Below are 57,671 nucleotides of genomic sequence, written 5' to 3'. Positions count from 1 at the left end.
CCGTAAAAGTTCACCACAGATCCACTCACCGCAACAATATTTCCTTCATTCACCATATCTCCGAACACCGCAATGGTGTCTTTACTGAATATCCCCATTTTACTATCGGGATGCAGCCATGTGGCAGACTGCGCCCTCACTGTGCCTGGTAGCACAATGGAAAGGAAAAGGAGTAATATGGTAATGATACGTGAGATAGAAATACTGTTTATTGTTTTTAATAACCGACGACCGTGACGTAAACTTTGTGCGTAGCATCTGTATCCGTTGCCCAGCCGGCGAGGATGGTCAAACCGGTATTTCCCCGGAATACATTGAACGTAATAGCATTGAGGGTATAGCCTGAGATAACAGGTATGGGCGAGTCGCCATTATTACTGCCTCCTTTACCCGTTGCCGTTATACTCAATATTTTGGTAAACCCTGCAGAGGAAATATTTGCGGTGGCTACGCCTGTACTCGTATTGGAAATAGAATCCGCCCACACCTTGATATTCTGTGATACCACGCCCGCTGCATTATAATACACCGGGGCTGCCGCTGTTCGCACCACATTCCCGCTTGCATCCACGCCAAGTCCGCCTGCACCTGAGGTTACGGGCGCCGCACTGGTCAATGTTTCCAGCCGTACGCCCGAAGTATTCGCGGTAGCAGATTTTATATGCAGCAAGGAGGTAGGTGCTGTGGTACCGATACCCACATTACCTGCACTTGAAATAATCATGCGGTTCAGATTATTGGTACGGAAATTAATGGGGCTGATAACGGTAGTTCCCAAAAACTTCGTTGCACTATCCACCGTAGGATTACCACTCAATAGCCACTGGTTATTGCTGACGGCCGTACTATCCGCCAGTCTCGACCAGGAGCCGTTTCTCCGGATCAGTAAACTACTGGCGGGCTTGTAATAGATGATCATGCCGTCGGGCGAAACATTGAGCGGTGCCTGGGTAGAATCCGTAATCCGGGGTAGCAGCAGTCCCTGGTTAAGCGTATTTAATTCCAGCAAAGCGGCTTTAATGGGAGAGGTGGTAGGATCTCCCAGCTTGAGCTGTTGCGCATATATAGGTATATACAGCAATAATAGCGCGCATAGCCATATGCTGCTTTGAATGCTTGTTTTCAGCATGTATAACAATTTACGGGATAACAATAAACAGGTTTACTTTCTGATCACATACCAGTTGGAGCCGTCTGTTTGAATTGTTACGTATGTATAGTTGTTATAGATGATATAGTTGGTAGAGCCCTCAATCTGAGCGCCACCCTGAGGTTGAAGCGTTACGGCGTTATCAATGGAACCGCCTATTTTTTTGACGGTATAGATACGTCCCACGATATTGGTTACCGGTGGCAGTGTAATGGTAACACTACCGGAAGAAGCATTTACGAGCAATGTGTTATCGGTTTCCGCCAGCGCATCGTTAGAAGTGCTGGAGCGAATGTTCAGCGACATGGAACCTTGCACCTGGAAAGTAGAGTTGGGCTTCGTGCCTGCACCCACAATTGCATTTTTGGCCACTGCCAGGGTATCTCTGACTGTTTTAAAACCTGCGAAAGTTTGAGCAGAGTCATTCACCACACCACGGGCAGTAGCACTTGCATCCGGGATATTCAGGGTAAGCGTGTTGGTTACACTGGTGCTATCCAGTGAAATATCGTTGCCTGCTTTCCCTGTTTTGATGTAGATAGCAGGACCAGTTTGTCCGTTGATCCGGCGGATACCTACAGAGAATGCAGCAGAATCCACTTCTCTTTTTTCCAGGGCGCCTGTATTTGGATTACGGAATAATACGGTGGTAACAGGTGTGCTTACATTGGGAGGTGTGGTAGCCAGTACAACACTACCGGTAATGTTGGCGCCGCCCGCATTTACCTTCAGCCCGTTACCCAGTGTGGCCTGTCCGGTTACACCCAGTCCGGTCACAATGCTTACGCTATCATTGAATGTTTTGGTACCGCCAAACGTCTGTGCGCCGATAGACACACCGCCGGGATTGGTGGCATCTGCAGCTACCAGTTGCAATACGCCGGTAGTATTATCCAGCACAAGACCGTTCGGGCTGCCCGGTGTCAGGATAAAGGCGCCGATAGTGATGGCCTTTTGTTTATTGCTGAATTGCAGCCAGTCGGCATAAGTGAGTAACCCCGTTTTCTGGGATACCGCACCTACTATCGGTACATTCAGGGTAATGGTACTATCCACAGCGGTGGTGGTTACGCCAAAGTTGGCGTTTAATGTATCTGCCCTGATGGTAAAGCCTTGTTTGGCCACACCGTTCAGTGTCCGGATCGCATCCGTGAAAGCGGCGGGCGACAGGTTCCGCTGGTTAATAACGCCGGTAGCCGGGTCTATCATTAATACACTGATCAGGGTGGTGCTGGCCGGTACCTGTTTCAGGGCGACGGTTTGCGTGTTACTGATGTTGATGGCTTCCGTAGCATTGGTACGGATAGATAAAGGTTGATTGTCGGACGTTCCGAGGTAATTGGCGATGGTGGTACCTGCGTTTCCTTTTAACTGCCAGCTGCCTGCGGAAGCATTTAAGCTGTCCACCAGTCTTGACCAGTAACCGTTACGTCTTACCATCAGGCTTTGGGTAAGGGTGTGGTAAATGATCATCCCGTCGGGGGCTGTGTTCAACGGGGCGAGGGTGGTGTCCACAATTCTGGGCAGCAGTAAACCCTGGCGCAAACTTTCCAGTTCCAGGATAGAGGATTTGTTGATGGTGGCGGGATTGTCACCAATTTTGAGCTGAGCAAAGGCGGCCGGGGCTAGCAGCAGCAAAAATAAAACGAGTAAAATGCCTTTGCCGGAGTAGTTTTTTTTCATAGCAACGGTTTGGAAATGAAAGGGAAAAGTGATGAGCAATAAAAATCCGATACCAGTTAGGGGGCTGGAAGGGCAGGGGGTGACGTGCAGATGTACTTTAATTATTCGTTATAAATATAACCCTTATCATGCTTCAATGTTTCAATATATGCATAAAAAAATCCCGGCGAAAAAACGCCGGGAGATTGCAACAACCAGAGCCGTTGCTGTTGTTTTATAGATTGTTGAGTGTTATAATGTTAGTGTTCCCCCTGATTGTAGGGTACTACGAGTACGGGTATACGGGAATGACGGATAATATATTCCGCATTACTGCCCAGTAACATATGATCCAATCCGGTTCTGCCGTGTGTACCTACCACCAGCATGGTGGCATTGCTATTGTGGGCCTGCTCCAGGGTTTCATTTTTCGGGTTGCCGGTCGACACCATGATATTGATGTTTTGCTTGTCCGGGTAATTTTGTCTGTAAGATTCCAGTCTTTCTTCCACTTCGCGGATCCTCGCAGGAATATCATCTGTAAACACAGGCCCTCCCTCTGGTAATCCGATGCCGATCCCGATCTCCACTACGGAGAACAGGGTAACGGAGGCATTCATTTTATCGGCCAGTTCCAGGCCGGTCCTGATCAGGTTTTCTGAAAAACTGCTCAGGTCTACTGCGATCATGATGTCTGACATATGCAGGAATATTTATTTGTGAATGTTTATTCATTTATTCTATGCTTTCAGGGCATCCCAGCAAAGGTCGAAAGTACTGTTGATCCGGCTTCTGTTAAGGGTGATACCGCTGTAATGCGTTTGTTTCACAAGTTCATTCATCGCACCCAGCATAAAGGTGAGCAATAACCCGGTATCTGTTTGCTTGATAAGTTGTTCTTTCTGACCTCTCTCCATCAGCGCATAAAAGGGCGCCGATAATTGCTGTGCCTTTTCCCGCGTATCCGCAGTAATAAAGGGCGAATGATAACATTGCTCCATGAAAATCACTTCTTCAAAATGCTGCAGTTTGTAGCGGAGGATGTTCAGCCAGATATTCTTGAATCCGGGTTTGAACGGAAGTTGCGGGTTATAGCCTTTAAAGGATACCTGCACAGAATTCTCCCGGCAGGCGGCAAATAAAGCGTTGATCAGTTCATCCTTTCCCTTGAAGTAAACGTACAGGGTGCCGGTTGCGATTCCAGCCTCCCTGGAAATGTCTCCCATCGTAACACCAGACAACCCTTTTTTCGCCACCAGCTTGAGTGCCGACTGGAAAATCTGCGTTACTTTTCTATCATCTTTCAGTTTCACTCTACAAAGATAAGTGAATATATATTCACTTTAAAAAACAAAAAAAGCCTTCGCAGTGGAAACCGCAAAGGCGCTGAAGCTAGATGATGATTAAATCAAAAACCCATTGGTTGTTAAACAGTTGGGTCGATGTTTAAAGCTATTATTGGTTAAGTTGTTGCTTACTATTTCCCTGGAGATACCATCGCCGGGTAGTATCCCGGATGGAGTCCTTTTCCCAGGTTAATTTGTTCCGGATCAAGTTCTCCTCATTCCCCGATCAGGTCTACCTTTCAAGCAGGTCCTAGGCTAATCAGGTCCACCTTCGAAACAGGCCACTCCCTGATTAGGTTCACCTTTCAAGCAGGTCCACCCCAATCAAGTCCGCCTTCTAAGCAGATACCACGCTGATCAGATCGCAGTTCAGCACCACCGCAACAGGATAAAATTCCCGTCGGCCTTGAGAAGCCAACAGGTACTGCTGAGATATTTGTTAGTTGTATGCATTTCAGTTATCAGGAACTACTGATGGAGCAATATTAGGTCGATCTGTCCCCCGGACAGTTAATTAAACCTAAACAAGAATTGAAATAACGAGCGCAGGAGTGGGCTAAAAAAAATAAACCCCTGCTGATGAACACAGCAGAGGTCTTTAAAACATTCACATGGCATCTGCGACATCGCGCCAGATGCTTATAACACATTATAGCCTGCTAATAAGCTTAAATAAGATGATTGCTGAATCTGGAAAGTTACCGATATGCTTAGTTATTTGTAACTTATCTCTCGCTAAATTAGAGATTACTATCCGGAATAATCGTTAACCGTTGGTTAATACACGGAGAAGGCCGCCAATATAGCTAATTGTAGCATTTTCCCTTTCCCTGATACCATTTTCCATGCATTTGTATATACCACAGGTTATGTATATTTTTTACGGATTGTTCGACCAAACTGGATTTAAACTTTAGCTATATGTTCCACCGGATTCCAACGTTACTACTATTGCTGTGCCTGCTCACTTCGTTAAATGGGTATGCCCAGGATATGCCGGATATGTGGAACAAAGGCGCTGCTAACAACAAACTTCACCCGGGATTAAAATGGTTTGGAGAAGCAAAATTCGGATTGTTTATCCACTGGGGACTTTATTCCCAACTCGGAGGCCGCTGGAAAGACAGCAGCTACTACGGCAGCGGCGAATGGATCATGAACCGGGCAAAAGCACCCGCCGCCGAATACGCCAAAGTAGCACAAACCTTCAACCCTACCGGGTTCAGTGCAGAAGAATGGACCGAAACAGCACGTGAATCCGGGATAAAATACATGGTCATCACCGCCAAGCACCACGAAGGTTTCAGTATGTTCGATTCCAAAGTAACAGACTTCGATATCGTAGATGCCTCTCCCTATAAAAAGGACCCCATGAAAGCCCTCGCCGCCGCCTGCCGCGATAAGGGCATTCAATTCGGTTTCTATTACTCCCAGTTTCTCGACTGGCACGAACCCAACGGAGGGGGCAACAACTGGGACTTTAAAAACAAGGACAAAGATTATCAGCAATATTACCGCACCAAATCAATCCCCCAGCTAAAGGAACTACTCACCAACTACGGCCCCCTCGGGCTGGTATGGTTTGATATGCCCGGCGGCTTAACTGCGGATCAGACCAAACAAATGATCGACAGTCTCCGGTTATTACAACCCGGATGCCTGTTCAGCAGCAGGGTAGGCCATGACCTGGGAGATTACCGCGATTTCGGCGACTCAGAAGTACCACCGGTGCCGATCTCCGGCGCCTGGGAGTCTATTTACACGCATAACGACTCCTGGGGCTATATCCGGCATGACCTGAATTTTAAATCCCCTACGGAAATCATCCGCCTCCTGGGCAATGTAGCCTCTAAAGGCGGAAACCTCATGCTCAATGTAGGCCCGGATGGAAACGGCAAATGGCCGGTGTATTCCGTGGAATACCTGAAAGCCACCGGCAAATGGTTGAAAATCTATGGGGAGAGCATTTACGGTACCACCTGGGGACTGATCCCCGCACAACCCTGGGGCGTAACCACCAGCAAACCCGGACAATTATTCCTGCACGTCTGGCAAATGCCGGCCAACAGGCAATTGCGCATACCCGGTCTCACAGCAAAAGTAAAAACGGTAAAAATACTCGGCACTGATAAAGCCCTCGTATGGAAACAGTTGCCCGAAGAAACCATCATACAGCTGCCTGTAACCCTGCCGGATACACGTAGTACCGTATTGCAGGTTGTTTACAGCGGCCAGCAGACAGACCTCTCACAACTCCGCACACAAACCGTGAGCAGTGAATACCCACAGGCGGAAATCCCTGCGGTATGGGCCGTTTTCAATGGCGCCGCTCAAAGTAAACTCTTTACCTATTCACATTACTTTGGCGACTGGAAACATGATAACTGTATAACTGGCATGACTACACCAGACGACGCGATCGTATTTCCACTGGAAATACAGGACGCCGGGGACTATAAAGTGATCCTGGATTATGCCTGCGAACCCGGCAGTGCTTCACAACAGGGACTGGTAACAGTTGGTGGCCAGCAGCTTCCCTTTCTGACGCTGGTTACCGGTAGCTATGATAGTCATAAGCCGATGAACTTTATTCAACATGCGGTGGGCATCCTCCACATAGACAAAGCCGGGAAACATAACCTGACCGTAAAGCCGGTATCCGGAAACAAAAGTGAACTATGCTGGTTGCGGAAAATCATCCTGCAACCCGTGAAATAATATTTATCAGAAGAACAAGAACATGAAAAAACAACATCTCCTGTTAGGAATGGTATTCGGTCTTTGTGCCGGCACTGCGGTTGCCCAGGTGAAAGCACCTGCAAAGGACTGGCTTATCGACCATCAGTCCTATATCGCAACAGTTACACAAAAAGAACAGGAAATTACGCTCAGCAATGGTTTGCTGAGCAGGAGTTTTCGTATAGGCCCCAACGTCATTTGTACCGATTACCGTAACCTGGTAAGTGGCGAACAGTTGTTGCGCGCCGTGAAACCGGAAGCCAGGCTAACTATTAACGGCCACGATTATATGATTGGCGGTGCAAAGGGGCAAACACAACAGGCCTACCTCTTACCCGGATGGTTGGGCGACCTGAAGGCAGGGGCCACCGACTTTACCTATATCAGTCACGAGGTAACACCCATCTCCCCGTATTTAAAATGGTCCGCAAACCGCTGGTGTTCCAATCCGAAACAGCCTACCGGTAAGGAACTCACGTTCTCATATCAGGCACAGGCACCGGAACTGAAAGGTATTGCGGTAAAAGTACACTATGCTATTTTTGATGGCATTCCGCTGATTTCCAAATGGCTGGAAATTACTAACCAGAGCGGTCAATCCATAAAACTCCAACAGGTAGTCAATGAAATCTTGGCTACCCCGGAAGAAGAATCCGCCGTAGTAGGCGCAGTGACTAAAATGCAGGTGCCGCATGGACTCTATATTGAAAGCAATTATGCTTTTAATAACGCCATGAAAGCAAATCTCAGCGATCAGACCACCCACTGGAAAGCTGACAGCACTTATACTTCACAGGTTAACTATGATCTGCAAACGCCCTGTGTGCTGGAAGTTTATCCTATTGTACCGGTGGGCATCACACTTGCCGGCGGTGAACATTTCGAATCTATCCGTACCTACGAATTGCTGCAGGATGGTTATGACCGTGAACGGAATGGGCTGGCTAAACGGAGATTTTACCGCACCATTGCACCATGGACCACCGAAAATCCCATCTTCATGCACCTGATCAGCACCGATCCGGTGAAGGTAAAAGCAATCATCGACCAATGTGCAGAAACGGGTTATGAAGGCGTGATCCTCAGCTTTGGCAGTGGGTTGAATATGGAAGATACCAGCGCCGCGAACCTGGCTAAGTTCAAGTCGCTGGCCGATTACGCACATAGTAAAAAAGTACTGCTCGGTGGCTACTCCCTCTTTTCGAGCAGGCGTATCAGTGACGAAGACGACGTGATCAATCCTGCTACCGGTAAACCAGGTGGTGCTTTCTTTGGCAATGCTCCCTGCCTCGGTAGTAAATGGGGCCTGGGTTATCTCCAGAAAATCAAAAGCTTCATCAGCCATACCGGCTTCGATATTTTCGAAAATGATGGTCCTTATCCCGGCGATGTATGCGCCTCTACCACGCATCCAGGTCATACCGGTCTCGATGATTCGCAGTGGAAGCAGATGCTGTTGCAGAAAGGACTTTATCACTGGCTCAATGAAAGAGGCGTATACGTAAATGCCCCCGACTGGTACTTTCTGGATGGCACCAATAAAATAGCACTGGGCTACCGGGAAGTGAATTTTTCCCTGCCACGTGCGGAACAACTGATCCTGAACAGGCAGAATATTTTTGATGGCACCTGGGAGAAAACACCTCCTATGAGCTGGGGCTTTGTGCCACTCAGCGAATACCAGGGCGGCGGCGCTGCGGCCACACTGGAGCCACTCAAAGATCACCTGGATGCATATGAGCAACTGATGATGCAATACTATGGCGCCGGTGTACAGGCCTGCTATCGCGGTCCACGTTTATACGATACCGATAATACCAAAGCATTGGTGAAGAATACCATCAGCTGGTATAAGAAATACCGCGATATCCTGAATACAGATATTCTTCACCTGCGCAGGGCCGATGGCCGCGACTGGGACGGTATTATGCACATCAGTTCACAATTACCGCAGAAAGCCCTGGTGATGCTTTACAATCCCACGCAACAGGCCATTACCCGGGAAATTGCACTGCCCATGTATTACAGCGGGTTATCACAAAGTGTACGTATCCGTGAAAAAGAAGGCGCTGCAAAAGCGTATACGCTTGACCGTAACTACCGGGCACATGTGAAAGTAACCATACCAGCCGCAGGATACACCTGGCTGGTCGCCGAATAAACAATGTATCAAACCAAATCTGCATAATCAGCTATGAAAAAATTATCGCTCAGCGTACTAACACTCCTGGTTTTCCTGCTACAGGTGCATTCCCAGGATAAGAAGATATTTAACGAAACAGATGCACAAAAAGAAGAACGCCTGGCCTGGTGGGTCAACGACCGCTTCGGGATGTTCATCCACTGGGGATTGTATTCCATGCCTTCCCGCCATGAATGGGTAAAAAGCAATGAACATATCACCGACAGCGCCTATCAGAAATATTTCGACCTGTACAATCCCGATCTGTACAATCCACGCGAATGGGCCCGGCAGGCAAAGGCTGCTGGTATGAAATACGCCGTGATCACCACCAAGCACCATGAAGGATTCTGCCTGTTTGATTCTAAATTCACGGATTATAAAGCCACCAATACCGCCGCGAAAAGAGACCTGATCAAGGAATGGGTGGACGCGTTCCGCGCAGAAGGATTGAAAGTAGGATTCTATTATTCCCTGATCGACTGGCATCATCCTGACTATACCATTGATCGTGTACATCCGCAACGGCCCAACGATCCGAAGGATTACGATAAGCTGAATAAAGGCCGCGATATGGAGAAGTATCGTGCCTACCTGAAAAACCAGGTAAAGGAACTGATGAGCAATTATGGAAAAATAGATATCCTGTGGACCGACTTTTCCTTTCCTGGTGAACATGGAAAAGATCATAACGACTGGAATTCCCTGGAACTCATTAAAATGATCCGCAAACTGCAGCCGGGTATTATCATCAACGACCGGTTGGATCTGGGTGAATATGAAGATGGGGGCGACTTTGCCACACCGGAACAATATAAAGTGTCTGAATGGCCAACCCGCAACGGTAAGCGTATTCACTGGGAAACCTGTCAGACCTTCTCCGGTTCGTGGGGGTATTACCGTGATGAAACATCCTGGAAAGACAATAAACAATTACTCGTGCTGCTGATCGAATCCGTAAGCAAGGGTGGCAACCTGTTATTGAATGTAGGACCCACTTCCCGTGGTTTATTCGATGCCCGCGCGCAGGACAGGCTCAAAGGAATGGGAGAATGGATGCAGGTCAACGGCCGCTCCATTTACGGTTGTACAGAAGCCCTGGCAGAATTCAAACGTCCGGACAACAGCTTACTCACCTACAATCCAACCACCAAACGTTTGTATGTGCATTTGCTCGACTACCCGCTGCAACGTTTTGAGTTGCCGGGTATGAAAGGAAAAGTAAAGTATGCCCAATTACTCAACGATGGCTCTGAAGTGAAAATGCATAATACCGATAAGGGTGATCTGGCGCTGGAACTGCCGGTACGTAAGCCGGATGTGGAAATCCCGGTGATAGAACTGATTTTACAATAATATCTGCTGGCAAGCAATCTGTACGAGGGGAAGGCGAAAGCCTTCCCTTTGTTATTTTATATATAAGAGGGACACATTTTTTTAGAAATTCTCCGGAAGATGTATATTTTTATACTCACCATTTTTTATTGTCAAACATCCCGGATGAAGCAAGCTTTTTTTTGTCTGACCACATTAATTTTGGCGGCTGTATTGTTCAGTTTTGTAAAACCTTTGCCGGCGGCGAAGAAGCCGAATGTTGTGATCATCTTTATGGATGATATGGGTTATGGCGACCTGGAATGTTTTGCTGGTACCCCCTGGCATACCCCTAACATTAACAGGATGGCCGCGCAGGGAATGCGTTTCACTTATTTTTATGCCGCACAGGCTGTGTGCTCCGCCTCCAGGGCGGGATTGCTGACAGGCTGTTATCCTAACAGGATAGGCATCAATGGCGCCTTGTGGCCAACAGCGCCTATCGCACTGGATACAGCCGAGCAAACTATTGCTTCTGTCCTGAAAACACAGGGATACAGAACAGGGATGGTGGGGAAATGGCACCTGGGTAGTAAAGAACCATGGCTGCCTTTACAGCACGGGTTTGATGAATATCTCGGATTGCCTTATTCAAATGATATGTGGCCGGTACATTATGATGGAAAGCCTTATTCCGATACTTCTACCAATCCCCGCAGGAAATATCCGCCGTTGCCCCTGATAGAAGGCAACAAGCCATTGAGATATATTAAAACACTGGAGGATCAGTCGGAGCTGACCACTATATACACCGAAAGAGCCTGCCGTTTTATAAAAGAAAGCAAAAACAAACCATTTTTTCTTTACCTGGCGCATAGTATGCCGCATGTACCTATCGCTGTTTCCGATAAGCACAAGGGCAAAAGTAAAGACGGACTTTTTGGCGATGTGGTAACAGAAATAGACTGGTCGGTAGGACAGGTATTGAAAACACTGGAAGAAAACGGGTTGTCAGATAATACGCTGGTGATTTTCACAAGTGACAATGGCCCCTGGTTATCGTATGGTAATTATGCGGGTAATACCGGCGGGTTGCGTGAGGGAAAAGGTACCTCCTGGGAAGGCGGTATCCGGGTACCCTGTATTATGCGCTGGCCCAATAAAATTCCTGCCGGCACCGTTTGTAATAAGATGGCGGCTACGATCGATTTGCTGCCTACTATTGCCAATTTATGCGGCGCAGCATTACCGGTCCGGAAAATTGATGGAGTGGATATGAAATCGCTGATGTTTAATGAGCCGGGTGCAAACCCAAGAGATGAGTTGGCCGTATATTATCAGGTGAATAGTCTGGAGTCCATCCGGAAGGGGCCTTGGAAGCTGGTGCTTCCGCACAGGAGCAGAACATACAAGTTAAATCTTCCGGGGTATGATGGTTTTCCGGGAGCACAACCGGAAGTAGATGTGCCGCTGGCATTATATGATATGCGCCGTGATCCGGGGGAGACACTGGATGTGCAGCAGCAGTTTCCGGAGGTCGTGAAATCGATGCTGGTGATAGCAGAAAAGTACCGGTTAGCCCTTGGGGATGATCTGACAGGAGCGAAGGGTTCAGAGAGAAGAGCAGCCGGAAAGGTACAATTGTGACATATATGTTAAAATATAATTTGTTTTAAATGAGAGAAGTGCCAACTTTTAAGTAATTGATTAATAGTCAATTGCATTCCCGTTAATCCTTTAAAAGACTACCAGGTACCACGTTACATTTTCATTTTATTAGTAATATAAAATGGGTTGTATATTAATATGTATTGAAAAACCATATACGTATCCGATTGACTGCTGCATGTAATTGTTTCAAATTTGTTACGGGTATGGAAACCGTGTGATCTTTCCATTTATAATTTATCAACCATACCAGCTTCCGAGAACTTGCAGTTATCAATGGGAGATTTCATATGAATATACATAACCCAAAAGGAATATTATGAAAAAAGTGCGGCCTATAAGTCCTGGTAGTTTGGGAGAAGCGCGTGTTTTAGAGGTTTCAGGATTACGCAGCGAATCATCAGAACTGTTACAACAATTAGCAAAAGATATCTGCAACCTGGTTTTTATGGATATAGAGATACCTGGATTGACTGCGATAGAAGCCGCCAGCATAGTAAAAGCAGCTTACCCTGATATAAATGTGCTATTGCTTACCCTGAACGAGACGGAACAGGGTTTAACGCAGGTGCCAGCAGCAACAGAGAAATTTCAAACGGATCATGTACCGCCTGTCTCCCTGTCGGAATTTATTTCCCAGGTTTATGAGACGGCTTTGCAGTCGAATTTAGTGGCGGTCAACAAAGTATTGGCCTTTTTCAAAAAAGAAAAACAGGTCTATCAGGACCCCTACGGATTGTCGCCCCGGGAGAAAGAAATTCTTCGTTGCCTGGTAAATGGCGACACCTACAAGCAAGTAGCTGAAGGGTGTCATATCAGTGTGGGAACGGTGCGTTCCCACATTATGAATATTTATCGTAAGCTCGATGTAAATTCCCGCTCCAACGCTATCGTAAAGGCAATGAAAGAACACCTGGTCTGATGCCTTAGCGCTTTAGCCCCAGAAACCTTGCGCCTTTACCTGTCTGCCTTGCTGACGTAACGATTTACGCACCTGTACCACCATCCGCTGATTACCTGCCACATAATAAGTTGTATTTGCCACCGGGAAATCATAATGGTATAACCATTCATGAAGGTCGGTAAAATAATGCCCGCTATTGGAAAGGGGCTGCACCGGCATTTGTAATAATTGCCGTGTGGCTGGATTTTCCAGTTGCAGGAAGCAATGAAATTCCTGTTGGCTGGATTTAAGCAGGTACAGGGAATGGAAATGGCCTGCGGCACTGGCGTCGCCTATGCATACAAGGTGCGTAGCGGAGGTGGGTTGTTGAAACCCGCCGCCCGGGCCCGCATAATATACTTCATCACCCGGTTGCAGGCCCAGTGCCCAGGAGCTGCCCACCCCTTCATGCCCGCAATTCACCAGCAGGATGGCTTTCCGCGCCTGCACGTCCCAATTGGCCACGGTGTAGTCACGATAAGTATAAGCAGCTACTTCACATTTGAGATGCTGCGTGCTTCGCTCCGGCAAAGCCTGCGGCAATTGCAGATGGATCTCTAAAAGAAAATTTCCGATACGGGATACGCTGATCACATGCGCAGTCTTCCCTATGCGCGACATCAGTAAACTGGTCGCCCTGTCTTTAATTGAAGGCATAAAATTTTTTGTTTGAAGGGTTACAACTTGCCAGCTACGGTGGGATAGGTTGTTTTATCTGTTGCCTCGTCCGGTAAAATAGCAGGTAGTTTTTCTGTTAATATTTATTTCAGCAAAACTACCGGACCTGAAAGTCTCTGTTATTACACTATTCCGGGTTATAATTATACTTTTCCCGGTTGGCGATCCGGAATGCTACCGGTGTTTGCCCGGTATGCTGTTTGAAGAAACGATTAAAATAGGTTACCTCGTTGAATTGCAGATACCAGGCGATTTCCTTGATCCCATGAGAAGAATGCAGTAACATCCGCTTTGCTTCCAGTATCCGCCTCGCCGCCAGTAATGCGGATGCAGTCTGACCTGTTTCCTGTTTCACCACCTCGTTCAGATGATCTGTGGTGACGTGAAGCGCACGTGCATATTCCCCGGAACTATTCCAGCTCAGCAAATGTTTTTCCATCAGCTCCCGGTAGCGGACCAGCAATTCCGGTTGCAACTGCCGCCCGCTGTTGTTTTCAGGCAAACAGCGTATGAACAGGGTTAACAGCACTGCCAGGTAATGTTGCAATACCTGCTCCTGTAAGGCCCTGCGACTGGTAAATTCTTGCCGCAACCGCTCGCAGAGATGCCATATATCCCGGTAGGTAGCCTCATCCGGCGTAACCGGTTGATCCATGCATAAAGGCAAAGCAGGAAAGCCAGCAGGTAGAAAATCAGCCGTGAAAGAGATCAGGAACACATCAAGAATCTGATCCATATCCGTCGACAGGTGCACCTGCCAGGGCGTCAATAAAAACATGCTCTCCGGAGGCATGTCTACCAGCCTGAAATCCACCATGTGCTGGCTTGCCTGTTTACCATTCACCGCCAATGTGTAAAACTCATGCCGGTGCGCCCGGGTCAGATCAGCATCAGTGCGGTGGGCCGGTTCCCCGGCCACTCTATAATGAACATCTATCATCAACCCCGGATTAGCCAATAGCTGCTCCAGCCGGTATGATGCAATGATGGATTGTTTGTCTTTTTTCATAGCAGCAGCCTCACTGTATTAACAGACGAATGAAAAAAATAATTATTGTACCCACCTGTTTTTTCTCCGGTAAAGGACGCTTTTTTACACTGGCGAAAAGGGAATTTTTTTTGATAAGCTACGGATCACAGGGCCTATGTATAACGTTTTCCTGAAAGCCTGATGGATAGCGTATTTCAAATATTTTCTTTCGGAAGATTTATTTGATATGCGCTTTCCTGTTTACGTTTTTGGGAAAACGCCCACTGAATAATGGCTTGGTTGTATAGGAATATACCTGTTATAGTTTTCTGGAAGATGCCAGCCGGTTTGTGATCTTTTGAAGAAATCATTTTATCAGGTTCCCGAATTGATGGTATGTTCTTTTTAGCGCCCTTACTACTCCTGCCCCTTCCCGCTGAAAAAGATACCTGAAATGGGTAAAATTCCATCCATTTATATGCAACCGATTGCATATTTTCGGTATGTAATCACGTAATGAAATCTGAAATATACCTGTAGAAGTAATAGTTGCATTGAAATATCATGCTTGCAAACGTTTACCGGATGTAATGAATTCCAGGATGAAAGAACGATACAGGTACCCCGGTATTTACTCATTTTTTCATTAAATATTATGAATGCGCTCTGGCAGGAATGCCCGGCTGACCGGCAATTCAGACAATACAGGAAGCCCGGCAAAGCATAATTGGAAATCGGACAGGCCAGTAGCCGTTAACGGTGGAAAGGTAGTTGTGGCTGCTGTCAGCAAAGGAATGGAAACAGGTATGACTCAACCCGAAAATAGAGAACAATGATAAAATATTTATTGGCCACCTCATTGCTGCTGTTGGTGCATTCTTCCCTCGCAGCAACGCCCGCCGACTCACTCCTGAAACTCTGGTACCGGCAACCTGCCAAACAATGGGTGGAAGCTTTGCCGGTGGGGAATGGCCGCATCGGCGCCATGATCTTCGGTGGGGTACAACAGGAAGAATTACAATTGAATGAAGGCTATCTCTGGTCGGGCGTTCCCCGTGATGGCAATAATCCGGCTGCCAGGGAAAAGCTACCGGAAGTCCGTCAACTGCTGGCTGCAGAGAAATATATGGAAGCCGATCAGCTGGCCCGCAAAATGATGGGCACTTACAGCGCCCGCTATCTCACGCTGGGAAGCCTTTTTATAGAAAACAACCTGCCGCAGGAGGCTAACGGTTACAAACGGGAACTGGATCTGAACAACGGCATAGCAAGGGTGACGTATACAGCTAACGGTATTGACTACACGCGGGATGTATTTTGCAGTTATCCACAGCAGTTGCTGGTGATAAGATATACTGCCGGAAAGCCTGGTCAGCTTAACTTCAGCACCCGTTTTGCCAATGGTATGCCGCACACCAATAGTGTGGTAAATCCTCACTACGTGGTAATGCGTGGCCGTTGCCCTGAATACGTGGCAGCCCGTAATTATGAAGCTAAACAGATCGTATATGGCAATAAAGGCATCAACTACGAAGTACACCTGGATGCCCGTGTAAGCGGTGGCCAGGTGAAAGCTGATACTGCTGGTATCCATATTTCCGGTGCTACAGAAGCGGTGTTGTTATTATCGGTGGGTACCAGTTTTAAGGATGGCCTGCCTAATGGGAAAGACCCACATACAGCGGCCATAGCGCCTTTTGCAAAAGCAGGTGCTTATAACGAACTACGGAAAAATCACGTCAACGATTATACGGCATTGTTTAACCGCGTAGCGCTGCACCTGGGAACTGACGAAGGCGCAACGCTGCCAACAGATGAACGCCTGGCGGTATATACCCAACATGGTGGTAACCGCGATCCGCAACTCACCACCCTGCTATACCAGTATGGTCGTTACCTGATGATTGCCGGATCCCGTAAAGGCGGGCCGGCCATGAATCTGCAAGGCCTTTGGAATAAGGAGATGCAGCCGCCATGGGGCTCCAACTACACGATTAATATCAATACGGAGATGAACTACTGGCCTTCTGAAACCGCTAATTTATCGGATTGCGGCAGCCCGTTGTTTGATTTTATTCATCAACTGGCACAGCATGGGCGTGTAACCGCTACCGTTAACTATGGCGCAAAAGGCTGGGTAGCGCATCATAACTCCGACATATGGGGCATGACCAACCCCGCTGGTGGAATAGATTTTTCTGATCCCAATGGTAATCCCAGGTGGGCCATCTGGCCAATGGGCGGAGCCTGGCTCAGTCGCCACCTGTGGGAACATTATCAGTTTACCGGTGATAAAAAGATGCTGCAACAGCTGTATCCTGACCTGAAAGGTGCAAGTCTGTTTATGCTGGATTGGCTTGTGAAAAATGATCAGGGCCAATGGGTCACCAGTCCTTCTACATCTCCCGAAAACAACTTCCAGGTGAATGGTAAACAGCAAGGTTCTGTGAGCGTCGCGTCTACCATGGACCTGTCCATTATTCATGACCTTTTCAATAATACCATTCAGGCGGCTACCGTATTGAAGATGGATGCCGCGTTGGTAGCACGTATCCGGCAAACAATGCAGGAAATGTATCCCTTTCATGTGGGGCAATACGGGCAGTTGCAGGAATGGTACAAAGACTGGGATGATCCGAAGGATAGTCACCGGCACGTATCTCATCTATATGGCCTGTTTCCGGGGAATTTTATTTCTCCGAGAAGGGATAGCATACTGGCGGCAGCGGCTACACGTAGTTTACTTTTACGCGGCGACGGTGGTACCGGCTGGTCGAAGTCATGGAAAATAAACTGGTGGGCCAGGCTGGAAGACGGTAATCATGCCTATACCATGCTGAACAAACAACTATTTCTGGCAGGTGGTCAAACGATGAGCGTAGCCGATAACAGTGGTGGATCTTATCCTAACCTGTTTGATGCACATCCGCCATTTCAGATAGATGGAAACTTCGGGGTAACTTCCGGTATTACCGAAATGCTGCTGCAAAGCCATGATGGCGTATTGTACTTATTGCCCGCTTTGCCGGACGCCTGGCCGGCCGGCAGTGTAAAAGGATTGAAAGCGAGGGGAGGTTTTGAGGTAGATATGGAATGGAAAGATGGCAGATTGACGCATGCTGTTGTCCGTTCCGCTCTAGGTGGGAATTGCCGTATTCGTACACAGGTACCCGTTAGTATAGATGATAAATCGCTTCCGGCAGCCAGGGGTAACAATGTTAATCCTTTCTATCAGCCACAGACGCCCGGACAAACCATTGTAAAAGATCCAACGAAATTACCGGTGTTGCAGTTGAAAAAAGTTTTTGAGTATGATTTTTCAACTGCACCTGGTAAAACTTATAACGTACTGGCAGGTGAATCTGCCATTGTAGCGGCCCTCAAAAAAAGCAGGGCCGTCGTGTACACCAGTACTGGCGCCACAGCGCCCGATTACATCAAAGTGATCCGCGAATGGAAAGGGGACCGGTGTGAAATACGTATAGTCAACACAGGTAGTACGCCGTTGCGCCTGAAAGAAGTGGTGACCGGCATTGCTGGTAACGTATTGCCGGCTACCACCCCTTTTTATGCAGAAGGCTTCCAGATGTTAACACAAACAGCCGGAACGCTGGAGCATCCTGAAACACTCGGTAATTACACGGATGCAGGGCATTATAAGATCCCGCAACCGGAAGGTTATCTTGCTGTGTACAACCTGTTGCGGTTGTATCCTGCCAACGAGGAGCAGATTTTACTGGGGTACACTTCGGGTAAACGTTTTGTGAGCAAATTTTATATCTCTGCGGATACCATCAAAACAGCCACCGACCTGGAGAACCTGGAACTGGCCCCCGGTGCAGCTTTTAACCTGGAAGAGTTAATGGTAACAACCGGAAGGGATGGTAACATGTTACTGGACCGCTTTGCGGCCAGGATACAGGAACAGCATCCACGCCTGGAGTTTAAGCAACCACCCACCGGCTGGTGCTCCTGGTATTGCTTTGGCCCCAAAGTAACGGCACAGAATATTTATGATAACCTGGATTACATCAAAAGTAATATCCCGGCATTGAAGTATATCCAGATCGATGATGGCTATCAGCCGCATATGGGCGACTGGCTGGAAGCAGGGAATTCTTTCGGCGGCAATGTACAGTCAGTGCTGCAGTCTGTCCGGGCTAAAGGTTTTGAACCGGCTATATGGGTGGCGCCTTTTATCTGCGACAGCAATTCCGCTATTTATAAAAATCATAAAGACTGGCTCGTGAAAGATGCCGCAGGCCAGCCTTTGCGCAGCGATCTGGTGAGCTTTGGTGGCTGGCGGCTGAAACCGTGGTATGTGCTGGATGGCACCAATCCTGCGGTACAGCAGCACCTGGAGCAGTTGTTCCGCACCATGCGGAACGATTGGGGTGTCACTTACTTTAAACTGGACGCCAATTTCTGGGGTGCTATTCATGGCGGTCGTTTTTATGATCCTGCGGCTACGCGGGTAGAGGCCTACAGGCGTGGTATGGAAGCGATTCTTAAGGGAAGCAGGGATGCGTTTATCCTGGGTTGTAATCATCCGCTGTGGCCCTCACTCGGACTGGTACATGGCAGCCGCAGTTCCATGGATATCAAGCGTAGCTGGTCCGTATTTGAGCGCTCCGGGCGTGAAAACCTTTATCGCGCCTGGCAGAACGGCCGCCTGTGGTGGAATGATCCGGATTGCCTGGTGTTAACCGGTGATATGCCCGACAATGAATTTAATTTTCATGCAGCATTGTTGTATGCTACCGGTGGCATGTTGCTGAGTGGCGACGACCTGACAAAAATATCACCCCAACGGCTAAACGTTTTACGTAAAGCAATACCACCAACCGCAACAGCCGCCGCTTTCGATGATACCAGTTTTGAAACCGGCAGGGTTACTACCGCTGCTGGCAAACAGGTAGTGTTACTCAATTGGCAGTCATCTTCCAAAAAAATATCCGTGAAGCTCGACGAAACCTGTAATGTATCAGATTACTGGACAGGAGCTGATCTTGGTATCCATAGCGGTTCTTTTAACATGGAGTTACCGGGTCATGATGGCCGGGTATTATTACTAACGCCCAAAAAGTAATGGCATGCGTACGTTCTTGATCGCGGTATTGATGAGCATCGTTCTGCTGGCAGATGCACAATCATTTTATCAGCAGCGGATCCTGGAGCATAATAAGGCCGCCATTGTTAGCCGGGCGCAATGGGCATTGCAGCAGGCGCCCGTAACCATTACCGCTTCCCGTTGTGAGCGTAGCGCCGGAGGCATCCATGATTTTTATTCCGAAGGCGACTACTGGTGGCCCGATCCGGCGAATCCGGACGGGCCTTATATTCAGCGCGACGGTCAAACCAACCCGGATAATTTTGTGGCGCACCGGCAGGCCATGATCCGTTTTAGTCGTGTGATGGGGGCGCTGGCAGCGGGTTATATGGCTACGAAAGACAACACCTATCTGCAACAGGCCTTGTTACATGCCAAAGCCTGGTTTGAAACAGCCGCTACGCGTATGAATCCTTCGCTGCTGTATGCGCAGGCCATTAAGGGAAAAACTACCGGCAGGGGCATTGGTATCATTGATACTATTCACCTGATGGAAGTGGCGCAGGCGTTGCTCATCATGGAGAAGGCAGGCCCCATTCCAGCGAAAGATCTGCAGGCATTTAAGCAATGGTTTAACGAATACCTGCAATGGCTTACCACACATCCTTATGGAAAAGATGAAATGAATGCGGCCAACAATCACGGTACCTGTTGGGTGATGCAGGTAGCGGCTTTTGCCCGTTTTGTGGATAACCGTGCATTACTGGATTTCTGCAGCAACCGTTATAAAACCGTCTTATTACCCCAACAGATGGCAGCAGACGGCAGTTTTCCCCTGGAATTGAAACGTACTAAACCTTACGGCTACTCGCTGTTTAACCTCGATGCCATGAGTACGCTCTGCCAGTTGTTAAGCACTCCGGATAATGATCTGTGGCAGTTTAGCGCCGACAGTAGCAAAAATATCGGGAAAGGGATGGCATTCCTTCTTCCTTTTGTAAAAGATAAAAGTAAATGGCCATATGCACATGATGTGATGTATTGGAACAATTGGCCGGTGGCGCAGTCTTTCCTCATTTTTGGTGCGGTCGCTTTGCAGGAGCCCCGTTATTATGAATTGTGGGAGTCACTAGATAAGGATCCGCAGGAGGAAGAAATACTTCGGAACCTGCCAATAAGGAATCCTTTGATCTGGTTATGAATAAGTTAGGATTTACAATTAATTAATATTCGGATGCTTTATTTTCTTAATGTAATTGCTTAACTTTAGGAGACTATACACTATGTTTAAACTTTAGAGAAATGAGTTGGATGGATGACTTGTATGTTATTTACCAAAAACTGGATGCCACCGGTTGCGAAGAGGTAAAACATGACATTTTAAAAGCCCAGATTGATGGTTGTAATCATGGAGAAATCTATTTCCTGGTATTACAACAACTGGTACAGATTAAAGCGGCAAAAGCTCCTGTTTACGAGCTGATTAAGGGTGAAGTAGAAAATATTATCCACTGTAGTAAAGGACAATACCTGAATTAGTTTTTTAATTCTTCTATCAGTTTCTGCACTTTGAGATAATTCGGCGCACCGGATGGGATTTTCAATAACCATTCCAGGCATTGCTGCTTGCGTCCTTCTTTCAGGTAGCTTAATGCAATGTAAAATGCGGCTTCATATTTAAGTTCACTGCTGTTGTTAAAAACAGTCAGCAGGTCCTGTCTTGCGCTTTCCTGCTGGTTCTGGTCTATCAGGGCCACGCCACGGTAATAGCGGGCGTACAGGTTCCCCGGATTTGTTTTCAGCGCATCGTTCAGTAGCAGGGTAGCTTCACCGAAATGTCCGTGATTGAATTGCACAATGGCTTCTTCAGGAAGCCGGAGGCTGTCTATATCCGGGATTTGCATTTCTGTGGAGGCAAATTGCCGGTAGATATTCTTTCTCCAGGGACTTACATACAGTAAAATGGCCATGGCTGCCGCTATCAGCGCGGTAAGGATCACGTAGTTCCGGATGGGAATTACGGAATTATCTTTCAGTGTATACCAGGCGTTGCGGTGGGTAAACAGCAGGTGTTGCAGTTCATCGCGGCCGGTATCATTGCAGATTTTCTGCGCGAGCAGCTGGCGAACAGCATCAAAGCGTTTTACCTGTTGGGAGAGCAGTGCATCGCCCTGCAGCCTGTCGGAGAAGGCTTTCCGGTCTGCTTCACTTAATTGCCCGCTGAGGAAACGGTCTGTTTCCAGCAGGTCTTTTTCAGAGAGACTATTCGCTTTTAGTTTGGTATCGATATCCCTGAACAGGGAGCGGAAGCAATCCGTTCTGCGGCTGGCAAGTTCTGTAACGGGAATATTGGTTTCTGCGGCGATATCTTCCTGCAGGCAGCCATCAGTAAGTGACCATCGGAGCAATTCCTTGCATTCATCAGATAAAGCGAGATAGTAGTGATAAATGAGTCGCCTTTTTTCCCCTTCTTTGAGCACATCTTCCACATCCTGGATATCATCCCTGCTCATGGTTGACAATTCCTCTGCTTCCAGACCCGGAATACGTTGGCCTCTCTTCTCCAGTTCCTGCTCCCAGATTCGTTTGCACAACAGTTGCAGGAAGGGTTCAAAGTCGGATACCTTCAACGGGTGACGGCGGGCGAAGTAATAAATGTCCATCAGTGCTTCTTCAAAGATATGGGCCGCATCTTTTACGTGACCGCTTTTTTGCAGAATAAACCGCTTCTCTTTGGATGCAAACCGTTGGTAAATATTTTCAATTACGCCCGGTCTGTGATAAAGCAATCCCTCAATATATTCCTGGTCGTTGTTTATTAATTGTTCAGGTGACATACATATCGTTTTTGCCTGGTTCCTCTCTACTAAAAATATTAAACCTAGCCGAAGTGACCTAATTATTTATTGGTACCCTCTGCAAATGCGATGCCTGTGCGGTGGAACTTGTATGGAAGTTAAGTATCTTGCCAAACATACCAGCTATAGCCGACAGTATCCATACATGATGTATCAACCCGGACCGGATGTCAGAGACCTGATATCAAGATTTATCCATACTCCGCAAGATCCGCTTTTGCAGGCACAAATTGCCGCTTTACGCGAGGAAGGTCCGGAGCAGGCTGCCTATGTGGAAAGCCAGCTGGCGGCCTGGCTGGCCGAAGGTGCACCTGCGCCGTTGACTACCGTGGTCCGGGAGCTGCCGCCTCCGTCGCCGGTGCGTGCTTCCAGGTATAAATGGATTGCTGCTGCCGTGGCTATTCCTGTAGTGGCCCTACTTATCTTTCTCTTTTATTCCAGGTCCGGAAAAGAAACATCCTTACACTACATCAATCTTACAGGGCATACAGATACGCTGTTGCTGGCCGGGGGAAGTACCCTGATTGCCCGGAAGGACGCGTCTCTCAGCTACGCTGCAAAGTTCGCTGTCACGCCTGAATTGCAGCTGCATCATGGCGATGTGTGGTTTGAGATCTTTATGCCCTCCCGCGTCCGGATGAAGCTGGATGAACACACGGATTTATATACACTGGAAGCGGTGTTTGCCGTGCATAAAACGGATGCGATCTTCAAAGTGTTGCTGATAAAGGGGAAAGCGACACTGGTATCTGATAAAGACAAAAAGCTACTCCTTACTCCCGGTATGATGGCTTCTCGTGAACAGCACCAGGCATTATTGCATAAAAACCCGAAGAGCCAGGCATTGCTCGCCTGGAAAACAGGAAAACTAAAGTTCAGGAATATTCCGCTGGATGAAATAATTGATGGGGTAAACAGTTATTTTGACCTGGATATCCAGGTGCCTCCCTCTGCCGTTAGCTTGTATAAGCGCAGCCTGACGGTGGATTTTGAGCACAGTTCTCCGGAAGAAACCCTGGCATTACTTCGCAAAGCGCTGAAGGCGCCTATCGTAAAAGACAGCGCCAACCGCTATTATATCACATTAAAATAGGCAATGATTAACTGAGGTTCAATCCTGTATTCAGTTGTTTCAGGATTGTTTTCAGTTGCAGGAGTGTATCTTCTCCGATGATGCTGGCATATAGTTGCTGTGCTTCGTCTACTGCTTCGTACGCATTGATCATGAATTCTTTCCCTTTTTCTGTGAGGAAAATGAGGCTGGCGCGGTTGTCGGTATCATGCTTTCGTGTAGCGATGTAATTGTCGGCTTCCAGGTTCTTTACTACCTTACTCATGGCCTGTTTGCTGATACGTGCCTTTCTGGCCAGATCGTTGTTGATGGTGCCTTGAGGATCTATATGCACCAGTAATACCATGTCGCCCAGCTTGAAATTCTTGTATCCGCGTTCCTGTAATTTTTGTGTAATACGCAGGTCTATATCCTTCTTGAACAGATTAATCAGGCGGGCAAGGCTATCCGGACGTTTGGCCAGGCATGCCTCATATCTCGCATCTATAGTTGCGCTCATCATATTGTAGGTTTGGTAAAAGTGACAGTTGATAAAATCTTGTCCTGATGCAATGCTACAAAAAAGCCGTGGTTTTTTGCATGTTGCTTTATAAAATCTCTTGTTCCAGGGCAATTAAAAAAGAAAGACCCACCGGTAGGGCGGGTCTTTAATATGGTTATGAGAGTAGTGTTATTTGTACGCGTAATCAGCCATTACGGTATGTGTTCAAATACGCTTTCTGCTCTGGTGTAGCATCTCAGTCCGACGATGGTATTGCTTATCCCCACCTTTACTCGTTGTGCAGACCTGATGCTGGTAGATGTCAGTCAATCAGAGCCTAAAGCCCCGGCGATGCCCATTTCCAGTCCCCGCAGTTCTGCCAGTCCGCGTAAACGGCCGATAGCGCTGTAGCCTGGATTGGTTTTTTTGTGGAGATCATCCAGCATCTGGTGGCCATGGTCCGGCCGCATAGGAATGGAAACATTGCGGCGTTTCATGGTGAGCAACAGATTTTTTACCACGGCAAACATATCCACATCGCCTTCCAGGTGGTTGGCTTCGTGGAAGTTGCCCAGCGCATCTCTTTGGGTGCTGCGCAGGTGGATAAAGTGGATGTGATCGCCCAGCCGTTCGATCATGCCGGGAAGATCATTATCGGCTCTTACGCCGTAGGAACCCGTGCAGAAGCAGAGACCATTGGCGGCATAAGGAGCAGCAATGAGCAGTTCCCGTGCATCCTGTTCGGTACTTACTACACGTGGCAGCCCGAAGATCGGGAACGGAGGATCATCCGGATGGATCGCCAGCTTGATGCCTGTTTCATCTGCAATAGGTGCGATCTGTTGCAGGAAATAGAACAGGTGCAGTTTCAGCTGGGTGGCATCAATGCCTTTATATTTATCCAATGCGGCCTGGAACTGTTGCAGCGTAAAGCTTTCTTCAGATCCGGGTAAGCCGGCAATGATATTTTTTTGTAACAGTTCTTTATCTGCATCGGTCATGCTGTCGAAATGCTCCTTAGCGCGGGCCATTTCTTCCTCGTTGTAGTCTTTTTCTGCGTCAGGTCTTTTCAGCATGAACAGGTCAAACGCCATGAACGCCGCTTTTTCAAAGCGGAGTGCCTTGGAACCATCTTCTACCGTGTAGGAAAGATCGGTGCGGGTCCAGTCGAGAACGGGCATGAAATTGTAGGTAACCGTCCGGATGCCGCAGGCAGCCAGGTTACGCAGGGTTTGCTGGTAGTTGTTGATATAATCTCTGAACCGCCCGCTCTGCGTTTTAATATCTTCATGTACCGGCACACTCTCTACAACAGACCAGGTAAGTCCGGCTGCTTCGATGATGGCTTTCCGCTTTAGTATCTCTTCCTTCGTCCATACCACTCCATTGGGCACATGGTGCAATGCGGTTACAATTCCGGTAGCTCCTGCCTGTTTAATATCAGACAGGCTAACCGGATCATTGGGCCCGTACCACCGCCATGTCTGTTCCATTCTCAGCATAATGCAAATACGTTTAGTAAATCCAGAATTTCTAGTTCCAAACCCCAAAAATATAATCTATCCACACATATACAAACTTTGATTTTAAATTTTAGCCCCGGCTGTTGTGATCAGCAGGATCATGAGGTCCATCACATTTGTTTGTGTAGGGCCTGTAATCATTAGTCCGCCTGCTTTTGAGAAGAAATGCCATGCATCGTTCTGTGTTAAAAAACTATTTGGATCAAGTCCCTTTTTTATCGCATTTTTTATCGTTGATGCATCCACGATAGCCCCGGCGGCATTGGTAGGACCATCGCTGCCATCGGTGCCTCCGCTCAGAAAAGTGATGCCGGGATGTTCGGAGAGGGCAATGCCTGCTGCCAGGGCCAACTGCTGATTTCGGCCACCAAGGCCGCTTCCCGTTACTTTTACCGTGGTTTCACCACCGGCGAGCAAACAAGCTGGTAAGGGTCCGGTATAACGGTGCGCAGTTTGTACCAGTTCGGCAGCTACTGCGTTCACATCTCCCGTAACAGTATCTGATAACAGCAACGGATGATATCCCAGCTGCCGGGCCTTTACGGCTGCGGCTTCCAGCGCAACCCGGTTGGTGCCGGCCAGGTAATTATGCGTCTTTTGCAAGGCAGGATCCCCGGGTTTAGGGGTTTCTGTTATCCTGCCGGCAACGCCATCTTCGATATATTGCAGGAGTGTGCCGGGTATTTTTTCCGGGAGATGATATTTGCGGAGTACCGTCAATGTATCCGAAAATGTAGAAGGATCTGCTACGGTAGGCCCAGAGCCTATCACGCTGAGATCATCGCCCACCACATCGCTGAGGATCAGCGTACATAACGTGGCCGGATATATGCTTTTGGCCAGCAGTCCTCCTTTGATACGGGAAAGATGTTTCCGTACCGTATTCATTTCCCGGATATCGGCGCCGCTTTTGAGCAATGCTTCCGATAACTGCTGTACCTCTGCTAAAGTGCTGCCTTCCGGCACATCGGCGAGCAGGGCAGAGGCGCCACCAGACAGTAGAAAAATTACCAGGTCCTGCGGCTGCACCTGCCGGGCCGTTTCCAGCAGCCTCACGGAGGCGGCTACACTTTGCTGATCCGGTACCGGATGCCCGGCTTCCATCAGTTCCAGGTGTTGTAACGGTAACGCATGTCCGTATTTGGTGACCACTACACCTTGTAATGGGAAGTGCCCGTCCAGGATCGTTTCCAGCTCCTGTGCCATGGCGGCGGCAGCCTTCCCCGCTCCCAATACCCAAACACGGGCGTCCTCAGAGAGGACGTAGTCATCTCCCGAAATCCTGATGGTGCGGTTGGCGGCGGGCACCTGTACATGTTGTTGCATCAGCTGTTTCGGGTGTACTGCCGCTACCCCGCTCAGGAAAATAGCTTGTATATCGGTACTGGTGTTATTCATATTTTCCGGCATAAAAAAAGCAGTGAGACACCTCACTGCTCCTATATTTTATGTAAATGATCTATTGTGCTGACGGAGTAGGGGAAGGATTTTTCTTTGTTCTCTTCTTCTCCATTTTCTGTTCAAGATGCTCTTTCTTGTTCATTTCCCAGTCGTTCCACTTTTTATATTGTGTGGGCGTCAATACCGTTTTAAACCGCTGGCTGCGTTCTGAATCCAGTGATTTAAACTGGGTCATGCGATCTTTTTTAGAAAGGGAAGGATCGTTTTTAACGGCATCCATACGACGCACAATATCCTGGTTGATCACAAGGATCTTCTTCTCCTGGTCTTTATTCAGATTCAGTTTGTGGGAAATCTTGTCTGTGATCTTATCGGCTCTTCCTTCCGCTGTCCAGCGTCCTTTTCCATTCACGGTAGTATCCTTTACCTGGGCGTAAGTAGTAGTGGTGATGGCTGCAAAAAAGCAGGTAAATAATATCGATGTATAAACGGCAATAAACTTCATAGTCAGCAGTATTAAAAACGAATTTAAACAAACTTAGGATGTAATCCCTTTTCAAATTATCCCTTTTTCGTGTGAATCCAAAATCCACTTACCACTCATAAAAAATATGCCGTTTTACGTAAACGCCCCTTAATGATTTATTACATTTATCAGATAACCTGAATCTGAACCGAAAATTAAAAGATTTACATGAAAAAAGTTGTTGAGAAACCCGGGACAGCTCTGCTGTCGCGGGGCATCGCCTATGCTATGAAACGGCATCGCAGTAAATGGCTGCTGCTGGCGCTGCTGGCTACCGGTACGGCTGCCACTGCCCAGGAAACTTTTCCGGTAAATGGTATCGCCGATCCCCGGGAAGGATGCTTTGCTTTTACACACGCAACGATCGTAAAAGACCCGCAAACCACCCTGAACAACGCCACGCTGGTGATCCGCGACGGAAAAATCGTGGATGCCGGTACCAGTGCAGTGATCCCGAAAGATGCCGTGATAGTGGATTGTAAAGGCAAATATATTTATCCGTCCTTTGTCGATATTTTCAGCAACTATGGCCTCTCCGAGCCCAAACGTGGTGGCTCTGCCTGGAATGCGGCGCCTCAGTTTACCTCTAACACCAAAGGTGCATATGGCTGGAATCAGGCCATTAAAAGTGAGGTAAATGCGGTGGATCTGTTTACGGCAGATGACGGAAAAGCCAGTCCCCTGAGGGAGGCTGGCTTTGGCACCGTACTTACCCAGCAGCCGGATGGCATCGCCCGGGGTACCGCCGCCCTGGTGACCCTGGCCAGTATTCCCGAAAATAAAGCCATTATCCGCGAGAAAGCCGCCGCAGCCTACTCTTTTGACAAAGGAAGTTCTACGCAGAACTATCCCAATTCCCTGATGGGTTGCATCGCATTGCTCCGTCAAACTTACCTGGACGCCCAATGGTATAAATCACAGCCGGCACGGGAAGGAGTAAACCTCAGTCTGCAGGCCTGGAATGCCAGTCAGCAGCTGCCACAGCTGTTTGAAACCACTGATAAATGGGACGCACTCCGCGCAGATAAGATTGGTGATGAATTTGGGGTGCAATACATCATCAAAGGCGGTGGCAACGAATACCAGCGCATACCTGAAATGGCCGCTACCAAAGCCACTTTCGTATTACCGCTGAATTTCCCCGGTGCTATTGATATGGAAGATCCGGCCGATGCCCGCTTTGTATCACTGGCAGAAATGAAACACTGGGAATTGGCGCCCACCGAACCGGCAGCTTTCGAAAAAGCCGGCATTCCCTTCTGCTTAACCGCCGCCGATCTGAAAGATGTAAAACAATTCCTGGCTAACGTCCGCAAGGCCATCAGCTACGGTTTGAGTGAACAAAAAGCTCTGGATGCGCTTACCAAAACACCCGCCACCCTGGTGAAAGCCTATGATAAAGTGGGTAGTCTCGATGCCGGTAAGCTGGCCAATTTCCTCATTACTTCCGGACCGCTGTTCAACGAAAAAACAATCCTCTACCAGAACTGGGTACAGGGCAACCGCTATACCATCAAAGCCGATGGCTGGAATGATATTCGTGGCATCTATACCGTTAATCTCAGTCCCGGCGCTACTTACACCGTGGAAGTAAGAGGTACGGCCACAGCACCTTTGCTCTCCGTTTTACAGAAAGATACCCTGCCCGGACGCATTGACGTAAATGGCAAACTGGTGTCGCTGTCGCTGCCACTCGTGAAAAACGGCAAAAACAATGTGCGTCTCAGTGGTATCATCAGCGATAATAACTGGACTGGTACCGGCGCCGATACCAGTGGTAACCTGGTAAAATGGACAGCGGTATTTGTAAAAACTGCTCCCGAAAAGCCAGATTCTGTCGCTAAGAATATTCCTTTAGCCACAGGGCCGTTGTACTATCCATTTAATGGCTATGGCTGGGAAAAGCTTCCGCGCCAGGAGGATCTGCTGATCCGCAATGCCACCGTATGGACCAGCGAGAAAGAAGGCAAACTGGAAAATACAGACGTATTGATCCGCAACGGCAAAATTGCGCAGATCGGGAAAAACCTTGCTGCCGGCAATGCCCGTGTTATTGATGGTACGGGGAAACACCTGAGTGCCGGCATCATTGATGAACACTCGCATATTGCACTCAGCAAAGGAGTGAACGAATCCTCCCAGTCAGTAACGGCAGAAGTGCGCATTGCAGATGTACTCAATCCGGATGATATCAACATATACCGCCAGCTCAGCGGCGGTGTTACCGCTTCACATCTGCTGCATGGCAGCGCCAATGCGATCGGCGGACAATCACAACTGATCAAGCTGCGTTGGGGCCAAAATGCGGAAGACCTGAAAGTGACCAACTGGGATCCTTTCATCAAATTTGCATTGGGCGAAAACGTGAAGCAATCCAACTGGGGCGAACGGAACACCGTACGTTTTCCACAAACCAGGATGGGAGTTGAACAGATTTACACAGATGCGTTTACCCGTGCCCGTGATTACGAAAAACAAGGCCCCGGCAAGCGCCGCGATCTGGAACTGGATGCCCTCGTGGAAATCCTGCACCAGAAACGTTTCATTACCTGCCACTCTTATGTGCAGAGTGAAATCAATATGCTGATGCACGTGGCCGACAGTTTCCATTTTAAAGTAAACACGTTCACGCATATCCTGGAAGGATATAAAGTAGCTGATAGAATGAAGGCACATGGCGCCGGCGCCGGTACCTTCGCCGATTGGTGGGCCTATAAAATGGAGGTACAGGATGCCATTCCATACAATGCCTCGCTCATGCAAGGGGTGGGCGTGCTCACCGCCATCAACTCCGATGATGCCGAAATGGCCCGCCGCCTGAACCAGGAAGCCGCTAAAAGTATCAAGTATGGCGGCATGACAGAAGACGAAGCCATCAGGCTGGTAACCATCAATCCCGCGAAATTGCTGCATGTGGATAACCGCATGGGAAGTATTAAAGTAGGTAAAGACGCCGATGTGGTGTTGTGGAGCGACAACCCGCTCAGTATTTACGCCAAAGCTGAAAAGACCATTGTAGATGGCATCGTGGAATTTGACCGGGACAATGATGCGCAGCTCCGTAAACGCATTGCTGCCGAACGTAACCGCCTGACACAGCAACTACTGGCGGAAAAGAAGAAAGGAACACCCACCCGCAAAGCGGAATTTGTAGCAGAGGAAATATACCACTGTGAAGACCTGCAGGGAGGACATCAGCAGGCAATCGGCCAATAATCACATTCTAAATGCAACAAGCGATGAAAAAACAACTGATTATATGTACACTGGCCCTGAGTGCTTATGCTGCCCGGGCACAGGAAACTATATCGCCGGCAGGCCCGCAGGGCAAACCGGTTTATCTTACCAACGCGACTATTCATGTGGGCAACGGACAGGTAATAGAAAACGGCACCATTGCATTCAGCAACGGGAAAATCACTGCAGTAGGTAATAATGTCACTGCCAGCAACGATGCCACTGTCCTGGATCTCAAAGGAGAGCATGTTTATCCCGGTATCATTGCCCCGGAAACCAACCTGGGGCTGGTGGAGTTTGAAAGTGTACGCGCCACGATCGATGCCAGGGAAGTGGGAGAAATGAATCCTTCCGTGCGTTCCCTGATTGCATACAATGCGGATTCAAAAGTGATCAATACACTGCGCTCCAATGGTATCCTGCTGGCACAGGTAACCCCACAGGGAGGTGTTATCAGCGGTACTTCTTCGGTGGTACAACTGGATGCATGGAACTGGGAAGATGCCGCCTACAAAACAGACAATGCGTTACATTTTTTCCTGCCCAGCCTGTCGCCGGCAAGTAGCGGCCGTAGCGGCGCCTCCGGTGATCGTCAGAAACTGGCCATGGAACAGATTGAAAAGGTGCGAACATTTTTCCGCGAAGCCAAAGCTTACCAGCAGGAAGGAAAACACAGTGCTGCGAACCTGAAATTTGAATCGATGCGCAAGTTGTTCGCCCGGGAACAGAAGCTGTTTATCCACTGCGAACTGGTTAAAGAAATGTTGGTGGCCATTGACTTTGCGAAAGAGTTTCAACTGGATGTGGCTATTGTAGGGGGAACAGACTCCTGGCTGATGGCGGATATCCTGAAACAGAACAATATCCCGGTAATATTGTCACAGCCACATGCCCTGCCTGTTATGCAGGACGACGACATCGATCAGCCTTATAAAACAGCGGCACAGCTGCAGAAGGCAGGTGTGTTGTTCTGCCTGAGCAATGAAGGCTTCTGGCAGCAGCGTAACCTGGGCTTTGAAGCCGGAACTGCTGCTACTTATGGCTTAACCAAAGAAGAAGCACTGACAGCAGTTACGCTCAATGCTGCTAAAATTCTGGGAATTGATAAAACAACCGGTTCCCTGGAAACGGGTAAAGATGCCAACATCGCGGTCAGTAAGGGAGATATATTGGATATGAAGTCGAGTGTGATTACCCGGGCGTTTATCCAGGGCAGGGAAATCAACCTGGATAATAAGCAGAAGCAGTTGTATGAGAAATATAAGCAGAAATATGGGTTGAAATAGATATAAAAAGAAAGGCTGGTATCATACCAGCCTTTCTTTTTTATATCGCTTTTACGAGATAATAATTTTTCTTTCCCTTCTGGAAGAGAATATATTTATCACGCAGTAAAGCAGCGGTGCTGATCACCGTTTCAATACCTTCTATTTTATTTTTATTCATGCTCACCCCACCGCCCTGCACTGTTTTGCGGGCTTCTCCCTTGCTCGGGAAAATACCTGTTTCTGCCAGCAGGCTTACTACATCTTTTCCTGCTTCCAGGTCGGCTTTTGCCACTTCGTATTGTGGTACACCGGCCATTACATCCAGCAGTTGCTCTTCGGTGAGCGATACCAGCAATTCTGCGGTATCATTGCTAAAAAGCAGGGAAGATGCTTTTACGGCAAATTCGTAGCTTTCTTCGCCATGTATAAAGGTGGTTACTTCTTTGGCGAGTCTTTGCTGTAACTGTCGTAAGTGTGGTGCTTCGCGATGTTTGGCAATCAGTTCATCCACTTCCGGTTGTTCCATGAAGGTGAAGATTTTGATATAGCTTTCTGCATCTACGTCGGTCGTGTTCAGCCAGAACTGGTAGAACATATACGGAGAAGTACGCCTGGAATCGAGCCAAACGGTTCCCTGTTCTGTTTTACCGAATTTGGTGCCATCTGCTTTTTTAATGAGCGGACAGGTAAATGCGAATGCCTCACCGCTGGCTTTACGACGGATCAGTTCTGTACCGGTAACAATGTTACCCCACTGATCTGAGCCACCCATCTGCAGTTTGCAGTTTTTGGCAGTATACAAATGATAGAAATCGTAACCCTGTATCAGCTGATAGGTAAATTCAGTGAATGACATCCCGTTGTCGCCTTCAATCCGTTTTTTAACGGAATCTTTGGCCATCATATAATTTACGGTGATGTGCTTACCGGTGTCGCGAATAAAATCGAGGAAGGAAATGTGTTGGAACCAGTCGAAGTTATTCACCATTTCTGCCGCATTGGGTTTAGCGGGATCAAAGTCCAGGAAGCGTTCCAGCTGTGCTTTAATACCGGCTACATTCTTTTGCAGGGTATCCAGGTCCAGCATCTTTCTTTCTTCCGCTTTAAAGGAGGGGTCGCCTACCATGCCGGTAGCGCCGCCCACCAGTGCGAGGGGCTTATGTCCTGCCTTTTGCAGGTGCACCAGTAACAGGATGGGCACCAGGCTACCAATGTGCAAAGACTCTGCAGTAGGGTCAAAACCAATATAGGCAGTGGTCATTTCCTTTTGCAGTTGCTCATCCGTGCCAGGCATCATATCCTGTAGCATACCCCGCCAGCGCAGTTCTTCTATCAGATTCATGATTTTAATAACAATTTTTGCAAACCTACATAAAATTCACAGGATTCACCGATTTTAACGCTACTGGCTCCGCTTTAGCAAATATCTATGTAAATTTATAGAGAGATGGGACAGCCACAGCTGTCACCAGCGGCTCAGGCACCATCACAAACTTACTTCCTCACCCCAAAATGTAATATGTTATGAAAAACACACTCATTTTCCTGTTGACTTTATGTTGTGCCGTACCCTCGCTGGCACAGGATTGTAAAGGATATTATTACCTGCTGAATAATGCGGAAATCGAAATGACTATACTGGATGCCAAAGGAGCCGCCAGTGGAAAAACCATCTATAAGGTGACCAATGTACAGAAAGAAGGCAGTGCTACCACCTCAGATTTTACAAATACTTTTTACGATAAAAACAATAAACTCATGACTTCCGGCACCGGTCATTTTAAGTGCAGCGGCAACGGGGTGGCCATAGATATGAAAATGAGTATACCGGTAATGCCGCAGACAAAGGATATGAAAATGGAAGGAAAAACCAACGCCACATTCCTGGATTATCCCTCCGGACTGCACGTGGGACAGGAGTTACCAGGCGGTACTTTCGATATGAACACCACTGTGAATGGAATGGATATGGGGATCACTTATACGATCGCTAACCGGAAAGTAGTAGCTAATGAAAAAGTGACTACACCTGCAGGGAGCTGGGATTGTTTTAAAATATCTTATGACCTTAATTTCGAAATGAAGATGATGGGGAGGGGAATTCCTATGAAATTCAATGCGGTAGAGTGGTTCGCGCCAGATTTTGGTCCGGTAAAGACTTCCTCCAGTAAAGACGGCAAAGAGATGGGTGGTACGATGATTGCAGCCGTGAAGAAGTAAAAAAAGTCCCGTTGGGTAAGCCAACGGGACTAAGCAGTTATATATTTTTCAGGCATTTCGCTAAACTATCTCTCCAGTAGGGAATGGTTAAGCCAAAAGTGCTTTTTATTTTTTCCTTATTCAGTACGCTATAGGCCGGACGAACCGCTGCGGTTTTGTATTTATCAGAGGTTACCGGATAAATAGCCGTGGTAGCATTGGTCATTTCTTTGATGGTAACGGCAAAATCGAACCAGCTGGTAACGCCTTCATTGCTGTAGTGGTATACTCCGCCAATGGCAGCATCCGGATTAGCTGTTTTGAATTGCAGTATATCAAGAATTGCTTTGGCCAGGTCACCGGCATAAGTAGGCGTGCCTGTCTGGTCAAAAACAACATTCAGTTCCTGTTTTTCCTGCATCAGTTCCCGCATCCGTTTTACAAAGTTAACGGCGTATTCGGAATAGAGCCAGGAGGTACGGAGGATAATAGTATCTGGGTTGTAACCGGCAGCTGCGGCTTCTCCACGTACTTTGGAGGCGCCGTAGATTCCCTGTGGATCGGTGTCGTCCTGTTCTGTGTATGGCACATTTTGTTTACCGCTGAAAACATAATCGGTAGAGATATGTAAAAGCTGGGTATTATGTTGCGCGCATATTTCAGCCAGGCTTAACACTGCCTGGAAGTTCAGGAGAAATGCCTTGTCTTCATCCGTTTCAGCTTTATCTACTGCAGTGTAGGCAGCGCAGTTGATACAGGCATCAATCTGTTGTGCAGAGAAATAGGCTGCGAGGGCATCCGCATCTGTAATATCCAGGTCCTGGTAATCAGTAAATAACAGGTTGAATTGTGTAAAATCGCCGGCAACTTTTTGCAGGGCCTGTCCTAACTGGCCGTTTCCGCCGGTAACAAGAATATTTTTCATGGCAAATGATCAGCTGTTAAAAATAAAATTATGTTGAATTTCCGCCAGGGTAGGCAGAATAAGATCTTTGTCTGAAACAACGGCATCTGCAAGGTCGATACCCCAATCGATACCCAGTGCCGGATCATTATAAATGATGCCGCCTTCACTGCCTTTATGGTAGAAGTTATCACATTTATACATTACTTCTGCGGTTTCACTGATAACAGCATACCCGTGGGCAAAGCCTTTAGGGACCAGCAATTGCAACTTGTTCTCCGCACTCAGTTCTATGGCAAAGGATTTACCGTAAGTAGGAGAGCCTTTGCGGATATCTACAACAGCATCAATAATCCTGCCTTCCAGTACTCTTACCAGCTTGGTTTGCGCATAAGGTTCCAGTTGATAGTGGAGTCCCCTCAATACACCATAGGTGGAGCGGGCCTGGTTGTCCTGTACAAATTTGTATTCAATACCTTCTGCACTGAAAGTATTGGCATTATAGCTTTCAAAAAAATAACCACGATGATCGCCATGGACTTTCGGCGCGTAGACTAACAGATCAGGTATCCCGGTTTGTTGAAAAGGCATATGTAATAGCTAAGCATTAGGAGCGGTTAGCTCATAGAGCCAACCGCTGGTAATTATCTTTTTTGATATTGTTCGTTATAGTATTGCTGGTAGGCACCGCTGGTAACATTGTTCAGCCATGTCTCGTTTTCCAGGTACCAGTTCACCGTTTTTTCAAGGCCTTCCTCAAACTGAAGGGAAGGTTCCCATCCCAGTTCTTTATTGAGTTTGGTAGCATCAATGGCATAACGGAGATCATGACCGGCCCTATCTTTTACATAGGTGATCAGCTGGGCAGAAGTACCTTCCGGTCTTCCCAGTTTCTCATCCATGATTTTGCAGAGCAACTGAATGAGGTCAATGTTTTTCCACTCATTAAAGCCACCAACATTATAGGTTTCCCCGATTTTACCTTGGTGGAAAATTGTATCAATGGCGCGGGCATGGTCATTTACATATAACCAGTCACGTATGTTTTCTCCTTTTCCATAAACAGGCACCGGCTTGTTATTCTTGATATTGTGAATAGCCAGCGGGATCAGTTTCTCCGGAAAATGATGAGAGCCATAGTTATTGGAACAATTGGAAATAACGGCAGGCAAATGGTAAGTATGGTAATAAGCCATTACAAAGTGATCCGAACTGGCTTTTGAAGCGGAGTAGGGGGAACGCGGATCATAAGCAGTTGTTTCCAGGAAGAAGCCTTCTTCTCCCAGCGATCCATACACTTCGTCGGTAGATACATGATAGAATAGTTTTCCATTCATATCATCTTTCCACAGCTTTCTTGCACTGTTCAGCAATACTGCCGTACCAAGTACATTTGTTTTGATAAATGCCAGCGGATCCATGATAGAGCGGTCTACATGACTTTCTGCTGCCAGGTGAATAACACCATCAAACTGATATTTTGCGAAAAGGGTCTCAATAAATGATTCATCCGTGATATCTCCCTTCTCAAAAATATAATTAGGTTTATCTTTTATATCCGTCAGGTTCTCCAGATTACCAGCATAAGTAAGTGCGTCCAGATTTACGATCTGGTAATCAGGGTACTTATTGACAAATAACCGAACCACATGAGAGCCAATGAAACCGGCTCCACCGGTAATTAATAGTTTCCGCTTCATTCCTGGGAATAGTTTTTATTGTAATAAGGCTTCTTTAAAATATTCATAAGTGATCCTTAAACCTTCCTGTCTGCCAACTTTTGGCTCCCAACCCAGCAGGGTACGTGCTTTCGTAATATCAGGCTGACGTTGTTTAGGGTCATCTTTTGGTAACGGATGATAAACGATCTTCTGTTTGGATCCTGTTAATGCAATAATTTCTTCTGCAAACTGGTTCAGGGTAATTTCCTGTGGATTACCAATGTTGACTGGCAGGTGATAATCGCTTAACAGCAGCCGGTAAATGCCTTCCACGAGATCATCTACATAACAAAATGAACGGGTTTGGCTACCATCGCCAAATACAGTCAGGTCCTGACCATTCAGGGCCTGGCTCATAAATGCAGGCAGAGCGCGACCATCATTGAGTCGCATACGCGGACCATAAGTATTGAAGATACGAATGATACGTGTTTCCACGCCATGAAAATTATGGTAAGCCATGGTGATGGATTCGAGAAATCTTTTAGCCTCATCGTATACACCTCTGGGCCCTACCGGGTTTACGTTACCCCAGTATTCTTCCGGTTGCGGGTGTACGTTCGGATCACCATATACTTCGGAGGTAGAAGCAACAAGGATACGCGCTTTTTTCTCCTTAGCCAGTCCCAGCAGATTGTGCGTACCCAGGGAGCCCACTTTCAGTGTCTGAATAGGCATTTTCAGGTAATCAATGGGGCTTGCAGGAGAGGCAAAGTTCAGGATGTAATCCAGTTTACCGGGGACATGTACAAACTTGGTAACATCGTGATGATAGTATTCAAATTCCGGTAAAGGAAAAAGGTGTTCTATATTTTTGATATTACCAGTGAGCAGGTTGTCCATGCCTATGACATGAAACCCTTCTTTTATAAAACGATCACAAAGGTGGGATCCGAGAAATCCGGCGGCACCTGCAATAAGTATTCTCTTCTTTTCCATATGTCAGGTATAAATAGTTACAGAATAGCAGGAATGCGACCCACACTTTCATAATGATAACCCAGTTCTTTCATTCGGCTTACCTCAAAGAGATTTCTTCCGTCAAAAATAGCCTGGTTTTTCAAGGCAGCTGAAATTTTATGGAAGTCAGGAGTCCTGAATACACTCCACTCTGTGGCAATAATCAGGGCATCTGCATCTTCCAGACAGGTGTACTGGTGATCGGCATAAATTACCTTGTCACCTAATAACTGTTTTACATTGTTCATGGCCTCCGGGTCAAAAACTGTTACCGTGGCTCCTTCAGCCAGCAAAGCTTCAATAATATATAATGCCGGTGCTTCCCTGATATCATCCGTATTGGGTTTGAATGATAAGCCCCATAAAGCAAAATGTTTGCCTTGCAGGTTGTTGTTGAAGAAAGCTTTTATTTTGGGAAGAAGGAATAATTTTTGTTTTTCATTGACATCCATCACAGCGTTAAGTATCTTAAACTCATACTGTGCATCTTCTGAGGATTTAACCAATGCCTGTACATCTTTGGGGAAACAACTGCCACCATAGCCAATACCCGGGAAGAGAAAGCGTTTTCCGATGCGATCGTCACTCCCAATTCCACGGCGAACCATATCTACATCAGCACCGATTTTTTCACATAATACCGCAATTTCATTCATGAAGGAGATCTTCGTAGCCAGGAATGAATTGGCAGCATACTTGGTGAGTTCAGCTGATTTTTCATCCATGAACAAAATTGGATTTCCTTGTCTCACAAAGGGAGCATATAATTCTCCCATTACTTTCCTGGCTCTTTCAGAAGTAGTACCAATGACCACCCTGTCAGGTTTCATGAAATCATCTACCGCCACACCTTCGCGTAAAAACTCCGGATTGGATACGACATCAAACGGAGTTTTACAGTTCTGCGCAATGGCAGCTGTTACTTTTTCCGCTGTGCCTACAGGAACAGTGCTTTTATCCACAATCACCTTATAGTCGGTCATGATCTTTCCCAGATGTGCTGCAACATTCAGTACAAATGAAAGATCGGCTGAGCCGTCTGCGCCGGGAGGAGTTGGCAATGCCAGGAAAATTACTTCCGCATCCTTGATTCCTTCTTCGAGGTTGGTGGTAAAAGACAAGCGCTCTTCTTTCAGGTTGCGCTCAAATAGTTTTTCCAGCCCTGGTTCATAAATAGTAATCTGACCGGACGAAAGTTTTTCTACTTTGTTAGCGTCAATGTCTACACAGGTAACATCATTTCCTGTTTCGGCAAAACAGGTACCCGTTACGAGGCCTACGTAACCGGTACCTACTACTGTAATCTTCATGTTGGGGGATTATTTAAAAATGATTTAACGGACTGGATAATATGCTCCAGCTGATCGGGATCCATTTCAGTGTGTATCGGCAAGGAAATCACCTTTGTGGTGAGATTATCGGTAACGGGGAGATCAAAAGCAGCACCGCCGAAGTGCTCGAACATTTTTTGGCGGTGAGCAGGAACAGGGTAATAGATCATGGCAGGTACTTCTTTTTCCGCCAGGTATTTTTGCAATTCATTTCTGTCGGCACCATTCAATTGAAGTGTATATTGATGAAACACATGATAGCTATAAGGTGCACGGTGCGGGGTCGTGATCTGTGGGATACCTGCGAAAGCGGCGTCGTAGGCATCTGCTACAGCGCGGCGGGCAGAAATATAGTCATCCAGCAATGGCAGTTTAATGCGTAACACAGCTGCCTGTACAGAATCCAGGCGGGAATTGCAGCCTACCACATCATGATAGTAGCGGGCCGACTGGCCATGGTTGGCCACCATCCGGATTTTTGCCGCCAGTTCGTCGTCGTTGGTGAAAATGGCGCCACCATCTCCGTAACAACCCAGATTTTTTGACGGGAAGAAGGAGGTACAGCCAATATGCCCGATAGCACCGGCCTTTTTCTTGGTTCCATCACTGTAGGTATAGTCGGCGCCAATGGCTTGCGCATTATCTTCAATCACATAGAGGTTGTGTTTAGCTGCCAAAGCCATCAAAGGCTCCATATCTGCCACGTGACCATACAGGTGTACTGGTACAATCGCTTTGGTTTTAGGAGTAATCGCCTTTTCAATAGCAGCTACATCTGCGCAATACGTCTGGGGATCTACATCCACAAACACCGGTTTCAGTTGCAGTAAAGCGATTACTTCTGCGGTAGCAATAAAGGTAAAAGAGGGGGTTATTACTTCGTCACCTGGTTCCAGTCCGAGCGCCATCATGGCAATTTGAAGAGCGTCCGTACCGTTTGCGCAGGGAATCACATGCTTAACGCCCAGGTAGGATTGTAACTCTCCGGCAAACTTTTGCACCGCACCACCGTTAATAAAAGCGGAACTATCCAGCACCTCACCGATGGCTGCATCTACCTGTGATTTAATCTTCGTATACTGGCGTTTCAAGTCCACCATCTGAATAGGAACCATATGATCGTATATTTTTATTTTGTTTAAAGTGTGCAAATTTACAAATTTTGGGATTGGCTGGGGATTATCTTTGCATTCAACTGAAAATTAAGTAAAAGTACGCAGGCGAATGATAGCAACAGGAATTTATAACGCAGGGCTTCAATTATATAACGCAGGAGTACACCTCGCCGCTATGGCGGGTAAAGTAAAAGCACAGCGCTGGATTCAGGGCCGGCAGAACTGGGCTTCCCGCATGCGGGAAGCCGGTATAGGCGCCCAGTCGGTGGTATGGGTGCATGCTGCCTCCCTGGGCGAATTCGAGCAGGGAAGACCCGTACTGGAAGCAATCCGCACTACCTGGCCTGGTTATAAAATTTTGTTAACTTTTTTTTCGCCTTCTGGCTACGAAGTCCGGAAAGATTATAAAGGCGCTGATTATATCTGTTATCTCCCCCTGGATACCCGGAAAAATGCCCGGGAGTTCCTGGATATTGCCCGGCCCGCCATGGCCATCTTTATTAAATATGAGTTCTGGTATCACTATCTCACGGCTTTGCATAAACGAAATATTCCCACCTTGCTTGTATCCGGTATTTTCCGGCCAGACCAGGTGTTTTTCAAAGGATATGGAGGGATGTTCCGCCGTTTGCTGGAACAACTAACGCATATTTTTGTGCAGAATAATGCCTCTCAACAACTACTTCAACAGATCGGACTACGAAACAGCAGTATCAGTGGAGACACCCGGTTCGACCGTGTGTCTGCCTTATTGCAGGAGCATCGCGAATTGCCTGAAATTTCCCTTTTTGTAGGAAAAGGCCGATTGGTAGTGGCGGGAAGCACCTGGCCGGCCGATGAAAAAGTAATCAGTGAATGGTGGCTGGAAAAGGAGGAAACAGATCTGAAACTGATTCTTGCCCCTCATGAAATCCACGAAAATCATATACAATCCATTCTTGCACTGTTTCCAGGTGCGCAGCGTTTCTCTGAAGTGAAAGCAGGCGCTCCCGCTACGGCTGATGTGCTCATCATTGACAACATCGGTATGCTGACAGCCCTATACCGTTATGCCACTATCGCCTATGTAGGTGGCGGCTTTGGTAAAGACGGCATTCATAATATACTGGAACCGGCTGTGTATAGCAAGCCGGTGATCATGGGGCCGGAGTTCGGAAAATATTTTGAAGCAGTAGAACTGGAAAAAGCGCGCGGCGCATTGGTAGTGCATAACCACAGAAATCTCCATACACAAATGGAAATGCTGCTGTCAGATGACGCTTATTACAATAATGTGGCTGCTATAGCGGGAAATTACGTAGCCGCCAATACAGGCGCTACCCAAAAAATAATGAAGTATATTCAGGAAAAACGTTTTCTAAGCAAAGAATAGAAATGTTGTACCAGGTGGTGGTCATCTTCCCACCCCTGGATGATTTTTATTTCCCGCTGGATCCAATAATCTGCTTCCTGCAGATTACCAAACTCGTTAATGGTTTTAATGGATCGCTCGTAAAGGTCGCGGTCCCCACGGAACAGCTCTTGTATAAACTGGTATTTATCGTTGATACCGATAGCCTGCCGGAGGTCATTGATCGGCATTTCTCCCAATTTCTGGGCTACTTCCACCTGTTGCTGACGTAAGCGGTCGTTCAGGGAAAGACCGTTGTTACCAACCAGTTCGTTGAGATCTTTTCTGAGCGCCCCATTTTCTTTGCTGTGTGGCACATCGTCAAAAAGTGTGGCTGCCTGTGCCTGCTTCGGCTTTTCAGTGGACTGATTTGCGGCCAGTGTAGGAATGGGCTGAGCAGTTACTACTGGTTCCGGTTTGGGAGGCACCAGGTCTGCGGCTGGTGGCACTTCCGCCATCGGTATTTCCGATGGTGAGGGAGCAGGTACGGACACTACCGGAGCAACAGTTGTTTCCGCTGCCGGGGCAGCAGGCTTTTCTGCTGCGGGTGATGGTGTAACAGGCGCTGCTGGGGGTGGTGCCTGCTGGTAATAAGGAGCCACCGGTGTGGGTAATTCCTCTGGTTTCGGAACTTCCACCGGCTTTGGCGCCTGGGGTGCAGGAGATGCTGCCGGCTGTGTATGGCTGGCGGCTATTTTCGCTGCCCTGGCAGCTCTTGTATTAATATCTTCCGAAATAATAATGGTATTGTGGGTGGGCACATCGTTTAACCTGGCTGCGCGAATATTTACTTCCTCCGGCGCTGGTGGCGCTGGCTCCGCAACCGGGGTTTCCAACGGTTTATTTGACGGTAATGTCGTAGTTTGCGCCGCAGTTGCTGCCGGAACAGTTGCCTGCACTGGCTGCTGGGACGGCATGATCACCGCAATATTTCCCTGGGAAGATTGTGCCTGTTGCTGATGCTGCTTATTGCGTGCATGCAACACCTCTGCCTGAAGCAATTGCGCGTAGTACGAAATTGTCGAAAGGTCAGCCCCGGAATTTTTTAATTCCTGTAGTTTCTCAATTAATGCATTAATTTTTTCCATGCCTTAATTGTTAACGGGTTAGTGATGGAAATTATTTTATTTTCATAAAATTAGAATATTTTAATTAATTAATAATCAAATTAGTATAATATGTTTATTGAACCTTCTCTTGCAGGAGGACGGAGGGGCTGGATTGAAGTAATTTGCGGCTCTATGTTTTCCGGAAAAACCGAAGAACTGATCCGCCGGCTCAAAAGGGTACGCATCGCAAATTTAAAGGTGGAGATATTTAAACCTGCGGTAGATACCCGTTATGATGAAGGCAGTATTACTTCTCATGATGAGAATAAAATTATTTCCACCCCGATAGAAAATTCCCAGCAGATATTATTGCTCGCCCAGGAAGTAGATGTAGTGGGGATTGACGAGGCACAGTTTTTTGATGATGAGTTGCCGAATGTATGTGATCAGCTGGCGTTGCGTGGGGTACGTGTTATCATTGCCGGGCTGGACATGGATTACACCGGAAAACCATTTGGACAGATGCCCTTTCTGCTGGCGAAAGCCGACTATATCACGAAGCTGCATGCCATTTGCGTAAAGTGCGGGCATATTGCCAATTATTCCTATCGTAAATCTGCTTCGAAAGAAACCCTGTTACTGGGAGAGAAAGATTTATATGAGCCGCGTTGCCGCCATTGTTATTATGAGCAGGTATAAAGCGGGCCGCTGTTGTTTTATTTTGTGTAAAACAACAGCCGGTTTTATTAAGCCTGTTGTTTTACTTTGAACGTAAATTTCTTCTGGGTAAGATAGCTGAAAATAACTACCAGTGCGGTAGTACATATTTTACCGATGGTTGGATAAAAGTGGAAATGTTCTACAAAGATCTTCATCAATACATAGTTCAGCAGGATACAGATCCCTACCAGTACAAAGTACCGGAACAATTGTACACGTCCCCTCAAATTAGATTCAGAGAACACTACATATTTGCTGAGCAGGAAGCCGGTAGGAAAAGTGATGGCCATGGACATGAATAAAGCGGCAATAGGTGCGCCCATATCAAAGAGCCCGAAATGAACCATGTTCTGATGCAGCACAAAGTTGTAAAACACATAATACAGGAGGATATCCAACGCCGTATTCCCACCACCGCACGCGAGGTAACGGAAGGTTTGAAAAGGCATCAGCTTTGAGAAAGGCTGATAAACGAACTGAAGGATCTGTAGTATGATGTTGCGTAACATAGTTGAAATTGGCGCAAAGTTATACGTTTTCGCGTTTTTCGGAAACACTTTAACGAAAGTTAACAACTGTTTTGGGCTTATCTTAACATATTCCTTTTTTTCCAGGGTGAATTACGTGGATTACTTTTGATAGCCGCTTCCTGTAAATTTATATTGTTTTGCTGCCATACGTATGCAGCCAGGATGGCCGCCAGTTTGTTCAGGTCTTTTTCGTCTGAAAGCAGTGCCTGTGGCGTGAAATATTTGCTGATAAAGTTGGTGTCAAAATTTCCTTCAATAAAGGCCGGTTGCTGGAGTGCCCAGCTGCCAAAGGGGAGTGTGGTTTTGATCCCTTTTACCTGGTACTCTTCAATGGCACGGATCAGGCGTAGCCTGGCTTCTTCCCGGTCGCTTCCCCAGGCAATCAGTTTGGCGATCATAGGGTCGTAGTAAATGGGAATATCCATTCCCTGTTCGTATCCATCGTCTACCCTCACACCATACCCCTGCGGCCGGATATAGGTTTCCAGTTTGCCGGTATCGGGTAAGAAGTTATTGGCCGGATCTTCCGCACAGATACGCAATTCAATAGCGTGGCCATTTATTTTAAGACTGTCCTGAGTAAAAGTTAATTTTTCGCCTCTGGCTACTTTAATCTGCTCCTTTACCAGGTCCAGGCCGGTAATCAGTTCTGTAACCGGGTGTTCTACCTGTAACCGGGTGTTCATTTCCAGGAAGTAAAAATTCAACTGTTCGTCTACCAGGAATTCTACCGTACCGGCGCCGTAGTAATTACAGGCTTTGGCTACATCTACGGCACATTGGCCCATAGCAGCCCGGATGGCCGGTGTAAGACAGGAAGAAGGTGCTTCTTCAATCAATTTCTGATGGCGTCGTTGAATAGAACATTCCCTTTCAAATAAGTATACGCAGTTACCATGACGGTCGCCCAGTACCTGTATTTCTATATGGCGTGGGGAGCCTACATATTTCTCTATGAATACAGCATCGTCGCCAAAGGCGCTGAGGGCCTCGCTTTTAGCCATCCTGATCTGTTCATCCAGTTCTTCCGGGTTGTTTACAACCCGCATCCCTTTACCGCCACCACCTGCAGAGGCTTTGATAAGGATAGGAAAACCTGTTTTCTTCACTACTTCCCTGGCTTCTTCTACACTGCGCAGCGGTGTTTCCGTACCCGGCACCATCGGTACCCCAAATTTCTGTGCGGCCTGTTTGGCGGCCAGTTTGCTACCCATCACTTCAATCGAGGCTGCAGATGGTCCGATAAAAATGATTCCGGCATCCGTTACCTGTTGCGCAAAACGGGCGTTTTCGCTGAGAAATCCGTAACCAGGGTGGATACCATCGGCTCCTTTCTCTTTTGCCACCGCAATTATTTTTTCCCCCAGCAGGTAAGATTGATTGGAAGGCGCAGGGCCGATACAAACAGCTTCATCTGCATATTGTACAAACGGCATGGTACGATCCGCTTCGGAATATACCGCTACTGTTTTAATGCCCATTTCACGTGCGGAACGCATGATGCGCAATGCAATTTCTCCCCGATTGGCAACCAGAATTTTATTCATCAGCGATTGGCTTTTAAGAAGGAGCTTTTACCACACACGGCAAAGCCACTTTTTTAACGAGGGACTAATATACTTAAAAATGACTAACGGCTGAAAGGCAATCGCATGGTAGGAGGCAGATGCTGCAAATAATACTTACAATGGTTATCTTTGCGCCTGATCATGAAAAAAAGCCATCCTGTACATCAGACATTTACCCTCGTAAAGAAGGATCTTACCCTGGAATTACGCCAGCAGTATGCTTTTTATGGGGTACTACTCTATATTGTTTCTACCGTTTTTGTTATCAACCTGATGATGGGAAGGCCGGAAGACAAGGTATGGAATGCGCTTTTCTGGGTAATACAGCTGTTTGTAGCCGTAAATGCTGTGGCTAAGAGTTTTATGCAGGAAAGCCGCGGCCGTCTCCTGTATTTCTATTCCCTGGTAAACCCGCGCTGTTTTATTGCGGCTAAACTGATCTACAACGTAATTTTAATGACCCTGATGAGCATCATTGCGCTGGTTTGCAGTATTGCCTTCCTGGGTAATCCAATTATCAACCCCTTCTATTTTATAGGTATGGTATTGCTGGGAGGTACCAGTATATCCCTGTTATTTACCATGCTGGCGGCTATTGCAGCCCAGGCCAATCATAATGCCGCCCTGATGGCGGTAATGGGGTTCCCGCTCATAATGCCGGTGCTGATGCTGCTGGCCAACATCTCTTTATCTGCCTTTGTGACGGTTTATCAGCCGGAACTTCCTAAAATGTTCCTGTTGCTCGGGGGAATGGATATTCTCGTAATTGCCCTGACAATGATCCTTTTCCCGTTTTTGTGGAAAGACTGATATGTGAAATATCAAACAAAAAGCTCACTTCTGTAAAGGATATTTAACGGGCATTTACTGCCGTTGGATAAACTTAAAATCGTCGAAAATCTTTGTGATTAGGTTTAAAACGTGTAGGTTTGCCCCCGAATATAGCTATTAAAAAATGGCCAGACATTGGTGGAAAGCATTAGCGATACTGCTTCTTATATATGTAATTATCGCCGGGTTCACTGTTAAAATACCCATAATAGGAACCAACGGACAATCATCCCGAGGATTGTTCTTTCACGTACCGATGTGGATATGCATGTATACGATGTATACCATATCGATTATCTACTCCCTGCTTTATCTGTCAAAATACGATTTAAAGAAAGATGTAATTGCTTCCAGCGCTGCCGGAGTAGGTACTTTCTTTGGGGTATTGGGATTTGCAACGGGTACGCTCTGGGCTACCTATACCTGGGGAGGCACCCTGACGGACGATCCAAAACAGATGTGTACCGCCATCGCCATTCTCATTTATATGGCCTACCTGGTATTACGTATGTCGGTACACGACCTGGACAAACGGGCACGGATATCCGCAGTTTTCAACATTTTTGCTTTTGCACTGCTGATACCGCTGACTTACATCATCCCGCGTATGGTGGACTCACTGCATCCCGGAAGCGCTACCACACCCGGTTTTGCCTCAAAAGATACAGACGGTTCCATGAAAACGGTGTTGTATCCTGCCTTTATTGGCTGGACCTTACTGAGTGTGTGGATTTTTTCCCTGGTAGTACGTTTCAGGAAATTACAGCTTAAAAATATTTTTAAATGATCAACAGAGCGTTTTCATTCTGCCTCACACTGGCCTTGTTATTTATATCAGTACTGGCAAATGCACAACAGCAGAATACAGAGAAAGGAGCGGTCAACGAGTTTTTCCGCAGCAACGATAAAATTTATGTCATTGTAGGTGTTTTAGTGATCATCTTCCTCGGAATTGTGTTATTTCTTATTAATCTCGACAGAAAAATAGGAAAACTGGAAGAGCGGGACCGGAATGGTCTATAGCAGAAGCGTTTAAAATCTAATCGTTATACCAAAACAATAATTTATGTCGCAAGATCAGCATTATAGCTTTTTCCAGAGTGTGGAAAAGAGCTTCGACAAAGCAGCTGCATTCACCAAATGGGACAAAGGTATCCTGGAGCAGATCAAGGCCTGCAATGCCGTTTACCAGATTAAATTCCCGGTGAGAATAGGCGATTCCGTACAGGTAATTGAAGCTTACCGCGTACAGCATTCACATCATAAACTTCCCTGTAAAGGTGGTATCCGCTTCAGCGAAGAAGTGAACCAGGATGAAGTAATGGCACTGGCATCCCTGATGACCTACAAATGCGCTATTGTGAATGTACCTTTTGGCGGTGCCAAAGGCGGTTTAAAAATCAATCCCCGTAACTATACTCCCTTCCAGCTGGAAGCGATTACCCGTCGTTATACTGCGGAACTGGTAAAGAAAAACTTTATCGGACCCGGTACAGACGTACCTGCTCCTGACTATGGTACCGGTGAAAGAGAAATGAGCTGGATCCTGGATACCTACATGAGCTTACGTCCGGGTGAAATCGACGGCTACGGCTGCGTAACCGGTAAACCAGTATCTCAGGGCGGTGTGCGCGGTCGTACCGAAGCTACCGGTCTGGGTGTATTCTATGGTTTGCGCGAACTGTGCAACATCAAGGAAGATATGGATCGCCTGGGTCTTACTACCGGCATCGAAGGTAAAAGAGTGATTGTACAGGGGATGGGTAACGTGGGTTACCACGCTGCCAAATATTTTCACGAAGCAGGTGCAAAAGTAATCTGCCTGATCGAGTGGGATGGTGCTATCTATAACGAACAGGGTATGAATCCTGACGAAGTACTGATGCACAAAAAAGCAACCGGTTCTATCGTAAACTTCGCCGGCGCTACCAACCTGAATAAAAATACAGACGGCCTGGAACTGGATTGCGAAATCCTTATCCCTGCTGCACTGGAAAATGTAATTGATAAACATAACGCTCCAAACGTAAAGGCAAAGATCATCGGTGAAGCTGCCAATGGTCCTTTAACACCGGAAGCGGATGAAATCCTGAATAAGAAAGGAGTAATCGTAGTGCCGGATATGTTCCTGAACGCCGGTGGTGTGACCGTTTCTTACTTCGAATGGTTGAAAAACCTCAGCCACGTTCGTTATGGCCGTCTGGGTAAACGCTTTGATGAGAATATGAACATTCATATCCTGCAAACTATCGAAGACCTGACGGGTAAGAAAGTGTCTGATAAAGAAAGAAAATTCATTGCACACGGTGCGGATGAAGTGGACCTGGTATATTCCGGCCTGGAAGAAACCATGCACGCTGCCCTCCACGAAGTACGTGATGTGATGATGGCCAATCCGCAGATCCATGATATGCGTACAGCCGCTTACGTAGTAGCGATCAATAAAGTAGGTGCTGCTTACGAACAACTGGGTATTTTCCCTTGATGCAGGGTGAATGATAATTTTACAGAAAGCCCCCGCCTGATGCGGGGGCTTTTTTATACGCCTTACTCAAATGCCGGTAACTGATGCAGGAACCGCCATTTGTTTTCCGCTGCTACATAATTGCCGCAGAAAGTATTGGTACCATTGGTAATCACCAGGTAAGTGGCGGGAATTACCATATTGTAGCGGATCACCTGTTGCATGGTGTGTTCTGTGAGGGGCACATTCATTTCTTTGCATTCCACCAGCATCCACGGTTTGGTGGCCCGGTTGTAGATCACGATATCATACCGCTTTTTCATCTCTCCCAGGTAAATTTCCTTTTCAATACCGATGAGTGAAGCCGGGTATTGCAGCACTTTTACGAGATAGTTCAGGAAATTTTGTCTCACCCATTCTTCAGGGGTAAGCACCACATATTTCTTACGGAAACGGTCAAAGATCATTTCTTTGCTGCCTTCTCTCATAATTTTAAAATCGGGTGACGGGAAGCTGATAGCGATCAAGATATAACTGATTTTAATACTGTTGCGAAGATAGTTACATTAGGATAATATTGGGGTTAGTGAACAAAACCTTATATTTGCTTGTCAAAAAGCTATGAAGACAAAAGAAGAAATTGTAGCTAACTGGCTGCCCCGCTACACGGGTGAGAAACTGGATCATTTTGGCTCCCACATCCTCCTCACCAATTTCAGTAATTACGTAACGATGTTTGCCGAATGGAACAACGTAGAAATCGTTGGAGCCGGCCGCCCCATGCAATGCGCTACTGCAGGCGATATCACCATTATTAACTTTGGGATGGGAAGTCCGGGCGCGGCTACCGTGATGGACCTGTTATCTGCCATCTCCCCGAAAGCAGTATTATTCCTCGGAAAATGCGGTGGACTGAAAAAGAAGAATGCCATCGGTGACCTGATCCTGCCTATAGCGGCTATCCGGGGAGAAGGAACCAGCAACGATTATTTTCCGCCGGAAGTACCTGCCCTGCCTGCATTTGCTTTGCAGAAGGCCATCTCCACCACTATCCGCGATTCAGGTTACGATTACTGGACAGGCACCTGCTATACCACTAACCGCCGTGTATGGGAACACGACGCTGAATTCAAACAATACCTCGAAAAAATCAGGGCCATGGCCGTGGATATGGAAACCGCCACCATTTTCTCTGTGGGTTTCTTTAATAAGATCCCTACTGGTGCTTTATTGCTCGTTTCGGATCAGCCAATGGTACCGGAAGGCGTAAAAACGGAAGAAAGCGACAAAAAGGTGACTACTAAATTTGTAGAACGCCATCTGAAAGTAGGGATCGATTCCTTACAGAAGCTGATTGAAAGTCACCAGACCGTGAAGCACCTGCGTTTTTAGAATTGTTGTATCTTCCGGTATGCTTTCCACGCGGGTAGAGATACAGGATCTGGAAGTTACTTTCAGTACCGGACCAACAAGAACAACAGCTGTTAATCAGATTTCCCTTTCTATAGGCAAGGGCGAAATAGTGGGCGTAGTCGGAGAATCCGGGTCGGGTAAATCCGTTACAGCCCTCTCGCTCATGCGTCTTATTGATTTGCCTGGTACCATTTCCGGTGGACAAATCCTTTACCAGGCAGCTACCGGCGCGGCAGTAAACCTGCTGCAGTTGCCCGATGCCACCATGCGTAGCTACCGGGGCAACGAAATTGCCATGATTTTTCAGGAGCCGATGACGGCGCTTAATCCCCTGCATACCTGCGGAGAGCAGGTAGCGGAAGCGATCCGTTTACATACCGGCATATCCCATAAAGCAACCCGACAGGAAGTAAAAGTTCTCTTTGAGAAAGTAAAGCTCCCGGATCCGGAAGGAATGATGGGTCGTTATCCCCATGAAATTTCAGGTGGCCAGAAGCAACGGGTCATGATTGCGATGGCCATTTCCTGCCATCCCCGCCTGCTGATTGCAGATGAACCCACTACCGCATTGGATGTGACTGTACAGAAAGCCATCCTGGAATTACTCCGGGAATTGCAGCAGCAGATGGAGATGAGCGTTATTTTTATTACCCATGACCTGGGTGTGGTGGCCGAAATTGCAGAAAGGGTAGTGGTGATGTACAAAGGAAATATAGTGGAAGAAGGAGCAGTAAAGGACGTGTTCCTGCATCCGCAACATCCGTATACAAAAGGCTTGCTGGCATGCCGGCCTCCGCTGGATAAACGTTTGACAAGATTACCGGTGATCCGTGACTTTATGGAAACGGACTCACAGGGACAGATACACGAAAAAGCCGGCGCCATCGGAGAGGTGATGCAGTCGCTGAGTATCCCCGAAGCGGATATCAGGAAACGAGAGCAGCAGCTGGCGTCTGCGGTGCCATTGCTGGAAGTACATCATCTCAAAACCTGGTTTCCGGTGAAGAGAAGTATTACCGGGAAAGTGTTGCAATGGGCAAAAGCCGTGGATGACGTAAGTTTCCAGGTAATGACCGGCGAAACGCTAGGCCTGGTAGGCGAATCGGGTTGTGGTAAAACTACGCTGGGAAGGTCTTTACTAAGACTGGTTGAACCAACCGGGGGGAGTATTGTTTATAAAGGGCAGGATATACGAAGTTTGTCGGCCACCGCGTTACGGGCATTGCGGAAGGATATGCAGCTGATCTTCCAGGACCCTTATGCGTCGCTTAATCCCCGGCGCACTATTGGCGCCGCTATCCTGGAGCCGATGCAGGTGCACGGGTTGTATGGAACAGCACGTAGTCAGCAGGAAAAGGTACGGGAGTTACTGGAGAAGGTAAATTTGTTGCCGGAGCATTTTTCCCGGTATCCGCATGAGTTTTCGGGTGGGCAGCGGCAACGCATTGTGATTGCCCGGGCGTTGGCGGTGGAGCCTTCTTTTATTATCTGTGATGAATCGGTGGCGGCCCTGGACGTAAGTGTACAGGCACAGGTGCTGAACCTGCTGATCCGTTTACGGGAGGAGCTGGGTTTTACCTGTATCTTTATTTCCCATGATTTGTCGGTGGTACGGTTTATCAGCGACCGGATGATGGTGATTCAAAGGGGGAAAATGGTAGAGCAGGGGCCTGCAGATGCGGTGTACAATCATCCGCAGGATCCTTATACTCAACAGCTGATCGCTGCTATTCCCAAAGGAATGTAATATATAATTATCTGATTATGATACTTTAAATATCATTTTTTGATGATATAAATAATAATCGGTAGCTTTGCACCTCTAAAATTTTTATTCATACCGTAATATGAAACTATCACAGTTCAAATTCGATCTTCCTTTAAATCTGATCGCCCAGCACCCTACCAAGACAAGAGATGAGTCACGTTTAATGGTGGTACATCGCAATACCGGTAAAATTGAGCACAAAGTATTCAAAGACATCCTTGGTTATTTCAATGACAAGGACGTAATGATTGTGAACAATACCAAGGTATTTCCTGCCCGGTTGTATGGTCGTAAAGAGAAAACAGGAGCAAAAATTGAAGTATTCCTGCTGCGTGAGCTGAACAAGCAAAACCGCCTGTGGGATGTAATTGTTGACCCGGCGCGTAAAATCCGTGTGGGTAACAAATTGTATTTCGGCGACGACGAGACGCTGGTCGCAGAAGTGATTGATAACACCACTTCAAGAGGCCGTACAATCCGTTTCTTATTCGAAGGTAATGACGAGGAATTCAAACAGGTGTTGGATCAGCTGGGTGAAACGCCGTTGCCTAAGTATATCAAACGTAAGCCGGAAGATGAAGATAAAGAGCGTTATCAGACCGTGTATGCCAAGTACGAAGGCGCTGTAGCTGCACCTACTGCAGGTTTGCACTTCAGCCGTGAATTGATCAAGCGTCTGGAAATCAAAGGTGTTAAGTTTGCAGAAGTAACCCTGCACACTGGTTTAGGTACTTTCCGTCCTATCGAGGTAGAAGACCTGAGCAAACACAAAATGGATGCGGAGTATTTTCACATTGAAGAACACGCGGTGAAAGTGGTAAACAAAGCGAAAGAAGAAAACCGCAAAATCTGCGCGATCGGTACTACCTCTGTACGTGCCGTAGAATCTTCCGTAACTGCGCAGAACCACCTGAAAGCTGCTGAAGGATGGACCAACACGTTCATTCATCCGCCGTACGACTTTGCTATTCCAAATGCACTGGTAACTAACTTCCACCTGCCGAAAACCAGCCTGTTGATCATGACCTGCGCTTTTGCAGGATATGATCTGATCATGGAGGCTTATCAGCAGGCGATTAAAGAGAAATACCGTTTCTTCAGCTATGGCGACGCCATGCTGATCGTTTAATTACAAAAGCATTTTCGGGGATTTTCTTATTCAATGCTGAATAAGGGAATCCCCGATTTTTTTTATATGGAATATAAAAAAGTGGCTATCATCGTAGCCGGCGGGTCCGGCACCCGGATGCAGAGCGCTGTACCCAAACAGTTCCTGGAGTTATCCGGTAAACCTGTATTATACCACACCATTGCTGCTTTTGCTACTGCATTTCCGGATATGGAAATTGTGCTGGTACTTCCTGAAGCCCATTTTACTTTTGCCAATCATATTTTACAGGCCTTTGAACAGTTGCCCGATATTACCATTGTAAAAGGGGGCGATACCCGCTTTCATTCCGTGAAGAACGGATTGCAGCAGGTAAAGCAGCCTTCAGTAGTATTTATACATGACGGGGTGCGTCCGCTGGTATCTACGGCGTTGATCCGTGCCTGTTATGAGGCGGCAATTATTCATGGTAGCGCTATTCCGGTGATTGATATGAAGGATAGTATCCGGGAGATATCAGCCGGTGGGAATGCCGCTGTGGACCGCGATCGTTTCAAGATCATCCAGACACCGCAAACTTTCCTTTCTGAATTAATCCTTCCTGCCTTTGAATTGCCCTATGATCCTTTATTTACAGATGAAGCTACTGTAGTGGAGCGATTGGGACAACCGGTGCACTTGCTGCCGGGAGAGGAGTCGAATATCAAAATTACGAAACCACTGGACCTGGCCATTGCAGAAGCATTGCTGAAGGAACGGGGATAACCTACGGATCCGGATATACGAAAAGGGTTGTTACCTGCCTGTAAATCCGGCTGCTCTTGCTTTTGCGGTATCCGCAAAAAATACATTTACCGTAATTACCCGATTGGTAAGGGTGTCGCAGTTGGTATAGTGGGCTGCGCCTGCAAAAATTTCTCCCTCGATATGTACATCAACGAAAGTGATTTTTTGTTTGTTCAGCCAGGCGGCTACAGTATCTGTGCTGGTAGTAAGCGCTTTGCCCCAGGGGTCGTTGCAGAGTGTTTCGTTACGCGACATATAGCGCGACACAGCAGGGGGATCGTTAGAGCAGGAGGCGATGATCAAAGCCGCTGTCAGCACAAATAAAATTCGTTTCATAAAAAGTTTCAGTGTGTTATGAAAACGGGCTGACAGCGGAATTTGTTACATGTGTTGGTTTATTTTGCGGCCGCTGTTTCGGACAGACCTTTATTTATTTTAGCCAGGATCTGATGGGCTACATCCATGGCCTGCAGGCCATCAATAGCGTTTACGGCTACCGGTGTATTATTCAGGATGCTGTCGCGGAACATCTCCAGCTCCATGCGGATGGCATTGGATTGTTTGATCTGCGGATTATCTATGGCGATGGTTTTTTTACCACTGTTGGTTTCAATATCCAGGGTAAATAAGCCTTCGTCTTCCGGTGTTTTGAGTTTAATGATCTCCGTTTTTTTATCGAGGAAATCAATTCCGATGTATGCATCTTTCTGGAAGAGGCGCATTTTGCGCATCTTTTTCAGGGAAATGCGGCTGGAGGTGAGGTTGGCTACACAGCCGTTACCGAACTCAATACGTACGTTGGCGATATCGGGGGTATCGCTCATGACAGCGACGCCACTGGCTGAAATGCGGCTAACGGTAGATTTCACGATGCTCAGCACAATATCGATATCGTGGATCATCAGATCGAGGATCACACTTACATCGGTACCACGTGGATTGAATTCTGCCAGGCGATGCACTTCAATAAACATGGGTTTCAGGTCATATCCTTTGAGGGCGAGATAGGCAGGATTAAACCTTTCGACGTGTCCTACCTGGAATTTGATATTCGCTTCTTCCACCAGTTTTACCAGTGTTTTGGCTTCGTCCATGGTGTTGGTCATGGGCTTTTCCACGAATATGTGTTTGCCGTTGCGGATGGCCAGTTCACATAGTTTGTAGTGCAGGGTGGTAGGCGCCACAATATCGATGGCATCTACGGCCTGTATCAGTTCTTCTGCGGTGGTATACCGTTGAATATTATATTGCTCGGAGATGCTGGCTGCATTTTCGTTGTTTGGATCATAGAAGCCTACTACTTCTACGTCTTTCATAGTGGCCAGTTGAGAGAGGTGTATCTTACCTAGATGTCCTACGCCGAAGAGTCCTATTTTGAGCATATGGAAAATGAATAAATATGTGCGAAAGTAAAACAGATTTGGGGATTTATATCATCCCTTCTTCCATGAGGCTGCAGTAGCCTGTTTCAGACACAATAATGTGATCCAGTACCTGTATATCGAAAAGCTGGCCCATGTCTTTTATTTTGTGGGTGATCCGGATATCTGCCTGGCTGGGGCGGAGGCTGCCGGAGGGATGATTATGGCAGAGCAGCAGTTTGGTGGCTGCGGCATCAAGCGCTTCCCTGAAAATGACGCGGGTGTCTACAAGGGTGCTGGTGATGGTACCGGTGCTGATATGGCTGTAATGAAGCACTTTATTGGCGTGATTGAGATACATTACATAAAACTTTTCAATGCCCTGATCTGCGAGCATTGGCTTAAAGAACAGGGCGGCATCTGCACCGCTGCTGATGACCTGTTTCTTGAGAATATTGCCGGCTTGTCTTCTTCTGGCCAGTTCCATGGCGGCGAGTACGGTAATTGCCTTCGCTGATCCGACACCATGCAGCCTTTGGAGCTTTTTTACATGTATTTTTCCCAGCTCGGAAAGATTATTATCAGCCAGGCGCAGGATTTCCTTTGCCAACTCCAGGGCAGATTTATTTTTGTGGCCGGTATGTAGCAGAATGGCCAGTAATTCGGCATTGCTCAGGGCGGCGGCGCCAATATTTACCAACTTTTCTCTGGGCTGTTCATCTTCAGGCCAATGGCGTATAGCCAGGTGGGGAACCGGGTTAACATTAACAAACATGGCTTATTTTCGTTTCACCAAATATACGAACACGGCTCCGGACTCTTCTCACCTCACTTACTTTTATTTCCTTTTTTCCCGTCGATCATTATAAAATCGTTATATTCGGTACCGATCGTTATGGGAATTTTTCGGGACCTATTATCTTTTGGAACGTTATGAAATTGAGTATATTATAGTTGTGTTTTTACAACTATGTAATTTGTATTTGAAAAAAAATCAGGCTGGTACTCCCAAAAAATCCTAGTTTTGCAACCTCTTTTCCACTAGTATCTAGTATGCAACCTTCAGTAAAAATTTTCACAGGCAACAGCAATCCGGCACTGGCCGAGAAAATTGCCAAGAAATATGGCAAGGGTCTTAATGGCGGTCTTGGCAAAGTAAAGATCCAGAAATTCAGCGATGGAGAGATCCAGCCGGTATTTCTGGAAAGTATCAGGGGCGATTATGTTTTCCTTATCCAGGGAACCAGCGCGCCTTCAGATAACCTGCTGGAGCTGCTGTTAATGATTGATGCCGCCAAGCGGGCTTCCGCCGGCTATATTACAGCAGTAATCCCTTATTTCGGATATGCCCGCCAGGACAGAAAAGACAAGCCCCGTGTGGCTATCGGCTCAAAACTGGTTGCTAATCTGCTTACATCTGCAGGTGCTAACAGGGTGATAACCATGGATTTACATGCTCCGCAGATCCAGGGATTCTTTGATATCCCGGTAGATCACCTGGATAGTTCAGCTATTTTTATTCCTTATATAGAGAATTTAAAGTTAGAAAATCTTACCTTTGCGTCCCCTGACGTAGGTAGTACCAATAGGGTACGTGAAGTGGCATCCTACTTTAATGCGGAGATGGTTATTTGCGACAAACATCGTAAACGTGCCAACGAAATTGCATCAATGGTAGTGATCGGGGATGTGACGAACAGGGATATCGTATTGATTGACGATATCTGCGATACCGCCGGTACGCTTTCCAAAGCAGCCAACCTCCTGATGGAGAAAGGCGCCAGAAGTGTCCGCGCTTTTTGTACTCACCCCGTATTCAGCGGAAATGCGTACGAAAATATCGAGAACTCAGTGCTGCAGGAGATAGTAGTATGTGATACTATTCCTATCAAGCCGCAGGCACCAGGTTCCAAGATCAAGGTGATTTCAGTAGCAGAGCTGTTTGCGGTAGCAATCAGAAACATGCACGAGAACAAGTCCATCACCAGCCTGTTTATTCACAGCCATCGCCGGCAGGACTAACAACATCGTATTTTAATCAACAATATAAATTGTCTAAACAATGAACACAATAACCATCGAAGGACAACTCAGGAGCGAATTCGGCAAAAAAGCCACCCGCCAGATCCGTTCTGAGGAAAAAGTGCCTTGCGTTATTTACGGGGGTGCAGAAACTGTTAATTTTTCAGCTCCTGCCAAAGCATTCAAAAACCTGGTTTACACTGCAGCTTTCCAGATCGCAGAAATTAAACTGGGCGCTAAAACTTACAGATGCGTATTGAAAGATATGCAGTTTGATGTAGTTACAGACGAACTCGCTCACATCGATTTCATGGAATTGGTGGAAGACAAACAGGTTGCTGTTACTATTCCGATTAAACTGGT

General features: G+C 47.2%; 50 protein-coding genes (2 of these 50 only partly in view). 24 read left to right on the top strand and 26 right to left on the bottom strand.

Annotated features, from left to right (window positions below):
• The 5 genes from BMW79_RS32510 to BMW79_RS32490 all read right to left on the bottom strand — a co-directional run.
• A protein-coding gene (locus BMW79_RS32510) for a T9SS type A sorting domain-containing protein (protein ID WP_143059318.1) crosses the window boundary here: on the bottom strand, nt 1-155 show its beginning. The gene continues 1,426 nt to the left of window position 1, outside the view; the window shows 155 of its 1,581 coding nt (coding positions 1-155); its start codon is at nt 153-155; its stop codon lies off the left edge, out of view.
• A 62-nt stretch (nt 156-217) separates the two neighbouring features.
• Nucleotides 218-1,129 carry a hypothetical protein gene (locus tag BMW79_RS32505; protein WP_089903561.1) on the bottom strand — a complete coding sequence of 304 codons (912 nt, stop codon included), beginning with the start codon at nt 1,127-1,129 and terminating at the stop codon, nt 218-220.
• A 33-nt stretch (nt 1,130-1,162) separates the two neighbouring features.
• Complete coding sequence (locus BMW79_RS32500; protein ID WP_089903559.1) at nt 1,163-2,833, bottom strand: hypothetical protein; 1,671 nt, start codon at nt 2,831-2,833, stop codon at nt 1,163-1,165.
• A 239-nt stretch (nt 2,834-3,072) separates the two neighbouring features.
• Nucleotides 3,073-3,513 carry a universal stress protein gene (locus BMW79_RS32495; protein ID WP_089903556.1) on the bottom strand — a complete coding sequence of 147 codons (441 nt, stop codon included), beginning with the start codon at nt 3,511-3,513 and terminating at the stop codon, nt 3,073-3,075.
• Nucleotides 3,514-3,552: 39 nt separating this feature from the next.
• Complete coding sequence (locus BMW79_RS32490) at nt 3,553-4,125, bottom strand: TetR/AcrR family transcriptional regulator (protein ID WP_089903553.1); 573 nt, start codon at nt 4,123-4,125, stop codon at nt 3,553-3,555.
• A gap of 954 nt (nt 4,126-5,079) precedes the next feature.
• Between BMW79_RS32490 and BMW79_RS32485 the strand changes: the two genes are divergently transcribed.
• The 5 genes from BMW79_RS32485 (at nt 5,080) to BMW79_RS32465 (ending at nt 12,983) form a co-directional block, all read left to right on the top strand.
• Entirely contained in the window at nt 5,080-6,876 is a 1,797-nt protein-coding gene (locus tag BMW79_RS32485; protein ID WP_089903550.1) for an alpha-L-fucosidase, read from the top strand.
• 22 nt (nt 6,877-6,898) lie between these two features.
• A complete protein-coding gene (locus tag BMW79_RS32480; RefSeq protein ID WP_218150490.1) occupies nt 6,899-9,058 on the top strand; it encodes an alpha-galactosidase in 2,160 nt (719 codons plus the stop codon).
• A gap of 33 nt (nt 9,059-9,091) precedes the next feature.
• Nucleotides 9,092-10,435 (top strand): alpha-L-fucosidase, encoded by a 1,344-nt coding sequence (locus BMW79_RS32475; protein ID WP_089903547.1) that lies wholly within the window; start codon nt 9,092-9,094, stop codon nt 10,433-10,435.
• A gap of 144 nt (nt 10,436-10,579) precedes the next feature.
• Complete coding sequence (locus BMW79_RS32470) at nt 10,580-12,040, top strand: sulfatase family protein (RefSeq protein WP_089903544.1); 1,461 nt, start codon at nt 10,580-10,582, stop codon at nt 12,038-12,040.
• A 340-nt stretch (nt 12,041-12,380) separates the two neighbouring features.
• Nucleotides 12,381-12,983, top strand: a complete 603-nt coding sequence (locus tag BMW79_RS32465; RefSeq protein WP_089903541.1) for a response regulator transcription factor — start codon at nt 12,381-12,383, stop codon at nt 12,981-12,983.
• Between the two features lie 12 nt (nt 12,984-12,995).
• On the opposite strand, the gene BMW79_RS32460 is transcribed toward BMW79_RS32465, so the two are convergent.
• Together BMW79_RS32460 and BMW79_RS32455 are read right to left on the bottom strand one after the other, a co-directional pair.
• Nucleotides 12,996-13,661, bottom strand: coding sequence for a siderophore-interacting protein (locus BMW79_RS32460; protein WP_089903538.1), 666 nt, complete (start codon nt 13,659-13,661; stop codon nt 12,996-12,998).
• 148 nt (nt 13,662-13,809) lie between these two features.
• A complete protein-coding gene (locus tag BMW79_RS32455) occupies nt 13,810-14,691 on the bottom strand; it encodes an AraC family transcriptional regulator (protein WP_089903535.1) in 882 nt (293 codons plus the stop codon).
• 793 nt (nt 14,692-15,484) lie between these two features.
• Here BMW79_RS32455 and BMW79_RS32445 point away from each other — a divergent pair.
• From BMW79_RS32445 to BMW79_RS32435, 3 genes are all read left to right on the top strand, one after another.
• Nucleotides 15,485-19,741: a glycosyl hydrolase family 95 catalytic domain-containing protein gene (locus tag BMW79_RS32445; protein WP_089903529.1), complete on the top strand. Its 4,257-nt coding sequence runs from the start codon at nt 15,485-15,487 to the stop codon at nt 19,739-19,741.
• Nucleotides 19,742-19,745: 4 nt separating this feature from the next.
• Nucleotides 19,746-20,903 carry an alginate lyase family protein gene (locus BMW79_RS32440; protein ID WP_089903524.1) on the top strand — a complete coding sequence of 386 codons (1,158 nt, stop codon included), beginning with the start codon at nt 19,746-19,748 and terminating at the stop codon, nt 20,901-20,903.
• 101 nt (nt 20,904-21,004) lie between these two features.
• The gene (locus tag BMW79_RS32435; RefSeq protein ID WP_089903521.1) at nt 21,005-21,241 is read left to right on the top strand and encodes a hypothetical protein; all 237 of its coding nucleotides are present in this window, start codon (nt 21,005-21,007) and stop codon (nt 21,239-21,241) included.
• Here the strand turns inward: BMW79_RS32435 and BMW79_RS32430 are convergent.
• Nucleotides 21,238-22,539: a hypothetical protein gene (locus BMW79_RS32430; RefSeq protein ID WP_089903514.1), complete on the bottom strand. Its 1,302-nt coding sequence runs from the start codon at nt 22,537-22,539 to the stop codon at nt 21,238-21,240. The genes BMW79_RS32435 and BMW79_RS32430 overlap by 4 nt on opposite strands.
• A gap of 112 nt (nt 22,540-22,651) precedes the next feature.
• Here BMW79_RS32430 and BMW79_RS32425 point away from each other — a divergent pair, with 112 nt between their 5' ends.
• Entirely contained in the window at nt 22,652-23,653 is a 1,002-nt protein-coding gene (locus BMW79_RS32425; RefSeq protein ID WP_177192426.1) for a FecR family protein, read from the top strand.
• A 7-nt stretch (nt 23,654-23,660) separates the two neighbouring features.
• Here the strand turns inward: BMW79_RS32425 and BMW79_RS32420 are convergent, their stop codons facing one another.
• The 4 genes from BMW79_RS32420 to BMW79_RS32405 form a co-directional block, all read right to left on the bottom strand.
• Nucleotides 23,661-24,131: a MarR family winged helix-turn-helix transcriptional regulator gene (locus BMW79_RS32420; RefSeq protein WP_177192425.1), complete on the bottom strand. Its 471-nt coding sequence runs from the start codon at nt 24,129-24,131 to the stop codon at nt 23,661-23,663.
• A 308-nt stretch (nt 24,132-24,439) separates the two neighbouring features.
• The gene (uxuA, locus tag BMW79_RS32415; RefSeq protein WP_089903503.1) at nt 24,440-25,615 is read right to left on the bottom strand and encodes a mannonate dehydratase; all 1,176 of its coding nucleotides are present in this window, start codon (nt 25,613-25,615) and stop codon (nt 24,440-24,442) included.
• 84 nt (nt 25,616-25,699) lie between these two features.
• Entirely contained in the window at nt 25,700-27,034 is a 1,335-nt protein-coding gene (locus tag BMW79_RS32410) for a glycerate kinase type-2 family protein (protein WP_177192424.1), read from the bottom strand.
• 61 nt (nt 27,035-27,095) lie between these two features.
• Nucleotides 27,096-27,542, bottom strand: a complete 447-nt coding sequence (locus BMW79_RS32405) for a hypothetical protein (RefSeq protein ID WP_089903497.1) — start codon at nt 27,540-27,542, stop codon at nt 27,096-27,098.
• Between the two features lie 189 nt (nt 27,543-27,731).
• Between BMW79_RS32405 and BMW79_RS32400 the strand changes: the two genes are divergently transcribed.
• Together BMW79_RS32400 and BMW79_RS32395 are read left to right on the top strand one after the other, a co-directional pair.
• Nucleotides 27,732-30,779: an amidohydrolase family protein gene (locus BMW79_RS32400; RefSeq protein ID WP_245752766.1), complete on the top strand. Its 3,048-nt coding sequence runs from the start codon at nt 27,732-27,734 to the stop codon at nt 30,777-30,779.
• A gap of 23 nt (nt 30,780-30,802) precedes the next feature.
• Nucleotides 30,803-32,086, top strand: coding sequence for an amidohydrolase family protein (locus BMW79_RS32395; protein WP_089903493.1), 1,284 nt, complete (start codon nt 30,803-30,805; stop codon nt 32,084-32,086).
• 40 nt (nt 32,087-32,126) lie between these two features.
• Here BMW79_RS32395 and tyrS read toward each other — a convergent pair whose 3' ends face one another.
• Complete coding sequence (tyrS, locus tag BMW79_RS32390; RefSeq protein WP_089903490.1) at nt 32,127-33,410, bottom strand: tyrosine--tRNA ligase; 1,284 nt, start codon at nt 33,408-33,410, stop codon at nt 32,127-32,129.
• Nucleotides 33,411-33,592: 182 nt separating this feature from the next.
• Here tyrS and BMW79_RS32385 point away from each other — a divergent pair, with 182 nt between their 5' ends.
• Nucleotides 33,593-34,288, top strand: coding sequence for a TapB family protein (locus BMW79_RS32385; RefSeq protein WP_089903486.1), 696 nt, complete (start codon nt 33,593-33,595; stop codon nt 34,286-34,288).
• A gap of 37 nt (nt 34,289-34,325) precedes the next feature.
• On the opposite strand, the gene rfbD is transcribed toward BMW79_RS32385, so the two are convergent.
• Genes rfbD through BMW79_RS32355 form a run of 6 tightly spaced genes read right to left on the bottom strand, consistent with a single transcriptional unit; the run spans nt 34,326 to nt 40,298 of the window.
• Entirely contained in the window at nt 34,326-35,192 is an 867-nt protein-coding gene (rfbD, locus tag BMW79_RS32380) for a dTDP-4-dehydrorhamnose reductase (protein WP_089903483.1), read from the bottom strand.
• Nucleotides 35,193-35,201: 9 nt separating this feature from the next.
• Nucleotides 35,202-35,762: a dTDP-4-dehydrorhamnose 3,5-epimerase gene (gene rfbC, locus BMW79_RS32375; protein WP_089903480.1), complete on the bottom strand. Its 561-nt coding sequence runs from the start codon at nt 35,760-35,762 to the stop codon at nt 35,202-35,204.
• A 53-nt stretch (nt 35,763-35,815) separates the two neighbouring features.
• Nucleotides 35,816-36,871: a dTDP-glucose 4,6-dehydratase gene (rfbB, locus tag BMW79_RS32370; protein WP_089903479.1), complete on the bottom strand. Its 1,056-nt coding sequence runs from the start codon at nt 36,869-36,871 to the stop codon at nt 35,816-35,818.
• A gap of 15 nt (nt 36,872-36,886) precedes the next feature.
• Nucleotides 36,887-37,831: a UDP-glucuronic acid decarboxylase family protein gene (locus BMW79_RS32365; RefSeq protein WP_089903476.1), complete on the bottom strand. Its 945-nt coding sequence runs from the start codon at nt 37,829-37,831 to the stop codon at nt 36,887-36,889.
• A gap of 17 nt (nt 37,832-37,848) precedes the next feature.
• Nucleotides 37,849-39,162: a UDP-glucose dehydrogenase family protein gene (locus BMW79_RS32360; protein WP_089903472.1), complete on the bottom strand. Its 1,314-nt coding sequence runs from the start codon at nt 39,160-39,162 to the stop codon at nt 37,849-37,851.
• A complete protein-coding gene (locus BMW79_RS32355) occupies nt 39,159-40,298 on the bottom strand; it encodes a DegT/DnrJ/EryC1/StrS family aminotransferase (RefSeq protein WP_089903469.1) in 1,140 nt (379 codons plus the stop codon). The genes BMW79_RS32360 and BMW79_RS32355 overlap by 4 nt, the downstream gene beginning before the upstream one ends.
• Before the next feature lie 109 nt (nt 40,299-40,407).
• On the opposite strand from BMW79_RS32355, the gene BMW79_RS32350 reads away from it, so the two are divergent.
• Complete coding sequence (locus tag BMW79_RS32350) at nt 40,408-41,670, top strand: 3-deoxy-D-manno-octulosonic acid transferase (RefSeq protein ID WP_089903466.1); 1,263 nt, start codon at nt 40,408-40,410, stop codon at nt 41,668-41,670.
• Here BMW79_RS32350 and BMW79_RS32345 read toward each other — a convergent pair.
• Nucleotides 41,640-42,776 carry a hypothetical protein gene (locus tag BMW79_RS32345; RefSeq protein ID WP_089903461.1) on the bottom strand — a complete coding sequence of 379 codons (1,137 nt, stop codon included), beginning with the start codon at nt 42,774-42,776 and terminating at the stop codon, nt 41,640-41,642. The two genes, BMW79_RS32350 and BMW79_RS32345, sit on opposite strands and share 31 nt — an antisense overlap.
• Before the next feature lie 90 nt (nt 42,777-42,866).
• On the opposite strand from BMW79_RS32345, the gene BMW79_RS32340 reads away from it, so the two are divergent.
• A complete protein-coding gene (locus tag BMW79_RS32340; protein WP_089903459.1) occupies nt 42,867-43,436 on the top strand; it encodes a thymidine kinase in 570 nt (189 codons plus the stop codon).
• A 47-nt stretch (nt 43,437-43,483) separates the two neighbouring features.
• Here the strand turns inward: BMW79_RS32340 and BMW79_RS32335 are convergent, their stop codons facing one another.
• Nucleotides 43,484-43,966, bottom strand: a complete 483-nt coding sequence (locus BMW79_RS32335; protein ID WP_089903456.1) for a GtrA family protein — start codon at nt 43,964-43,966, stop codon at nt 43,484-43,486.
• A 77-nt stretch (nt 43,967-44,043) separates the two neighbouring features.
• Nucleotides 44,044-45,534: an acetyl-CoA carboxylase biotin carboxylase subunit gene (accC, locus tag BMW79_RS32330; protein WP_089903454.1), complete on the bottom strand. Its 1,491-nt coding sequence runs from the start codon at nt 45,532-45,534 to the stop codon at nt 44,044-44,046.
• A gap of 162 nt (nt 45,535-45,696) precedes the next feature.
• Here accC and BMW79_RS32325 point away from each other — a divergent pair, with 162 nt between their 5' ends.
• From BMW79_RS32325 to BMW79_RS32310, 4 genes are all read left to right on the top strand, one after another.
• The gene (locus tag BMW79_RS32325) at nt 45,697-46,365 is read left to right on the top strand and encodes a heme exporter protein CcmB (RefSeq protein ID WP_089903451.1); all 669 of its coding nucleotides are present in this window, start codon (nt 45,697-45,699) and stop codon (nt 46,363-46,365) included.
• 145 nt (nt 46,366-46,510) lie between these two features.
• Nucleotides 46,511-47,173 (top strand): cytochrome c biogenesis protein CcsA, encoded by a 663-nt coding sequence (gene ccsA / locus BMW79_RS32320; RefSeq protein ID WP_089903448.1) that lies wholly within the window; start codon nt 46,511-46,513, stop codon nt 47,171-47,173.
• Entirely contained in the window at nt 47,170-47,409 is a 240-nt protein-coding gene (locus tag BMW79_RS32315; RefSeq protein WP_089903445.1) for a CcmD family protein, read from the top strand. Before ccsA ends, BMW79_RS32315 begins: the two co-directional genes overlap by 4 nt.
• Nucleotides 47,410-47,452: 43 nt before the next feature.
• Nucleotides 47,453-48,871 (top strand): Glu/Leu/Phe/Val family dehydrogenase, encoded by a 1,419-nt coding sequence (locus BMW79_RS32310; RefSeq protein ID WP_089903442.1) that lies wholly within the window; start codon nt 47,453-47,455, stop codon nt 48,869-48,871.
• Nucleotides 48,872-48,933: 62 nt separating this feature from the next.
• Here BMW79_RS32310 and BMW79_RS32305 read toward each other — a convergent pair whose 3' ends face one another.
• Nucleotides 48,934-49,377 carry a type I restriction enzyme HsdR N-terminal domain-containing protein gene (locus BMW79_RS32305; protein ID WP_089903439.1) on the bottom strand — a complete coding sequence of 148 codons (444 nt, stop codon included), beginning with the start codon at nt 49,375-49,377 and terminating at the stop codon, nt 48,934-48,936.
• A gap of 94 nt (nt 49,378-49,471) precedes the next feature.
• Here BMW79_RS32305 and BMW79_RS32300 point away from each other — a divergent pair, with 94 nt between their 5' ends.
• From BMW79_RS32300 to BMW79_RS32285, 4 genes are all read left to right on the top strand, one after another.
• Entirely contained in the window at nt 49,472-50,242 is a 771-nt protein-coding gene (locus BMW79_RS32300) for an AMP nucleosidase (protein ID WP_089903436.1), read from the top strand.
• 19 nt (nt 50,243-50,261) lie between these two features.
• A complete protein-coding gene (locus tag BMW79_RS32295; protein ID WP_089903433.1) occupies nt 50,262-52,010 on the top strand; it encodes an ABC transporter ATP-binding protein in 1,749 nt (582 codons plus the stop codon).
• Nucleotides 52,011-52,110: 100 nt separating this feature from the next.
• Nucleotides 52,111-53,160: a tRNA preQ1(34) S-adenosylmethionine ribosyltransferase-isomerase QueA gene (queA, locus tag BMW79_RS32290; protein ID WP_079470851.1), complete on the top strand. Its 1,050-nt coding sequence runs from the start codon at nt 52,111-52,113 to the stop codon at nt 53,158-53,160.
• 66 nt (nt 53,161-53,226) lie between these two features.
• Complete coding sequence (locus BMW79_RS32285) at nt 53,227-53,904, top strand: 2-C-methyl-D-erythritol 4-phosphate cytidylyltransferase (protein WP_089904513.1); 678 nt, start codon at nt 53,227-53,229, stop codon at nt 53,902-53,904.
• 30 nt (nt 53,905-53,934) lie between these two features.
• On the opposite strand, the gene BMW79_RS32280 is transcribed toward BMW79_RS32285, so the two are convergent.
• The 3 genes from BMW79_RS32280 to radC are packed head-to-tail and all read right to left on the bottom strand — an operon-like array spanning nt 53,935 to nt 56,061.
• Complete coding sequence (locus BMW79_RS32280; protein ID WP_089903430.1) at nt 53,935-54,261, bottom strand: lipoprotein; 327 nt, start codon at nt 54,259-54,261, stop codon at nt 53,935-53,937.
• A 59-nt stretch (nt 54,262-54,320) separates the two neighbouring features.
• Nucleotides 54,321-55,307, bottom strand: coding sequence for a Gfo/Idh/MocA family protein (locus tag BMW79_RS32275; protein ID WP_089903426.1), 987 nt, complete (start codon nt 55,305-55,307; stop codon nt 54,321-54,323).
• A gap of 46 nt (nt 55,308-55,353) precedes the next feature.
• Nucleotides 55,354-56,061: a RadC family protein gene (gene radC, locus BMW79_RS32270; RefSeq protein ID WP_089903423.1), complete on the bottom strand. Its 708-nt coding sequence runs from the start codon at nt 56,059-56,061 to the stop codon at nt 55,354-55,356.
• A gap of 278 nt (nt 56,062-56,339) precedes the next feature.
• Between radC and BMW79_RS32265 the strand changes: the two genes are divergently transcribed.
• Together BMW79_RS32265 and BMW79_RS32260 are read left to right on the top strand one after the other, a co-directional pair.
• On the top strand, nt 56,340-57,308 hold the full coding sequence (locus BMW79_RS32265; RefSeq protein WP_089903420.1) for a ribose-phosphate pyrophosphokinase: 969 nt from the start codon (nt 56,340-56,342) through the stop codon (nt 57,306-57,308).
• Between the two features lie 40 nt (nt 57,309-57,348).
• Nucleotides 57,349-57,671, top strand: the 5' portion of a protein-coding gene (locus BMW79_RS32260) for a 50S ribosomal protein L25 (RefSeq protein WP_089903417.1). Its footprint extends 268 nt past the window's final position; only the first 323 of its 591 coding nucleotides appear in the window; its start codon is at nt 57,349-57,351; the stop codon falls past the right edge of the window.

This window comes from Chitinophaga arvensicola (assembly GCF_900110835.1).
Classification (GTDB): Bacteria; Bacteroidota; Bacteroidia; order Chitinophagales; family Chitinophagaceae; genus Chitinophaga; species Chitinophaga arvensicola.
Note: the sequence above shows the minus strand (reverse complement) of the source record. Positions and strands in the feature narration are given on the sequence as shown.

Bases quoted from the DNA above. Each gene is read 5' to 3' on its own strand.
- BMW79_RS32505 (WP_089903561.1), bottom strand. From the start codon at position 1,129: ATGCTGAAAACAAGCATTCAAAGCAGCATATGGCTATGCGCGCTATTA.
- BMW79_RS32500 (WP_089903559.1), bottom strand. From the start codon at position 2,833: ATGAAAAAAAACTACTCCGGCAAAGGCATTTTACTCGTTTTATTTTTG.
- BMW79_RS32495 (WP_089903556.1), bottom strand. From the start codon at position 3,513: ATGTCAGACATCATGATCGCAGTAGACCTGAGCAGTTTTTCAGAAAAC.
- BMW79_RS32485 (WP_089903550.1), top strand. From the start codon at position 5,080: ATGTTCCACCGGATTCCAACGTTACTACTATTGCTGTGCCTGCTCACT.
- BMW79_RS32480 (WP_218150490.1), top strand. From the start codon at position 6,899: ATGAAAAAACAACATCTCCTGTTAGGAATGGTATTCGGTCTTTGTGCC.
- BMW79_RS32475 (WP_089903547.1), top strand. From the start codon at position 9,092: ATGAAAAAATTATCGCTCAGCGTACTAACACTCCTGGTTTTCCTGCTA.
- BMW79_RS32470 (WP_089903544.1), top strand. From the start codon at position 10,580: ATGAAGCAAGCTTTTTTTTGTCTGACCACATTAATTTTGGCGGCTGTA.
- BMW79_RS32465 (WP_089903541.1), top strand. From the start codon at position 12,381: ATGAAAAAAGTGCGGCCTATAAGTCCTGGTAGTTTGGGAGAAGCGCGT.
- BMW79_RS32460 (WP_089903538.1), bottom strand. From the start codon at position 13,661: ATGCCTTCAATTAAAGACAGGGCGACCAGTTTACTGATGTCGCGCATA.
- BMW79_RS32455 (WP_089903535.1), bottom strand. From the start codon at position 14,691: ATGAAAAAAGACAAACAATCCATCATTGCATCATACCGGCTGGAGCAG.
- BMW79_RS32445 (WP_089903529.1), top strand. From the start codon at position 15,485: ATGATAAAATATTTATTGGCCACCTCATTGCTGCTGTTGGTGCATTCT.
- BMW79_RS32440 (WP_089903524.1), top strand. From the start codon at position 19,746: ATGCGTACGTTCTTGATCGCGGTATTGATGAGCATCGTTCTGCTGGCA.
- BMW79_RS32435 (WP_089903521.1), top strand. From the start codon at position 21,005: ATGAGTTGGATGGATGACTTGTATGTTATTTACCAAAAACTGGATGCC.
- BMW79_RS32430 (WP_089903514.1), bottom strand. From the start codon at position 22,539: ATGTCACCTGAACAATTAATAAACAACGACCAGGAATATATTGAGGGA.
- BMW79_RS32425 (WP_177192426.1), top strand. From the start codon at position 22,652: ATGGAAGTTAAGTATCTTGCCAAACATACCAGCTATAGCCGACAGTAT.
- BMW79_RS32420 (WP_177192425.1), bottom strand. From the start codon at position 24,131: ATGAGCGCAACTATAGATGCGAGATATGAGGCATGCCTGGCCAAACGT.
- uxuA (WP_089903503.1), bottom strand. From the start codon at position 25,615: ATGCTGAGAATGGAACAGACATGGCGGTGGTACGGGCCCAATGATCCG.
- BMW79_RS32410 (WP_177192424.1), bottom strand. From the start codon at position 27,034: ATGAATAACACCAGTACCGATATACAAGCTATTTTCCTGAGCGGGGTA.
- BMW79_RS32405 (WP_089903497.1), bottom strand. From the start codon at position 27,542: ATGAAGTTTATTGCCGTTTATACATCGATATTATTTACCTGCTTTTTT.
- BMW79_RS32400 (WP_245752766.1), top strand. From the start codon at position 27,732: ATGAAAAAAGTTGTTGAGAAACCCGGGACAGCTCTGCTGTCGCGGGGC.
- BMW79_RS32395 (WP_089903493.1), top strand. From the start codon at position 30,803: ATGAAAAAACAACTGATTATATGTACACTGGCCCTGAGTGCTTATGCT.
- tyrS (WP_089903490.1), bottom strand. From the start codon at position 33,410: ATGAATCTGATAGAAGAACTGCGCTGGCGGGGTATGCTACAGGATATG.
- BMW79_RS32385 (WP_089903486.1), top strand. From the start codon at position 33,593: ATGAAAAACACACTCATTTTCCTGTTGACTTTATGTTGTGCCGTACCC.
- rfbD (WP_089903483.1), bottom strand. From the start codon at position 35,192: ATGAAAAATATTCTTGTTACCGGCGGAAACGGCCAGTTAGGACAGGCC.
- rfbC (WP_089903480.1), bottom strand. From the start codon at position 35,762: ATGCCTTTTCAACAAACCGGGATACCTGATCTGTTAGTCTACGCGCCG.
- rfbB (WP_089903479.1), bottom strand. From the start codon at position 36,871: ATGAAGCGGAAACTATTAATTACCGGTGGAGCCGGTTTCATTGGCTCT.
- BMW79_RS32365 (WP_089903476.1), bottom strand. From the start codon at position 37,831: ATGGAAAAGAAGAGAATACTTATTGCAGGTGCCGCCGGATTTCTCGGA.
- BMW79_RS32360 (WP_089903472.1), bottom strand. From the start codon at position 39,162: ATGAAGATTACAGTAGTAGGTACCGGTTACGTAGGCCTCGTAACGGGT.
- BMW79_RS32355 (WP_089903469.1), bottom strand. From the start codon at position 40,298: ATGGTTCCTATTCAGATGGTGGACTTGAAACGCCAGTATACGAAGATT.
- BMW79_RS32350 (WP_089903466.1), top strand. From the start codon at position 40,408: ATGATAGCAACAGGAATTTATAACGCAGGGCTTCAATTATATAACGCA.
- BMW79_RS32345 (WP_089903461.1), bottom strand. From the start codon at position 42,776: ATGGAAAAAATTAATGCATTAATTGAGAAACTACAGGAATTAAAAAAT.
- BMW79_RS32340 (WP_089903459.1), top strand. From the start codon at position 42,867: ATGTTTATTGAACCTTCTCTTGCAGGAGGACGGAGGGGCTGGATTGAA.
- BMW79_RS32335 (WP_089903456.1), bottom strand. From the start codon at position 43,966: ATGTTACGCAACATCATACTACAGATCCTTCAGTTCGTTTATCAGCCT.
- accC (WP_089903454.1), bottom strand. From the start codon at position 45,534: ATGAATAAAATTCTGGTTGCCAATCGGGGAGAAATTGCATTGCGCATC.
- BMW79_RS32325 (WP_089903451.1), top strand. From the start codon at position 45,697: ATGAAAAAAAGCCATCCTGTACATCAGACATTTACCCTCGTAAAGAAG.
- ccsA (WP_089903448.1), top strand. From the start codon at position 46,511: ATGGCCAGACATTGGTGGAAAGCATTAGCGATACTGCTTCTTATATAT.
- BMW79_RS32315 (WP_089903445.1), top strand. From the start codon at position 47,170: ATGATCAACAGAGCGTTTTCATTCTGCCTCACACTGGCCTTGTTATTT.
- BMW79_RS32310 (WP_089903442.1), top strand. From the start codon at position 47,453: ATGTCGCAAGATCAGCATTATAGCTTTTTCCAGAGTGTGGAAAAGAGC.
- BMW79_RS32300 (WP_089903436.1), top strand. From the start codon at position 49,472: ATGAAGACAAAAGAAGAAATTGTAGCTAACTGGCTGCCCCGCTACACG.
- BMW79_RS32295 (WP_089903433.1), top strand. From the start codon at position 50,262: ATGCTTTCCACGCGGGTAGAGATACAGGATCTGGAAGTTACTTTCAGT.
- queA (WP_079470851.1), top strand. From the start codon at position 52,111: ATGAAACTATCACAGTTCAAATTCGATCTTCCTTTAAATCTGATCGCC.
- BMW79_RS32285 (WP_089904513.1), top strand. From the start codon at position 53,227: ATGGAATATAAAAAAGTGGCTATCATCGTAGCCGGCGGGTCCGGCACC.
- BMW79_RS32280 (WP_089903430.1), bottom strand. From the start codon at position 54,261: ATGAAACGAATTTTATTTGTGCTGACAGCGGCTTTGATCATCGCCTCC.
- BMW79_RS32275 (WP_089903426.1), bottom strand. From the start codon at position 55,307: ATGCTCAAAATAGGACTCTTCGGCGTAGGACATCTAGGTAAGATACAC.
- radC (WP_089903423.1), bottom strand. From the start codon at position 56,061: ATGTTTGTTAATGTTAACCCGGTTCCCCACCTGGCTATACGCCATTGG.
- BMW79_RS32265 (WP_089903420.1), top strand. From the start codon at position 56,340: ATGCAACCTTCAGTAAAAATTTTCACAGGCAACAGCAATCCGGCACTG.